This window comes from Hahella sp. HN01 (genome assembly GCF_018986435.1).
Classification (GTDB): domain Bacteria; phylum Pseudomonadota; class Gammaproteobacteria; order Pseudomonadales; family Oleiphilaceae; genus Hahella.
In genome coordinates, this window is the sequence record NZ_JAHMIN010000007.1 from 173,015 (window position 1) to 229,827 (window position 56,813).

Genomic DNA, 56,813 nt, shown 5'->3' on the forward strand with positions numbered 1-56,813 from the left:
CAGACTGGACGCCGACCCAGCGAGATTGGGTGGCTCAGTACTTCGAGCGCGAATTGCTGCCAGTCATCAACCCCATTGGACTGGACCCCAGCCACCCCTTCCCCCGTCTGGTCAATAAAAGTCTGAACTTTATCGTTGAGCTGGACGGCAAAGACGCTTTTGGTCGTGAGACAGGTATGGCGATCGTCCCGGCTCCGCGTTCATTACCAAGATTGGTGCGGTTACCAGACGAAGTCTGCGAAGGCGGCGATAACCTGATTTTCCTTTCCTCCGTCATTCACGCTCATGCCGACGACTTGTTCCCTGGTATGACGGTGAAGGGCATGTACCAGTTCCGCATTACTCGTAACGCGGACTTGGTGCTGGAAGAAGACGATATGGAAGACTTGGCGCAGGCATTGCGCGGGGAGCTGCTCAGCCGTCGTTTTGGCGATGCGGTGCGGTTGGAGGTGGCGGATAACTGCCCTGAAGAACTGGTGCAGTTTTTGTTGCAAGAGTTCGGTCTGACGGAGACGGAGTGTTATCGCGTTGCGGGCCCGGTAAACCTGACGCGTTTGCTTGCCGTAAATGACTTCGTTAACCGGCCTGATCTGCAATACCCCGGATTCACCCCAGGTTTGCCCAAAGAAATGCGGCATAAAGAAAACCTGTTCGAGGTCGTCGCCAAGCAGGATATTCTGCTGCTGCATCCATTTCAGAGTTTTACGCCGGTCATTGACCTGCTGCGTCAAGCTGCGAAAGACCCCAATGTGCTGGCGATTCGCCAGACGCTGTATCGCTCCGGCAGCCAGTCTGAAATAGTCGCGGCGTTGGCGGATGCGGCTCGTCGAGGCAAGGAAGTGACGGCGGTTATCGAGCTGCGCGCCCGTTTCGACGAGGCGGAAAACCTGGAGCTGGCGAGTCGCCTGCAGGAGGCGGGGGTGATTGTGGTATATGGCGTGGTGGGCTTTAAAACTCACGCCAAAATGATTCTGATCGTCCGTCGCGAGGAAGGCCAGTTGCGGCGCTATGTGCATCTCGGTACTGGCAACTACCACGCCAGCAACGCCAGACTTTACACGGACTACAGCCTGCTGACCGCTGAGAACGCCCTGTGTGAGGATGTGCATAGGATATTCCTGCAGCTGACCGGAATGGGCAAAGCGCTCAAAATCAGGAAGCTGTTCCATGCGCCGTTCACGTTGCATGACAAATTGCTTGGACTGATCAGTCGTGAAGCGGAAAACGCCAGAGCGGGTAAAGAGGCGTATATCCTCGCCAAGTTCAATGCGCTGACCGAACCCAAAGTCATCACGGCCCTGTATGAAGCGTCCCAGGCCGGGGTGCGCATTGATCTGCTTATTCGCGGCATTTGCTGCTTGCGTCCGGGGATTCCCGGAGTGTCTGAAAATATCCAGGTGCGTTCGGTTGTCGGACGTTTTCTGGAACATACGCGCGCGTTTTATTTCCACAATCATGGCAAGTACGAAGTGTACGCTTCCAGCGCGGATTGGATGGTGCGCAATCTGTTGAATCGGGTGGAGACCTGTTTCCCCATCGAGCGAAAAGAGTTGGCGGAGCGTATCAAAAGTGAGCTGGACGCCTATTTGCGGGATAACTCCAACGCCTGGCTTCTGCAGCCGGATGGCTCCTATGAGCGCAAGGTGATGGAAGAGGGTGAAGAGCGCTTCAACGCCCAGAACTTTTTGCTTACTCAGTTGGCTTCCGTCTAGGAAGCCCTCTCCGTAATTTCCAGGAGCACTTTTATGTCTCAGCAGGCAGGATTTTCTGCAGGCGCGCGATTTTTAATTACCCTGGCGGCGTTTATCGTTGTCGTCGCCGGTATTAAACAGGCGGAGTCTATTGTCTCTGTTTTTCTCCTTTCCGCTTTTTTCGCCATCTTGTGTACGCCGCCCTTTGTCTTCCTTCAGTCCAAGGGCGTACCGGCCTGGCTTTCTCTGATACTGGTGCTGGTGGGAATCACCTGTGCGCAGTTGCTGGTGGTGAGCGTCATTGCTTCGTCATTGGCGGACTTTAAGGAAAATCTGGATTTTTATCAGGAGCGCCTGCAGGGGGTGAGCGGAGAGTTCATCAACTGGCTGAATTCGATGGGAATACATATCTCCCAAAGCGTCGTAAAGAATTACTTCAACCCTGGCTCGCTGCTCAAGACCGCCGTGAATATGCTGGGAGGACTAGGGGGCGTGTTGTCCAACGCGTTTCTCATTGTTTTGACCGTAATTTTTATGGTGTTTGAGGCTACGGTGCTGCCCAATAAGCTGCATCGCGCCTTTGAGGGACGCATGGCTTTCGAGCGTATGGACTTGTTTCTCGACAACGTAAAACGTTACATGTCGATAAAGACCATCATCAGTCTGGTGACAGGATTAACAGTTTGGATCATGTTGTTGGCGTTGGGAGTGGATTATGCGCTGCTATGGGCGGTGCTGGCGTTGCTGTTCAACTTTATCCCTAATATTGGGTCAATCATCGCAGCGATTCCCGCGGTGTTGCTGGCGTTGATCCAATTGGGGCCGGGTCATGCGGCTATCGCCGGCGCGGGCTATGTCGTGATCAATGTGGTGATGGGGAATATTATCGAGCCCAAGTTCATGGGGCGCGGATTGGGCCTGTCTACGCTGGTGGTGTTTCTGTCATTGGTATTCTGGGGATGGATACTGGGGCCGGTGGGGATGCTACTGTCCGTTCCGTTAACCATGATGTTGAAGATTGCGTTGGACTCCAGTGAAGAAACCCGCTGGATGTCCATTCTGATGGGGTCTGAAAGCGAAGGCGAATGAACCAGGCCTGTTCAGCCGCCGGGCTCAATAAGCACGCCGCCTGTGTTCAGGCGCTGTAGTTCACGCTGGCGCTCCTGACTAAACTGGAGCGCGCGGTCCATTTTCTCATTATAGAGTTCCAGCCACGTGCGAGATCCCGGCACCATGCGCGCCAGATCGTACATCCCTTCTTTGACGCCGCGAATAAACTCCTGGTAGCTTGCTTCCTGCTTCAGCAACAGGCGCTGAAAAGCGGGGGCGCTGCCGTTTGCAATGGAGGTTTTAATAGTGGGAATCTCGGCATTCAGGGCTGCGACCTGCTCGCGGGTCGCCTGGAGTTCCTGTCGCAACTCCTGCACTTTGTTTTGCAGGTCTGCTATCTCCGCCGTTTTTGCGGAATCGCCTCCGCTGTCCATAGCGCTGATAATGGAGACGGTGATAGTGACGGATAAGGTCACGACGATCAGCATGGCGAGTAACAGCAAGAAAAAGCGGTTCAGCGACATGCTTTTCTCAAGCAGCGTCAGCCGTTGTGCTTCGGTCATTTGTTCGTCTTCCGCTTCTTTTTCTCGCTCACGGGTAGCCATGATCTATCTCCAGCAAAAATACAATGATGAGACGGCTTCGCCGTTTGGAAATACATTTCCAGTTTATAAGTTTAGCTCACATTGCTTAAAGATGTCGTGAACTAATAAAGGTAAGTCCTTTATATCAGGTAAAAACAAGTAAAAGAGAGTGAGGATATATTGCCGAACTTATATAGAAAGGAGGGAATAGATAAAGGTGGGGACGGACACTTGTACGTCCGTCCCGGCAAGCATATTAGGCTGGCGTGTTGCCTGTCAGTTTGTAATATTTCGTCATCAGCTCCTCTTCGGTTTCCACCTTGTTAGGGTCCAGAGGAATACAGTCGACAGGGCATACCTGCTGGCACTGTGGTTCGTCATAGTGGCCGACGCACTCAGTGCATTTGTTGGGGTCGATAATATATATTTCTTCGCCCGGCGAAATCGCTTCATTCGGGCATTCCGGCTCGCATACATCACAGTTGATGCAGTCGTCCGTAATCATTAGCGCCATAGGGTACCTCATGCTTGTCGGACAGGGTGGTGGCCGCCACTCTTTTATTGCCCTATCCGACTATACAGTGCTCTAGAAACATGCCGATTGTATCAAAAACACAACCCTGGAATCACTTGCGCAATGCGAATTGTTGTTGCAAGGCCTTAGAGACGATTGGATCTACAAACTCCGTCACATCGCCGCCCAGCACAGCGATTTCTCTGATAAGCGTAGAGGAGATGTAGGAAAGGTGGTTGGCAGGGGTCAGAAAGAGGCTTTCCACGTTTGGGGCCAGCTTACGGTTCATATCGGCAAGCTGGAACTCATACTCAAAATCGGACACGGCGCGCAGCCCGCGGAGAATGATATTGGCCTGGTTTTGTTGTACGAAATCCGCTAACAGGTTGCTGAATCCTTTTACATCTACGTTGGGGAACGGCTTGACGACCTGACGCACCAGGTCCACCCGCTCTTCCAGTGAAAACAGAGGATTCTTTTTCGGGCTGGCTGCAACGGCCACCACCACTTTATCGAAAATGCGCGAAGCGCGGGCGATCAAGTCTTTATGACCATTGGTGATAGGGTCAAAGGTGCCTGGGTAGATAACGGTATTCATAGACGGAATATTCCGGCGTCAGCTAAAGGGGTGTTATGGGGTTAAGTGGGCGCATAGCCTGTACGGCGCGCAATTCGCGTATAGGCTACGCGCCCTGAAGGCGCGGCGCAAGTTGAGTCGCTGGAGGCGTCTACCGGCGAGCGTTCGGTCGTTCTGTAGACGGTATCTAAGGTGGATTCGGCTGCTCCTGCTAACGCAGGAATAGCTTGTATACCAATTGATGCAGCAGCGTGCCGTGAGGGGGAAATATGATTTTTCCACTGTGGAAGCGCTGCTTTGTATGCACGGCTTTGTGGTTGGAGAAGGTGAGAAAGCCTTCCTTGCCGTGATAGTGCCCCATGCCAGACTCGCCGATGCCGCCAAACGGCAGGTCGTCCTGGGCGAAGTGCACGAGGGTATCGTTGATGCAGACGCCGCCTGCATGAGTGCGCTCCAGCAGATGCTTTTGCTCGCTTTTCTTATAGCCGAAATAGTAGAGGGCCAAGGGGCGAGGGCGGTTATTAATGTAGCGAATGGCGTCATCGATGGAGTGGTAGGGAACTATCGGCAACAGAGGTCCGAATATTTCCTCCTGCAACACTTTCATCTCTGGCGTGGCGTTGATAATCAGCGTCAATGGGAGTTTGCGGGTGCCGCGGCTGAAATCTTCATTGGCCGGATTCAACTCAATCAATGTAGCGCCTTTGTTCTCCGCATCTTTTAAGTAGCCGCAAAGACGTTTGTGTTGGCGATCGTTGATAATCGCGGTGTAGTCCGGGTTGTCCTTCAATGTCGCATACAGCTTGCGAAACTTCTCCCTGAAAGCGTCTATAAAAGGCTCGACCTTATCCTCAGGACACAAGACATAATCCGGCGCAATACAGGTTTGGCCGGCGTTAAAGGCTTTACCGAATGCGATACGCTCCGCTGCGTCAGTAATCGGAAGGTTTTTCGAGATGACTGCGGGAGACTTGCCGCCTAGTTCAAGCGTCACGGGCGTCAGGTTTTCCGCCGCGGCGCGCATGACCATGCGTCCGACAGTAGTGGAGCCAGTGAATATCAGGTGGTCAAATGGCTGGCGAGAGAACTCGGCGGCGACATCCGCTTCACCAACGATTACGGAAACCAGATCCTCGCTAAAGGTGTTGGCCATGAGGTCCTGGAATACCTGGGAAGTGCGCGGCGTATACTCGGACATTTTTATCATCGCCCGATTGCCTGCCGCCAATGCGGTAATAAGAGGACCAACCGCCAGGTTGAGAGGATAATTCCAGGGAACGATGACGCCTACCACGCCCAGCGCTTGGTAGTGGACTGAATTTTCGGAACCGAAAAACAGTAGGCCAACCTGCCGGCGGGAGGGTTTCATCCAGGATTTAAGGTGCTTAAGCGTATAGTTGATGCCTTGAATGGCGGGCATAAACTCCGCTAGAAGCGTTTCGTCGCGAGAACGGGAGGAAAAGTCTTCGTTAATAGCGTCAAGCAACGCCTCTTGATTGTTCAGCAACGCTTTTTTCAAGCGAATCAAGGTGTCGCGCCGCACTTCGTAACTGGGATTTGGGTCGTGGTCAAACGCGCGCTTTTGCGCTTGAAACGCCCGGTGCAGGTGTTGAATTTCTTTCTTGCTAGTTGTGATCGTGAGAACGTCCGCCGCCATTATCGCCTCCTGGGCGTCTTGCCCCATGGTGCTGATTTTTGTTTTTCTACGCTTGCATCAGTGGTTATATTTTTAGAGTATATACTCTAGGTGTCAAGGCCTGGATGTGTAGAAGGAACTATTCATAATGAAAGCCGCCGGTTTGGATCAGAGCAGTCGTAATGAACACTAGAGAAAAGATAATTTTAGCCAGTCTGGATTTATTTAATGAGCGCGGAGAACGCAACATCACTACTAATCATATCGCCTCTCATTTAGGCATTTCTCCGGGCAATCTCTATTATCACTTTCGCAATAAAACAGACATTATTTACGAGATTTTTTTACAGTATCAACTGCTGGTCGATCACTATTTGCAAGCCCCGGAAGGACGGCCGCTGACTGTTGAGGACCAGTTTGATTATCTTGAGTCAGTATTCGATGGCTTATGGAGCTACCGTTTTTTCCATCGGGATCTGGAGCACTATCTTGAGTCAGATGAGCGCTTGAAGGCTGACTATCGTAAATTCACGCAGCGCTGTATCGGTAGCGTGGTGAATATCATCAGGGGAATGGAGCTGTCTGGTATTTTAAGGCCGGTTTCCGACCACTTGCGTCGATCTTTGGCTTTAAATGTCTGGCTGGTGGTGACGAACTGGATGTCGTTTCTAAAAACCGCCGCAGGCGAAGAGAGCGCCTTGATCCGTAAAGACACTCTCAAGCATGGGATATATCAGGTTATTTGTCTGGAAGCGCCGTATCTGCAACCCGCGTTTTATGATCAAGTGACCGGATTACAGCAGAATTACTCCCCCAGCGTTCTCAATGACCTGGGTCTATGAGTCGCTGGTCGTGAGATGTTTATGCCTGGGGCTCAGCGGTTTCCTCAATATCTGAAGCCGTGTCGTCAGGCGGGATAAAAAAGCGGTCCATAAATGCGTGGGCTTCTTCAACTCCCGTTTTGCTGACGGAGGAAAAGAGCTGCGCTTCGACAGGAAACTTCCAATTCTTCTTCAGCTCTTTTCTTACCTCTTGAAGCGCACTTTTGGCGGGGCCGAACTTGAGTTTGTCTGCTTTCGTCAGCAACACCAGTGTCGGCAGTCCCCGCGCTTCGCACCAGTCAAGCATGCTGCAGTCAAAGGGGCTGAGAGGATGTCGGATATCCATGACCAGGATCAAAGCGTTTAGCGTCAATCTGTGTTCTAAATAGCGCTGCAAATTGCTCCGCCACTTTTCAAGCATGGCTTTTGGTACTTTGGCGTAGCCATAGCCTGGAAGGTCGACCAGTCGGCAGCCTTCGCTATTCAGGGTAAAGAAGTTAATAAGCTGAGTGCGGCCCGGCGTCTTGGATGTCTTCGCCAGTTTCCCGTTTTGGGTGATCGCGTTCAGAGCGCTGGATTTTCCTGCATTAGAGCGTCCGGCGAAGGCGACCTCTACGCCCATATCAGGCGGACACTGCTGCAACTGTTCTGCGCTCATAAGGAAGCGGGCGCTTTGATATGAGACGGGGCGTTTGGTGGTTTGGGTCATACCTTTAATGCTTGCAAATATCGAAAAATGAGTGGATGCAGCATCGTTCTGAGGCTGCGTTTTTGAATGACGATGTCGCGTTGTTTATTCGTTCATGTTTTGAGTGTTTTATGTATAATACCAGACCGTTTTAAGGGCGTGGAAAGATAATCCAGTTCTTTTCACGTAATTGCAGCATGCGCGAATTGGTAAAATAAGATACTGATTGTGCTTGGGGTATCTTGGATCAAAGCGCCTCAACAATGTAATTGCAAATTAAATAGGTAGCTGATGGGGTCAACAATGAGAATTTTCGTAACTGGTTTGGTGCTGGCGATGGGTATGGTTGGCCTGGCGCACGCTGAGGGAGACCCTAAGGCGGGACAGACCAAATCTGCAGTTTGCGCGGCCTGCCATGGTGCTGACGGTAACAGCGCCGTTCCCAACTTCCCCAAACTGGCGGGGCAGGGGGAAAGATATCTGATTAAACAGATTCACGATATCAAGTCCGGAAATCGCGCAGTGCCGGAAATGGCTGGATTGACAGATAACCTGTCGGACCAGGATATCGAGGATATCGCCGCATACTTCGCCAGTCAGCCTGCAACAGTCGGCTCCGCCAGTGAGGCGACTTTAGAGAAGGGCGAGTCGCTTTATCGCGCAGGTAACGCCGCCAAAGGCATCCCCGCCTGTTCCGGTTGCCATTCGCCCAATGGTTCAGGCAACTTCCCAGCAGGATTTCCCCGTTTAAGCGGCCAGCATTCTGACTATGTCGCCAAGCAATTACAGAGCTTCCGTTCTGGCGATCGCTCCAATGATGGCGAGACCCGCATCATGCGCGACATCGCCGCCAATATGAGCGATGCAGAGATCAAAGCATTAGCTAACTATATTCTGGGCCTGCACTAATCGCAGCCTGGAATATACCAGTTCAAAAAAGGCGGCTTTGGCCGCCTTTTTTGTTATGCGCGGCTTGCAGCCATATTAATTGTTTGTCATAAGCTAGGCTCTGGAGTTGCATAATGAATGCTAAGAGGTAAAACTTTTTTTCTTACAGCATGCCTGCAAATATTTTCTAATCAACGGAGCTCGGAGATCGTAAATGCGGAAGTTCGCCAGGATTCTATTAATAATGACTTTGGGTCTGGTTGCTCTGGCGGCCAGGGCTGAGACTTATGTTGAAGGACAGCACTATAAGACGTTGCCGGCGCAGATTCCGGTGCGCGACGCTTCTAAGATCGAAGTGGTGGAGTTGTTCTGGTACGGCTGTCCTCACTGTTACAAGTTTGATCCTCTGGTTAACGCTTGGAAAAAGAGTTTGCCGGAAGATGTAAGCTTCTTCCGTTCGCCAGCGGCTTTCAATAAGATCTGGAAGGCCCATGCTCAGGCTTTCTACACGGCGGAAGCATTGGACGTTTCAGAAAAAATGCATCAGCCGCTGTTCGATGCGCTGGCGAGAGATCACCAGTCCATCAACTCCGAAGATGACTTGGCTAAATTCTTCGCTGAGTATGGCGTGGAAGAAGCACAGTTTAAAAAGGCCTATAATTCTTTCAGTGTGAAGTCCAAAGTTGAGCAAGCCGCTTCACGTGCGCTTTCTGCCCGGGCGACAGGGGTGCCTGCGTTGGTGGTTAATGGTAAATACCGCATAGACGCTATTCGTGGCGGTACTTACGAGGATATGCTGAAGGTTGCCGACTTCTTGATAGATAAAGAGCGTCAAGCAAAAGGTTCTTGAGAGGGCGCTAACTAAACTAACGTAGTAGGAGTGCTGGGGCGTGTATCAAAAGTTCAGAGATAAGTTCGGCTCCCTACTACCTCGTCGCTCTCCCGTCATGGAGGGCGACATGAATGCAGCTGAAGAGTTTCCCCACCACAGACATATCCGTCTTCTCAGTTTTAATATTCAAGTAGGCATTTCGACTGCGGCATATCGTCATTATGTGACGCGTAGCTGGCAGCATGTTTTGCCTAGTCAGTCCCGTAATAAAAACCTTGATCGTATAGCTGCTTTGCTGAGCCAGTATGATGTAGTCGCGTTGCAGGAGTGCGATGGCGGCAGTATTCGTAGCGGTTTTGTCAATCAGGTGGAATATCTGGCTGAGAAGAGCGGGCATCCATATTGGTTTCAACAGTTGAATCGAAATCTTGGACGCATTGCTCAGCACAGTAATGGATTGTTGAGCCGTTATCGGCCGAACACCGTCACGCAGCATAAGTTGCCAGGCGTTATTCCTGGGCGAGGCGCGATTATCGCAACTTATGGCGATCCCTCTAATCCTCTTGTTGTGGTGATGCTGCACCTGTCATTGGGTGAAAAAGCGCAATGTCAGCAATTGGAGCATGTCTGCGAGTTAATTGACGGATATGAGCATGTTGTTTTGATGGGGGATCTGAACAACCATGCGGAACAGTTGCTAAGCTCTACGGCGCTAGGGCGTACGACGCTGGTGTCTTTACCTGAGCGAGTGAATACCTTTCCGAGTTGGCGGCCTGAGCGGTCCCTTGATCATATTATGGTTAGCCCTGGGTTGCAGATCAGAAATGCAGGTGTGGTTTGTTTTCCCGTGTCTGACCACCTCCCTGTTGCGGTAGATGTGGCGTTGCCGGTAGGGTATGGAAAAGGAAGGACATAAAAAAACCCGACTAGGCCGGGCTTTCATCAGCCAAGCTGAAAGGGCTTGGCCGTTATCTTGAAGAAGTAAGATGCTTACTTGATCTTGGCTTCTTTATAAGCAACGTGCTTGCGAACAACAGGATCAAATTTTTTGATCTCCATTTTCTCAGGCATAGTGCGCTTATTTTTAGTAGTAGTGTAGAAATGGCCGGTTCCAGCTGAAGAAACCAATCTGATCTTCTCGCGCATAATATAGCTCCTTAAACCTTGCCGCCACGTGCGCGAATATCGCTCAGCACTTTATCAATGCCGACTTTATCGATGATTCGCATACCTTTAGTAGAAACACGCAACTTAACGAAGCGCTTTTCATTCTCGACCCAGAAACGATGAGTTTGCAGATTCGGAAGAAAACGGCGCTTGGTTTTGTTGTTTGCGTGAGAAACATTGTTACCAGTTATTGGGCCTTTGCCCGTAACCTGACAAACTCTAGACATTTGACTCGCCTCCAACCAAACGTTGGTACTGAAAAATTCCTGCTTCTGGGTGGAGAATTTCCCGCTTTACCCAGACCCGTAAAAATGAGCACGACTTTATAGCAGAAAGAGGCTTTCAAGGCAAAATATTTTGCATTTTTTGCACAATTTCCAGAGGGCTTGGCGCATCTCTTTATGCTTTTCAGTCGCAAGCGCTTCTTTATATGGGCGGAGAGTTTAAATCCAACCCCGCTCCGCCAGAGAAACGACTTCTCCGTCGCCGACAATCATATGGTCCAGAACTCGCACGTCAACCAATCTCAGCGCTTTGCGGAGAGTTTCTGTGATTTCCTTGTCGCTAAGACTCGGCTCTGCGACGCCGGACGGATGATTGTGAGCGAATATTATAGCCGCCGCGTTGTGTTTTAGCACTCTGCGCACCACTTCTCGTGGGTGCACGCTGGCGGAGTCGATAGTTCCGCGGAATAACTCTTCGTAGGCGATGACGCGATGTTGGTTGTCCAGAAATAGGGCGGCGAAAACCTCATAAGGATAATGTCGCAGGTGGGCGCTTAGATATTCCCGCGTCAGCTCGGGGCTGGTGAGATTATGGCTTCGCTGCATTTTTTCCTGCAGGTAGCGCTTGGCGAGTTCCGTCGCCGCCTGCAATTGACTGTATTTTGCTTCGCCTAAACCAGGAACCTGGGTGAATTCATCCAAGCTGGCGTCCAGTAAGGGGCGAAGCCCGCCGAACTGATTAATGGTGTCGCGAGCAAGATCCACCGCGCTGCGGCCGCGAGAGCCGGTTCGGAAGAATATAGCGAGAAGTTCGGTTTCACTTAATTTGCTGGCGCCATGGGCGATAAGCTTTTCGCGAGGACGGTCGGCCTTTGGCCAGTCGGAGATAGGCATACAAAATCCCTTTACTGATTTGTTCATCCATTAAATACATCTTTGCTTTGATATGCTGCGGCAATCAAAACGGCCGCTATTATATACAAATGCGATGAAAAAAAAACGGACTGGTGCTATCGTAGCCCCAGTCAAAATGGGGACAGAGTGAAGTAACGCGATGCTTACCGGCAGAAAAGTTTTACTAGCGATCACGGGTGGAATCGCCGCCTATAAATGCGCTGAACTAACCCGATTGTTGGTAAAAAGCGGCGCTGAAATACAAGTGTTGATGACGTCAGGCGCGAAAGCGTTTATCACCCCGTTGACCTTCCAGGCGCTATCAGGCAGACCCGTTAGAGACAGTCTTTTGGACCCCGAAGCCGAGATGGGGATGGGGCATATCGAATTGGCCCGTTGGGCGGACTTAATCATTGTTGCGCCTGCATCCGCAGATGCTATCGCCCGAATCGCGGGCGGATTAGCGGATGATTTGCTCACCACTGTGCTGCTCGCCAGTGAAGCTCCGTTGGCGGTGGCTCCTGCGATGAACCAAGCCATGTGGCGCAATCCAATGACTCAGGCGAATGTGCAAAAACTGGTTTCGCTGCGACCTCGTACATTTATATGGGGGCCCGATGCGGGTGAGCAAGCCTGTGGTGACTTAGGTCCCGGGCGGATGTTGGAGCCGGCTGCTATGCTTGCTTTGACGGAAGCGTTTTTCGCCTTGGGAGATCTTCTCAGGAACTGCAGTGTCGTGATTACTGCTGGGCCGACCCGTGAACGTATTGACCCCGTGCGTTACATCAGTAACGACAGTTCGGGGAAAATGGGGTATGCCCTGGCGGAGGCTGCAGCCGGAATGGGGGCTCAGGTCACTTTGATCTCCGGTCCGGTTGCCTTGGCTAAGCCTGGCGGAGTGAAGGTCGTTAATGTGGAAGGCGCATTGCAAATGCATACGGAAGCCTTGGCTGCGGTGCAGGCGGGCGCTGATATCTTCATTTCCGCAGCGGCGGTCGCGGATTATCGGCCTGTAACTACGGCTGACCAAAAAATGAAAAAGTCCGCTGAACAGCTACAGATTACATTGACGCGCAACCCTGACATTCTCGCGGATGTCGCCGCCTTGCAAAACGCTCCATTTACGGTTGGCTTTGCTGCGGAAACCCAGAAAGTGGAAGAGTACGCGCGCGGCAAGTTGGAGCGTAAAAATGTTAATCTGATCGTCGCGAATGATGTTTCTCGCAAAGACATCGGTTTTAACAGCGATGAAAACGAAGTTTCCCTCATCAGTCGGGATGAGGTGATTCCAATAGCGAAACAATCCAAGCAGGCGCTGGCGGGACAATTAATGTCTCATATCGTCCAGCAATATCGAAAAACACTATCTACTGATAATTGAATTTGGTCTGAGTTTCATGAAACAAGCATTACTTGTGAAGGTTCTGGATAAACGTCTGGGCAAGGAAATCCCACTACCCGCATACGCAACTGACGGCTCCGCTGGTCTGGATTTGCGCGCCTGTCTGGCGGAACCTGTCACGCTTCAACCAGGGGAGACTACGCTTATACCCACGGGAATGGCGATTCATCTTTCTGACCCCGGATTGGCGGCTATGCTACTGCCCCGTTCAGGTTTGGGGCATAAACACGGAATCGTCCTGGGGAATCTGGTTGGCCTGATTGACTCGGACTATCAAGGCGAGGTCATGGTCTCATGTTGGAACAGAGGGAAGGATGCATTCACCATTAATATTGGCGAACGTATAGCGCAGATGGTGATTGTGCCTGTGGTGCAGGTTGGTTTTGAGATTGTTGACGATTTTAATGACAGCTCTCGTGGCGCAGGCGGCTTTGGTTCAACGGGAACTAAATAAGCWTTTGCTCGTTTTGATAACCGCCGCAACTAAGCGGCGTAGGCCGAGTTGCAGTAAATGTGTATTCTTTACATGACGTTAGCTTCAGTGTGCGAAGGGCGTGCTGAGGCCATGTGGCGAAATGCGAACAAAAGGTAAATTGGCTTATCAATGAAACCGATGAAAAAGAAGCAGGCGGAGACTAACGGCAAAGCGAACGGTAACGGCGCCAAGAAACCCAAGCCGGCCCCAGCGAGTAAAAGCAAACAGACGGAAACCAAAGGGCTTGCCGGTCCGGGGCTTTTTGCCGGATTGAGCGCCGCCTTGGCGGCGGTCTGCGTTGTCATCACCGCTTTTGTATTAAAAGCCACGGTACTGCAGCCCTTGGTGGATGAAGTCAATGCCGCGACCCAGAAGAGTAATTTAGACGCGGCGGTATCCGTCATTAATAACCGCCTGAAATTTATCGAGGATCAGGTCGCGGTCTTGGCGGGCAGTGTGGACGCCGCCAGATTTGTGGATGATCAGGTGCGCGCTCAAGTTACAGGTATCGCCACTAAAACGTTGCCTGCCGCAGTGCGGGCGGTGGCGTTTCAGAAGGGAAGAGGCGTGCGCGACACGGAAGCTCCGGTGCCGGTGAGCTTCGCCAGCCTGGATATGGTGCGTAATGTAGAGCAAGGCAAGGCGGTGCGCCTGGAAGCCTTCGTATCTAACGAAAAATGGTTTATTCAAGTCGTAAAGCCGGTGCAAACAGATTCCAACGTGATTGTGGGCACGGTTTTAGTGATGTTCAGCACTGAGATTCTGGAGCCGACCTGGCGCCAGACTGGCGGTGGGAAGTATCAGCTGTTGCAGTCTGTTGGCGGACAGCAACGAGTGGTGATAGAACATGGGCAAGGCTCAGGCGACAAGCTGGTGGGCGGTACGGCGCTGCCGCAATGGCAAGTGGCGTATTACCCCAACGAGTCCGCCCGCTTTTCATATAGCGACCAGATGTTGTGGATCGTCGCGCTCGCTATTGCTTTATTAGCAGCGGGATTGGCGGCTGCGCCCGTGTTTTTGCTTACGAAGAAGGTGCGCAAGGATATTTCCGCAGTTACTGCATTTGGCCAAGCCTGCATCATGGGAGAAAAGCCGAGTTCGCCCAAGATCTCTTTGCTTGCGTTCCATTCTATGGTCGTGTTGCTGGATCAGGCGCGTCAGACAGTTGTGAAGCGCTCAATCCCCACTAAATCCAAAGCCACGGCTGCTGACTCAGGGGCTGAGGCTGCTCCGGCTAAGAAAGCGCCTCAGCCTGCCAAAGAGGAGGCTGCGCCGCTGTTTAATGATGATGCGCTGGATATCAGCATGCTGGGAGAGGACGACGATCTGCTGGGGTTACACGATGACGAGCCTGCCTCCGACTTTGGCGAGGGCGCGTCAATGGAGGTCAACGAATCCCAGGTTGTGAATGTCTCCGATACCATATTCCGAGCCTATGATATTCGCGGAGTAGTGGGCGATACCCTGGATGCTAAAGTGGTGTACGAGATCGGGCGAGCGCTGGGCTCTGAAGCGCGCCAGAAAAATGTAACGGACATGTGTCTGGGCTATGACGGCCGTGAATCCAGCCCAGCTTTGGCGAAGGCGCTGGCGCAAGGGATTATGGCGACCGGCGTTAATGTCATTAATGTGGGGCTTGTGCCTACACCAGTACTCTATTTTGCTGCGCATCATACGCAAACGCTCTCTGGCGCGATGGTGACTGGCAGCCATAATCCCGCCGAATATAACGGCGTTAAGATGATGTTGGCGGGAGATACATTGGCGCAGGCGGAGATTCAGAAGCTGCTGCAGCGGATACGTACGCAGAACTATATTAAAGGGCAGGGGGAGCTGAGAAATCAGGATATCCGCCAGAATTATATCGACGCTATCGTCAATGATATTGCTGTTGCTGCGCCGCTTAAAGTGGTGTTGGATGCGGGCAACGGCGTCGCTGGCGATATTGCGCCCAAGCTGATTGAAGAACTGGGCTGCGAAGTAACGCCGCTGTTCTGTGAGGTGGATGGCAACTTCCCAAATCACCACCCAGACCCAGGCAAGCCGGAGAACCTGCAGGCGCTTATCGCGAAGGTGAAGGAAGTGGGCGCGGATATCGGCGTGGCCTTTGATGGCGATGGCGACCGCATAGGCGTGGTTACGGCGAAAGGCAAGATTATCTGGCCGGACCGTCTGTTGATGTTGTTCGCCAAGGATGTCGTTTCCCGTAATCCCGGCGCTGATGTTATTTTCGACGTGAAATGCAGCCGCCGACTGAACTCCCTTATTTCCAGCTATGGCGGCCGTCCGATCATGTGGCGGACCGGACACTCGCTGATCAAGGCCAAGATGAAAGAGACGGGCGCATTGTTGGCGGGAGAGATGAGCGGCCATATTTTCTTCAAGGAGCGCTGGTTCGGTTTTGACGATGGCATATACAGCGCCGCTCGTCTGTTGGAAATTCTTGGTATCGATGAGCGCAACGCAGACGCTGTGTTTGACGAGTTCCCGGAAGATGTATCCACCCCGGAAATCAATGTTGCGGTCAGCGACAGCAGCAAGTTTATGGTCATGGAAAAACTGTCTCAAAACGCATCCTGGGGCGACGGTAACGTGTCCAGTATTGATGGCGTGAGAGTTGAGTACGCTGATGGCTGGGGCCTGTGCAGGGCTTCCAATACCACGCCGGTGCTGGTGCTGCGCTTTGAAGCGGAGAGTCAGGAAGCGCTGGCGCGCATTCAAAAAGTTTTCCGCGACCAGTTGTTGGCCGTGGACCCTTCTTTGTCTATTCCTTTTTAAATCACAGCGGGTCCGGGATTGGGCTCGCTGAAACTGTGCATTGAGATTCGCAGGAGACTAACGGAATTATGCTTGATCGAGATAACGCCCTCCAGGTTGCGGCGGTATTGAGTAAAGCGCTGCCTTACATACAGCGCTTTGCGGGGAAAACCATTGTGATCAAATACGGCGGCAACGCCATGACGGATGAAGAGTTGAAAAACAGCTTCGCCCGAGATGTGGTCATGATGAAACTGGTAGGGATCAATCCCATCGTTGTGCATGGTGGCGGCCCGCAGATCGGAGATTTGCTGCAGCGACTAAATATCAAATCCAGCTTTATAAACGGACTGCGTGTCACGGACAGTGAAACCATGGACGTGGTGGAAATGGTGCTGGGCGGTTCGGTTAACAAAGACATCGTCGCCCTGATCAACCGCAATGGCGGTAAAGCTATCGGTTTGACTGGCAAAGACGCCAACTTCATTACTGCGCGAAAACTGGAAGTCACCCGCGCCACGCCTGATATGCAAAAGCCGGAGATCATCGACATTGGGCATGTCGGGGAAGTAACGGGCGTACGCAAAGATATCATCACCATGCTCACTGACAGCGATTGCATCCCTGTTATTGCGCCTATTGGCGTCGGTCAGGATGGCGCGTCCTACAATATCAACGCTGACCTGGTCGCAGGTAAAGTTGCTGAAGTACTGCAGGCGGAAAAGCTGATGCTGCTTACCAATATCGCCGGCCTGATGAATAAGGAAGGCAAAGTGTTGACTGGCCTGAGCACAAAGCAAGTCGACGAACTGATCGCTGACGGCACTATTCATGGCGGAATGCTGCCCAAGATCGAATGCGCCCTGTCAGCGGTGAAAAATGGCGTGCATAGCGCCCATATCATCGACGGCCGGGTTCCCCACGCCACGCTACTGGAAATCTTTACCGATGAAGGCGTAGGCACCTTGATAACCCGCAAAGGCTGCGACGACGCCTGATCTAGCGCCAAACCGCAGAAAAGCCTTCAGGCTGAGGCCCGGTTCACACCGGGCCTGTTTGTTTTTGCGGACTAGGCTGCTTTAATTAAGTCGCGCATTGATTAGTAAGCAAATATTCGGATGCTGACCTCATGAAGAAATTTATAGTCACTACTTTTTTAGTTGTATTAGGGGCCTATGGGGCGTTCAAAGGATTGGTCTGGTATCAGACGGACCAAGCAATCGCTAAATTTAAAGAAGCGACGGCGCTTCATATGGCGGTGGATTACGGCTGGATCAGCTCCAACCTGGAAGGAGAGATAATTATTAAGGATATTAAAGTTACCCCTTATCAGTTAAGGGAGACTATTCCTATTCAGGAAATTAGTCTGAAGTTTCCATCAGTATTCGCCATGCTGGATTATTACTCACTGTTAAATCGGCGTTCTCCGCACAGCCCAAATGCTAGTGCGCCAGATGCTTTTGAAATTACGGTGACTAATGCAAACTTCCCAACGATTGATACTTGGGAAAACTATAAGTCTGCGGAAGATGGCTCGCATAATTTCAACGATCTTTTGGCGATCAATTGTGGCGATGTAGAAGAGATTGAATTTAAAGAGTTAAGAGAGCTGGGATATGACCGTTTAAGAGTCGACGCATCCTGGGGATATCGCAATGAACCAGTATCTGCGAATAGTAGTATTTTCTTTAATATTGATATCCAGGGAATGAATAACATTCAAGGACAGATTGACTTCGATGGGGCTTTATCTATGCCTTCTAGTGAGGGCGGTAAATTTCCACGGGTGAAATATCTTTCTTATGTGCATCAGGATGCGTCTTTCAATAAACGCCTAAGTTCATTTTGTACCCGAAAGACGGGAGACTCTCCAGCGCAATTTATACAAGGTAGCGTTGATAAGACGGTTCAGCGGATGGCGGAAGCTGGCATTACTTTAAACCAAGATTTAATTGGAGCATATGCTGATTACTTGAAAGACGGCAGGGTGTTTGAGGTTATAGTGAACCCCGTTGATGAGCTGGACTACAGCTTGCTGGCCTTTATGGACATGAGCTCCATCGTGGATGCGCTGGGGCTGCAACTCCGCATGAACCAAGTCATGATTCCAGATTTGAGCGCCACTATCGATCAGGCCAAGTTGAAGGCGTTTCTGTCTCCGCCGCCTGTGGTTGTGGAAGCTCCCAAACCGCCGCCGCCCAAGGTTGAAAAGGCTTATCGTCAAGTCGAAGTGGAAGAGCTTGATGCATATGTGGGGTATCCCGTGAGGCTGAAGGAAAATTCCGGCAAGTTGATCGAAGGCAGCATCGAAAAAGTGCTGGAATACCAGATAGACGTAGCTGTGCCATTGCAGACGGGGTCGGTGAGCTTCCATATCAAGAAGCGCGATATTGCAGAGATTAAGGTATATAAATAGCCATAACGCGGCTGCCTGAAGGGGTCCGTTATTAACATTCAAGCCTGAGGAGTGCGCATGCCCGAACTGCCGAAGCTGGAAACCATGATTCGCGAGCTAGTCGCCATTCCTTCCGTGAGCAGCACATTGCCGCGATGGGATCAAAGTAACCGCCCTGTGGTGGAGCGATTGGCGCAATGGTGCGAAACCCTGGGGATGGATGTTGCGTTATTGCCAGTGAACGAAGCAGGCGATAAATGGAATTTAGTCGCCAAGGCCGGGCAGGGCGAAGGTGGTTTAGTGCTGGCGGGGCACACGGATACAGTGCCCTATGACGATGGCGCCTGGAATAGCGATCCGTTCAAGCTGAGTGAAAGGGATGGCAAGTGGTACGGCTTGGGTGTTTGCGATATGAAAGGTTTTTTCGCTCTGGCGCTGGCCGCCTTGGCGCCAGCCCTGCCGTATCTGCGCAAGCCGGTGACATTGATCGCTACTGCGGATGAAGAAAGCTCAATGGATGGCGCGCGACGGCTCATGCAGGCGGCCAAAAATTACGGCGACTATGTCGTCATCGGTGAGCCGACCGGTATGCGACCCATTCGGCAGCACAAAGGCATTTTGATGGACGCCATCAAAGTAGAGGGCCGTTCTGGCCATTCGTCGCAACCCGCGTTGGGACGCAATGCGCTGGAGGCGATGACGGATGTGATGATCAGTTTGAGAGAGTTGCGCTCGTCATGGGTGGAGCAATACAGCAATCCTGGTTTTGAGATCCCTTATCCAACCTTAAATCTGGGGTGCATCCATGGCGGCGACAACCCCAACAGAATCTGTAAAAGTTGCGAACTGCAGTACGACGTGCGCTTAATGCCGGGAATGCCCATGGAGACGGTGCGTGAAAGTATACGCAGCCAATTGCGTAGCATTGCGGAAAAGCATGAAGTAGATATTCAGTTACGTCCTCTGTTTGACGGCGTAGACAGTTTCCAGGAACGTGAAGACAGTCGCTTGGTTCGCATATGCGAAGAGCTGACGGGCAAAGCCTCCGGAACCGTAGCGTTTGCGACGGAAGCCCCGTTTTTCAAGCAGTTGGGAGCGGAAACGGTTGTCCTGGGTCCTGGAGACATTGATCAGGCTCACCAGCCTGATGAATACGTGTCTCTGGATCGAATTCCCCCTATGATGAAACTGCTGGAAGAGCTTATACGACGTCTGTGTCTATAGTTATAGTGCTCTGAATAAGTTATTTCCCTGGACTTTTCAAATCTGCAAATTGCCTTATGCTAAGCGGCAGTCGCTTCTGCTGGAGAGTGAGTAGAGCTTCAGTATGAGCGTATGGCTGGATTAACCGCCTGGGATACGCCCAGGAAAGAATTGAGACTGGCGACTATGAATGAATTAAATCAGGAAAAACCTCCCTCCCTCGGTGCGCAATCCGGCGGCGCCGTGCAACGCGATCCAGCGCAGCAGGTTTACTGGTTCCGACATTCTTCGCCTTATATTAACGCCTATCGTGGCCGGACCGTCGTTATTCTTCTTACTGGCGAAGCGCTGGCGCATGCTGGAATAAATACAATTGTGCAGGATATCTCTCTGCTCAACAGTCTGGGCCTGCGTCTGGTTGTGGCTTTCGGCGCCAGGCCGCAGATTGAGGCCAGGCTGCAGGAGTCCGACCTGCAATCCCACCATCATCATGGCGTGCGTATTACTGATGGGGAGGCGTTGCCTTGCGTGTGTGAGGCGGTTGGACGTTTGCGCACGGAGTTAGAAGCCAAGCTGTCCATGGGGCTGGTGAACTCACCCATGCACGGCGCTGCGTTGCAGGTGATCAGCGGCAACTTTGTCATCGCCAAACCTGTGGGGGTAGTGGATGGAGTTGACCACTGCCATACGGGCTTTGTGCGTAAAGTCCAGGCGGAGCCCATTCACAAGTTATTGGCGATGGGGCAGATCGTCCTGTTGCCTACCTTAGGATATTCGCCGACTGGAGAAGTCTTCAATCTCTCTTGTGAAGATGTAGCGGCTTCCGCTGCAGTGGCGTTGAAGGCGGATAAGCTGATCGTTTTTGGCCCTAAACGTGGACTGACTGGGCCGGATGGCGGCGTTCTGCGTGATTTGTCAGTGAATGATGCATTGCAGCATTTGCAAAATTTATCCTCCGACACAGAAGAATATCGGCAACTTTCTTCAGTTTGTCGCGCTTTACAAAATGGCGTGCGGCGAGCGCATCTGATCAGCTATAAGGAAGACGGCGCCTTACTGCAAGAAATGTTTACGCGTGATGGCGTAGGCAGCTTAATCACCGATGATTCCTATGATGAGATTCGCCCTGCAACTATTGACGATGTCGGCGGCATATTGGCGCTGATCCGGCCACTGGAAGAGCAGGGCATACTGGTAAGGCGGTCTCGCGAGCTGTTGGAGCAGGAAATTGGCAACTTCATCGTTGATGATCGCGATGGCGCTATCATTGGCTGCGCCGCCCTGTATCAGTTCGAAGATGAGCGCTGTGTGGAGCTGGCCTGTGTCGCAGTCAGAAACAGTTATCGCAAGCAGGGCCGTGGCGACCAGCTGTTAGCCTATGCGGAGCGGCGCGCCAAATCCGCCAATATGAGCAAACTCTTTGTTCTGACCACGCAAACAGCCCACTGGTTTATCGAGCGGGGCTTTCAGTTGGGGCAGGTAGTGGATTTGCCGGTGAAAAAGCAAAGCATGTATAACCTGCAACGCAACTCGAAGGTGTTTGTGAAAAATCTGGACTAGGCGCTCGCCGTCCTCTATTTATCTGTCTTGCTCTCATGTGAACTGGCCACGCTTGGCAGCGCCAGTTCATTCAGCTTTCTCAATACCTCCATGCGTTCCTCTTTAGTCAGGTCAGTCAAAGATTCCGACCACTGATAAAATGCATTGAGGTCGCCCAGCTCGCGGATTTTGTAGCGCAATCCAGGCGTCCATTGGTGGTAATTAGCGACGGTCAGTAACTTGGCGTTGTTGATTGGCGCGTTGAACCAACGCTCATAGCCTGAAGATATCTTGCGCTGTTGCGCCAGCTCTGCGTATCGGGCGCGTAATGTCTCAATAATTTCCGTCTTGCGGGTGCGCTTGTCTTCCGCAGATATGTCTTCTTTATAAAGCGCTTCCAGTTCACCAATCGTTTGTTTCACCAAGGCGACGAACTGTTCCCGGCTCTGGGCGCGTTCGGCGTAGCGCTCGTTAATGGCGTTTGCAGAGTAGGCGCTGAGAAGTAGTGGAGTATTCTGAGAGGAGGTGCTGGAAGTGTATTGAATATATCTCTGCACTCCTTCCTGCTCGACGGCGGTCGCCCAACTCTCATTGAAAGCGGTGTCTCCCTTTATATACAGCCTGCGATGCGCCAATTCATGGAAAAGCAGCCCAGCTAAGTCCACGGGGTCATACCATATAAAGGTGTTCAGGACCGGGTCATCGAACCAGCCCAAGGTTGAGTAGGCTGGGACGCCGCCTACATGGGTGTCGAATGCTTCGCTCGCCAATGCTTCAGCAGCCTCATGGGCGGGCTGCTCGGCGAAGTAACCCTGGTAGGCGACGCAGCCTGCAATGGGGTAGCACCAGGTTTTACTGCGCATAGAAAATTCAGGTGCGGCAAAAACGTTCCAAACCACATAGGGACGCTCAAGATCAGCATATTCGCTATAGGCTTCCTCCACGGGAAGGTGTAAGGAGGCGGCGGCGAATTCTCTGACTTGGATGACATACTCAAGCCGTTCCCGGAGGTTGGCGGGCGTTGCGTCTTCCTGCACGACTTCTTCAATGGGGCGCTTTTTCTGCAGAATCTCCCACTGCCCCTGAATCGCCTGCAGCATAAACCCCGTAGATTGACAGCCTCCCAGAACCAGCAACCCCATCAGTAACAGAGGTAAAAGTTTTATAACTGGAGATAAAGGAAAGGTTTTTTTTAGTAAAGCCATCGGCGAACTCTTTCTCCAAAAATTTATTGGCTGTCTATACTGGTAATAGCGCTCTGATGCGGGCGGAGCGATAACGGCGACCGGCGCCTTCTTAGTTAATAAACTTAACCTACAGAAACCCATGTCCGAAATCAGTGGCAGAGAACAGGAGCGGCGTGCGAGTCAACGGCGCCCCATACAGTTGAGCGCATCTCTCGACTTTAAGGGATTGAGCGGCCTGTCATGCACAATTGCGGATTTCTGCCCGGAAGGCGTTTATGTCACTTATCCCACAGAGACGGCTCAACGCCTCAAGCATAGCGGCTTTACCGCCGGTCAGCGCGTACAAGTGAGTTTTATCGATCCTTTCGTGAATCGCAACCATGAGCTGAAGGTGAATGTGGTAAGGGCCATCGACGGCGCCATGGGTGGGAGCTTCGCGGAAGGCAATATGGCGGCGGTGACTGCCCTGCTGCGTATATGCGGAGCCGAGAACATTGGGCCCGGCGCTCCCAAGAGCTCCACGGACTCCGCCTCGCTGTTGATGAGACAGTGCGAGCGGGTCATTCACCAGCATTTGACGCCCCTGTTTGATACCTATCTGCGCGCCTTGCCGAAAAGCTTCGACGAGGCCATTAATACTGCGCCTACGGATAACCAACGCTCGCAACTTGCCGACGCCGCTATTGCCCTGGCGAAGCAGAATGAAATTTTTTCCAGCCAGTTTTTCAAACATGTTGGTCAAGCGCTGACGCCCCGAGCGGAGAGTTCCGCCAAAAAGGAAGAAGAGCGGACGGATTTATCATTAATAGATAAGTCCGAGTTTGAAGATTGGCTCACGCTGAAAGTCATGGTCACAAAAGCGGAGACAACCTATCGGGCTGTTCTGGTGCAGTTGAAGATGCGCCTGGACGCCGCCGGAGTGGTTTGCAACAAGGGATATAACAATGCAGTGGGGCCGCCGCTTTTATGTTACGCCTTGCGTGACACCTTGATTCAACTGCATTTACCTCTGCCGGCGGAACGCTTGTGCCTGAGAGTGTTTGAGCGCACTGTGTTGGCCGAACTCGGGCCCGTGTACGCGGAACTCAATGACCTGCTGGTTCGGCGGGGAGTGCTGCCCAATCTTGATTTGTCGAAATACTTGAGCACTCCAGAGGGGGAAAAGAAGGCGGCGGAAGAGGAAAGCGCAAAGAAACCGCCAGCTGAGAGCAAACAGGACTCGTTCAGCGCGGAGGATAAAGAGCGCGCTGAGCAATTGCGTCAAAAGTTGATGGGCTCAAACCAAGAGGAGTCCAAACAGCCTGCCAAGCCCGTCACTGCCCCAGACTCAAACTCAAACCCTCCGCCCTCAGGAGCGCAGGGCGAAAGGGATATGCACGGCTACCTGGCGGATGCGGAAACCAGCTTCGCGGCGGTGAACAAGCTGTTTGAAATTCTGGAAAGCAATCGCGCTTTGTTGAAGCAAAAAGAGCAGCAGGCTCCTCCATTTCCAAAAGCATCCGAAGCGCCTCAGTTTCGCAATGAAGAAATATTATTTAACTTGCAGTCGGTACAGCAGGCTCCGCCTGGGGATGGCGTCAGTCTAGAAGAATCTGGGCTGCGTGAGCGCCTGTTCAGTGTGCTGCAGAATAATGAAGCAGGTTTGAAATCCTTTGGAGCGGAGCAGGACAAAGCACTGGATGTGGTGGATCGCTTTTTCGCCAGCCTTTTGAAAAACCAGAAGTTGAGCGGAATCGCCAAGATGCAGATCAAGGGGCTGGAGCTGCCGGTACTTCGCTTGCTGATGCGCAACCCTGACTTCCTGGAGCAGAATGAAAATACGGCGCATAAGGTCATTAACCGTATTGCGCAGATCGGCGTCAAAGGGGGGCGGAGCAGTCAAACGGCCCTGGAGCGTATCAACACGCTCATTCATCGTATTCAGGTGGATCACGAACGAGATCCGGGCGTATTTGATGAAGCGCTGGCGGAACTGGATGAATTGCTGGAGCGGCAGAATTTACTCTATCGGCGGAATGTGGAAAGAGTCACCGCGGCGGCGGAAGGGCAGCAGAAAGTCGAGGAAGCCAAGCAGGCGGTGATTGACGAGATAGAGCAACGCATCGCTGGCAAGAAGGTGCCTAGAGCCGTGGCGACGCTGCTGAATGGCGGCTGGCGGGATTTGCTGTCGCTGACCTATATTCGGCAAGGCGCCTCCAGTCAGGCCTGGTATGACTACTTGAGTGTTCTGGATACGCTGATTCATGTCGGCGATGACCCCAGTTTTGAATTCAACTTGCCGGAACTGCTGCGCATTATTCAGGACGGCCTGTCCGCTATCTCCTCCAATCATATGCCGTCCGGCCATATCCGCGACGAGCTCAAACGCCTTCTCGTACGTAGCGTCGAGACGGCGCCTGAAATGGTGACCATGCCGGATAATCGTGACGAAAGCAGTGATCCGGGTGTGCAGTTGCTGGGCGAAGCCAGGCAAAGAGGGCTGCAACGCTGGCTGATGCGGGCGCAAAAACTGAAGGTGGGAGATTGGCTGCGATTAGAGCGAGACGAGAAGGAGGCTGAGTTTATCCGGCTGGTCTGGGTCGGTCGCAGCTTTTCACGTTATGTGTTCGTGAACCATCAGGGCATGAAGGTGATTGACCTGGACGCGCTGACACTGGCTGCCTACCTGCAGAAAGGCATCGCCGCGCCGGATGAGTCGGTGGATACCCCTGTGGTCGATCAAGGTCTGGACGCCATGGTGCAGGATCTTTATGAGCAGCTTAGCCACGCGTCCTCACATGATGAATTGACGGGGCTGATCCAGCGTAAGGAGTTCGAGCGTCAGGCGTTGGTGAAACTTTCTCAATCCAGTGATGGCGATAAGTTTGTCGGGCTGCTGGTCAGTCTTGGGCAGTTCCGCCTGATCAACGAGTCAGCCGGTATTGAGGCGGGCGATCAGGCGTTGAAGGATATCGCAGGCTTATTGAAGGCGCTTTTTACGCCGAAGACGCTGGTATGCCGGTTTGGCGGCGATGAATTCATGTTGCTAGTGGAAGGCGAGGCGACGGCGGCGGTGGAGAAAATCACCACAGCGCTACGCCAATATCAGCTGCAATGGGAAAGCAACGTCTTCTCTGTCTCCGCGAGTATTGGTTACGTCGAGGTCAGTGGTGGCGTGCTGGATGTGCCTCATATGATGCAGGCTGTTGAAGAGGCTGCTCGTCGAGCCAAGAGCAAAGGAGGCAATCGAGTTGAGGAGTTTGATGTCGATCAGGCCCTGATTGCCAGACGAGACGCAATCGCTTCAAAAGTCGCGAGTTTGGGTAAAGAGCTGGAGAACGAGCGGGTACTGTTGCGTTGTCAGAAAATCATACCGCTGCACCCCGCCGCAAAGATGGGCGCCCAGTACGAGATACTGCTCAGTATATATGATGACAATGGCAACCTGATTCCAGCCGGAGACTTTGTTCGCGCAGCGGAAACGTATAAGCGGATGCAGGCGGTGGATCGCTGGGTGGTTGGACATATGCTGGACTGGATGTCGAAGAATCGACAGCAGATTGAAACCATGGGCGGGGTCAGCATTAACCTCTCCGGTCACTCTCTGAATGATGAGGGGTTGTTGGAGTTTATCTTTGAACGGTTGACCAAATACGACTGCCCTATGGACAAAATGTGCTTCGAAATCACAGAAGCGGCGGCGATCTCGAATCTCTGCGATGTCTCCGAATTTATCGTGGAGCTACAAGAATATGGCTGCCGTTTTTGCCTGGGTGATTTCGGCACCGCCATGGCCTCCTATCAATATCTCAAGCAGTTGCCCGTAGACCTGATTAAGGTGGACGGCTCTTTTGTTAAAGACGTGGCGACCGATCAAAATGATCAGACGATGATTCGCTCCATGACGGAAATGGCGCACTACTTAGGACGTGAAATTATCGCTCCGCAGGTAGAAACCAAAGAGTCATTGGAGATGCTGCAAAAGCTGGGCGTCGATTACGTGCAAGGCTTTTATATAGAGAGGCCGAAATCCCTGGCGAATTTCTAGGAGAACGTGGGAGCAGGGGCGTGAACGCCCCCTTATGTTTCGTGTGTAGTGAGACCCGGGGGTGACTTAGTCGTCGTCTTCGCTCTCGTCGTGACCCGCCATGCCTAATTCTTTGATTTTTCTGGTTAGCGTATTGCGTCCCCAGCCAAGTAGCAGCGCTGCATCGCGTTTTCTTCCCGCCGTCTGCTTCAAGGCGCTTTCTATCATGATGCGCTCAAAAGTGGGCACCGCTGTATCCAGTAGTCCGCTTTTGCCTTTCTTCAGTTCCTGTTCGGCCCAGGTACGCAGTGACTCCTGCCAATCCTGAGTTGGGCTGCGGTGGTTGGATTGCTCCTGCAGTTCCGGGGGAAGGTCGGAAACGTGGATTTCCCGGCCAGAGGCCATCACCGTGAGCCAGCGACAGGTATTTTCCAGCTGTCTTACGTTACCAGGCCACGCGAGCGAACACATGTACTCTTCCGCCTCGGTTTTCAACACCTTAGGCTCGACATTCAGCTCTTCCGCCGCTTTTTTCAGGAAATGCCCGGCGAGTTTGGGGATATCTTCCCGGCGCTCGCTCAGCTTGGGCAGATGCACTCGAATGACATTCAAACGGTGAAAAAGGTCTTCCCGGAAGCGCCCCTCCTGCACCAGTTTTTCCAGGTTTTGATGTGTGGCGGCGATAATACGCACATCCACTTTGATGGGAGTGGCTCCGCCGACCCGGTAGAACTCGCTGTCCGCTAGCACACGTAGCAGGCGCGTCTGGGTATCTGGCGGCATGTCTCCGATCTCATCCAGAAAGAGCGCACCGCCGTTGGCCTGCTCGAAACGTCCCTGACGCTGTCCGCCGGCTCCGGTAAAAGAGCCTTTTTCATGGCCGAATAACTCAGATTCGATCAGGTCTTTCGGTATCGCCGCCATATTGAGAGCGATAAACGGTTTGCCGGCCCTGGGACTGTGCTGATGCAAAGCGCGCGCGACCAGCTCCTTACCAGTGCCGGATTCGCCGTTGATTAATACCGTTATATTGCTGTGAGAAAGCCTGCCAATGGCTCTGAATACCTCCTGCATGGCGGGGGCTTCGCCGATGATCTCCGTGTCCTGACTCAAGGAGCTTCCCTCGGGAGCGCGGCTGGTGGCCATCTGTTCCTGCGCATGAGCCACGGCGCGTTTTACCAAAGAGACGGCGTCATCCACATCAAAAGGCTTGGGGAGGTATTCGAAAGCGCCGCTTTGATAGGAAGACACTGCGCTATCCAGGTCCGAATGCGCGGTCATGATAATGACTGGCAGGTGCGGGTAGCTGGTGTGAATCTGTCCCAGCAGACTTAGTCCGTCAATGCCGGGCATGCGAATGTCGCTGATAATCGCATCCGGTTGCTCCCGTTCCAGACGATGCAGAACGCCGTCTCCGGATTCAAATGACCGGGTATTCAGATGCGCCTGCTCCAGGGCTTTTTCTAAGACCCATCGAATTGAACGATCATCATCAATGATCCATACGTTGGGTGATGCGCTCATGATAGTGGCTCCAGTGGAATAAATATGATGAAGTTCGTACTGCCGGGCTGGCTTTCACATTCAACCAGCCCTTTATGTTGTCCGATGATGCTTTGTGTTATGGATAGCCCCAGACCTGTCCCCTGAGCGCGACCACTCACCATTGGGTAGAAAATGTTATTCAGGAATTCGGACGGGATGCCGGGGCCATTGTCGATGACGTCTACTCTTACCACCAAGCGATGTCGCGTATGACCGATCGTGAACTGCCTGAGCGGGCGTGTGCGTAGTAATATTTGTGGGCGGTCAGACCCGGGGGGCGTGTAGTCCTCAAAGGCTTGCATGGCGTTGCGGCAAATATTAAGGAAGGCTTGAATGAGCTGTTCTTTGTCACCGGCGAATTCGGGGATGCTGGGGTCGTAATCACGAATAAGCTTTATCTTGCCGGCGCTTTCTACTTCGATGAGGCTGTAAACCCGCTCCAGCACTTCATGGATATTGGTCGGCTCTTGTTTAAAGCTGCGATTGGGGCCAAGCATGCGGTCAACCAGATTACGCAGCCTATCCGCCTCATCAATGATGATGCGGGTATAGTCATGCAGACCTTCTTCCTTTAGTTCTTTGTCCAAAAGCTGCGCTGCGCCGCGGATGCCGCCCAAGGGGTTTTTGATTTCATGAGCGAGCCCGCGAATCAAAATGCGGGAGGTTTCCTGCTTGGAGAGTAGCTCCTCCTCTCGACTGATGCGCAAAAGGCGATCACGGGGTTGAATCTCCATGATGACGTAGACGTCGTTGACGATATTCACGGGAGAAACGGTGTAATCAACCAGAAGACGGCTCCCGGAAGGCAACAGAAACTCTGCCTCTCTTTGGGTGTAGGTCTGGCCTGTGCGCAGGCACTCTTCCAGGCCGGTCAGCGAGGAGCTGCCTTCTATCAATAAATCCTTGATGGTGGCCCCATGGGCTCTTTGCTCGCTGGTTTCCAGCAACACTTCGGCGGATGAATTACTGAATGCAATCCGCTGCTGGGGGTCAATGACCAGCACGGAAGTGGTCAGATTTTCGAGTAAGCGAGTCTGAAAAACGATGGGTAGCATAATGTTGACCTATTTTTGCATTGAGAATGCAATATCCAAACCAGAACTGCGGTAAAGCGGTGCGAATTACCGGGTTCTCTGCACAGGCGTGGGGCGGATAGCCCAAATGTGAGCTATGCCCTTAGGAAGCGCTCCAGAAGCGGGCTTTGGCGGAACCTAAGTCTGCGGCGATGTGCGTGATCATGGCGCGTCATGCACAAAGTGGATGCGCCAGGCATTAATTGTGCGCCATTTTGGTGCGATGTGTCGGGCTAGTTTTTTACGCTGGGACGATGAATGGTGAACTGTACTGGGGTTGCGCTCTGAACGACCCCTGAATTATCAACGACGTCAAGAGAAACGGAATGGGTTCCCCGATTGACGCCTTTCAGCTCAAGGAAATTATCCTTGGTTGTTCCAACAGGCGCTCCGTCCAGGGAAACGCGGTAGCTGTGGTTGGGATACAGGGTGGGATCTGATGTGAATAAGACCGTCAGGTCGCCATTGCCGGAATGAAAAGCGCTGTCATTGCTGGGAAAGGTGATGTTCAGCGTTGCGTAATAGCTTGACGGTGCAGGTTCTGGCTCATCGCCGCTACTAGGCGGGATCTTCGACATTTTAGGCATAGTTATCGTTGCGGTTGGGCCGACCTCGACCTTCTCCGCACCTTCTCTCTCCTGGTCTGAATATTCCACATTGCCTTGTGCGTCAACCCAGCGGTAGATTTCAGCACAGACCAAACCTGAGTAAGAAGAAAAAAGCGCAGAAGAAAGAAGGATATAAGCGAACCGAGATTTCATAACTTCAACCCAATTGACCAGTTACTTGAACTGTAGCAGAAGCGGAACCAAAAAAAACCCCGCAGAGCGCGGGGTTTTCGAGTCTGTCGTAGTTAACTACGCAGCGGATTATACAGAGTAGTACATCTCGAATTCGACCGGGTGAGTGGTCATGTCCAGACGCTCTACTTCTTTACGCTTCAACTCAATGTAAGCTTCGATCATGTCTTTAGTGAAGACGTCGCCTTTAGTCAGGAACTCGAAGTCTTTTTCTGCGTAATCCAGCGCCTGTGATAGAGAGCTACAAACAGTTGGGATGTTCATTGCTTCTTCTTTTGGCAGATCGTACAGATCCTTGTCCATAGCGTCGCCAGGGTGGATCTTGTTCTGGATGCCGTCCAGGCCCGCCATCAACATGGCCGCGAACGCCAGGTAAGGGTTAGCGGATGGGTCTGGGAAGCGAACTTCGATCCGGCGCGCTTTCGGGTTAGTCACGAAAGGAATACGGATGGACGCAGAACGGTTACGTGCGGAGTAAGCCAGCATAACCGGCGCTTCAAAACCAGGAACCAGACGCTTGTATGCGTTGGTTGAAGGGTTAGTGAAAGCGTTCAGTACGCGAGCGTGCTTGATGATGCCGCCGATATAGTACAAAGCCACGTCGCTCAGGCCTGCATAGCCGTCGCCAGAGAAGATGTTCTTGCCGTCTTTGGACAGGGACTGGTGACAGTGCATGCCAGAACCGTTATCGCCAACCAAAGGCTTGGGCATAAAGGTTGCGGTCTTGCCGTAAGCATGCGCTACGTTGTGTACGCAGTACTTCAGAATTTGCACTTCGTCCGCTTTGCGGGTCAGAGTATTGGCGCCGACGCCGATTTCACACTGACCTGCAGTGCCCACTTCGTGGTGATGCACTTCGATAGTCAAGCCCATGGATTCCATCGCTGCGCACATCGCGCCGCGCAGGTCATGCAGAGAGTCGACAGGGGGTACAGGGAAGTAGCCGCCTTTTACGCCAGGACGGTGACCAACGTTGTTTTTCTCGAAGTCGTCGCCTGATACCCAGGCGGCTTCTTCAGAGTAGATTTCATACATGGCGCCGTTGATGTCGGACTTCCATTTTACGCTGTCGAAAATGAAGAACTCGGGCTCTGGTCCGAAAAGTACAGTATCCGCAATGCCTGTGGACTTCAGGTACTCTTCCGCGCGCTGGGCGATAGAGCGTGGGTCGCGATTGTAACCCTGCATGGTGGTAGGTTCGATGATGTTACAGGTCAGGTTCAGAGTGGTTTCTTCTGTGAACGGGTCGATAACCGCTGTTTCATCGTCCGCCAGCAGGATCATGTCTGATTCGTTGATGCCTTTCCAGCCAGCGATGGAGGAGCCGTCAAACATTTTGCCTTCTTGAAAGAATTCCGGAGAGATTTCGCTAGCAGGGATCGTCACGTGCTGCTCTTTACCCTTGGTGTCGGTAAAGCGCATGTCAACCCATTTTACTTCGTGCTCTTTAATAAGATTCAGAGTTTTCTCTGACATTCCAGTTACTCCGTAAGATTTTATTTATGTTGAGGTGAAACCGAAACACTGCAGTAGTGTATCCTCGCCACCATGAAACAGACCCGTGGAGGGGAGAGCGTTCCGGGAAGTCTAACGAGCGCAAAAATACTATCACGCCTCATGGTCAGTTGCTTCTGGTTTTCCTGATTAGCAATTTATTTGCCAAGAGATTTTTGACTTATAACAAATTGTTTTTAAAAGGGTTTGTGAAACACCGTTCGGAATAGCCCGATCAAGTCATTCATGGTGTTGCACCGAATTGGTGCGTAAAAGTAAGCTGCCGGGCGCTTTTGGTGCGTCGTGCACCATTTTGGTATCAGGCTAAGGATAGATAAATTTTCGGGAGGGTGTATAAAGATGTATAAAAAAGATTCAGGCGTCAGCTATAATGTCGCGCCCTCAGCCCATGACTGTTTATTTTGCAGGTGTTTTTTGTGATCGAGAAATTAAGAAATATTGCTATCATTGCCCACGTTGACCACGGTAAAACCACATTGGTCGACAAACTCCTTCAGCAGTCGGGCACCTTAGGCCGCAAGGACATGGACGCTGAACGCGTTATGGACTCCAATGATCAGGAACGTGAACGCGGCATTACTATATTGGCGAAAAATACCGCCATCAAGTGGAATGATTACCGAATTAATATCGTAGACACACCTGGACACGCTGACTTCGGCGGCGAAGTTGAACGTGTTCTGTCTATGGTGGACTCTGTTCTCCTGCTCGTTGATGCAGTTGACGGCCCGATGCCGCAAACTCGTTTCGTTACTCAAAAAGCCTTTGCTCGTGGGCTGAAGCCTATTGTTGTTGTCAATAAAGTGGATCGCCCTGGCGCTCGCCCTGATTGGGTCGTCGGTGAAGTGATGGATCTTTTTGACCGCCTGGGCGCGACAGAAGAACAGCTGGATTTCCCTGTTATTTACGCTTCTGCGTTGAATGGCATCGCAGGGCTTGAGCCAGATGCGTTGCAACAAGACATGACGCCTCTGTTTGAAATGGTAGTTGATAAGGTGCCCGCGCCGTCTGTCGATGTTAATGGCCCCTTCCAAATGCAGATCAGCGCCCTCGATTACAATAGCTACGTTGGCGTAATCGGAATCGGACGCGTTTCGCGCGGTAAAGTAAAAACCAATACGCCCGTTGTCGTGGTTGATCGCGATGGCGGCAAACGTAATGGTCGCGTATTGACAGTAATGGGCTATCACGGCCTGCAGCGTGTGGATGTGCCTGAAGCGGAAGCTGGGGACATTATCTGTATTACAGGTCTGGATGAGCTGAATATCTCCGATACGTTATGTAGCCCTGAGCGCCCAGAAGCGCTGCCAGCGTTGATCGTGGACGAGCCGACAGTCAGCATGACATTTCAGGTTAACGACTCACCATTCGCTGGTAAAGAAGGCAAGTACGTCACCAGTAGAAATATCAAAGAGCGTCTGGAGAAAGAATTGCTGTACAACGTAGCGTTGCGTGTAGAGCAAGGCGATACTCCTGACAAATTCATCGTATCTGGCCGCGGTGAGTTGCACTTGTCCGTATTGATCGAAACCATGCGTCGCGAAGGCTTTGAATTAGGCGTTTCCCGTCCAGAAGTTATCGTGAGAGAAATTGACGGACAGAAAGTTGAGCCTTACGAGCAGGTTATCATCGACGTGGAAGATGAACACCAGGGATCAATCATGGAGGTAATGGGCCTGCGCCGTGGTGAGCTGGTTAACATGATTCCAGATGGGAAAGGACGCACGCGTCTAGAGTTTGTTGTGCCTTCTCGTGGCCTGATCGGCTTCCGTTCTCAGTTCCTGACCATGACCTCAGGCACTGGCATCCTGACTCACATCTTCGATCATTATGGTCCTGTGAAAGAAGGTGTGAACGTAGAGCGTAACAATGGCGTTCTTATCTCCAACGTAGCGGGTAAAGTATTGGCGTACGCGCTGTTTAACCTGCAGGATCGTGGTCGTCTGTTCGTAGACCCCAACATTGAAGTCTACGAAGGCATGATTATCGGTTTACATAGCCGAGATAACGATTTGGTTGTTAATCCAACCAAAGCCAAGCAGCTGACCAATATTCGTGCAGCAGGTACGGACGAAAATATTCTTCTGACTCCGCCGATTCGTTTCTCATTGGAGCAGGCGTTAGAGTTTGTCGAAGACGATGAGCTGGTTGAAGTGACGCCTAGCAACATCAGGATTCGCAAGAAGTTGCTGAAAGAGCATGAGCGTAAGCGCGCTGACCGTGCTAAGGACTAAAATCCAAAAGTAGTTGGATAAAGTGATCTAGAAAGTTTTCGGCTTTTCCGCAGAGTGCTATAGTTCTTTCGAGTTAAAGGACAATGCTGGAAAAGCCGAATGCTCACCTTATACCCAGAACTAAAGCCTCATAAAGAACACTTCCTTCCTGTAGATAATCTTCACACAATTTATATTGAGGAGTCCGGCAATAAAGACGGGCTGCCAGTATTGTTTGTACATGACGGGCCAGGATACGGCTCAGACCCATTCTGCCGGCGCCTGCTGGACTCTGAACGCTTTCGCATCATCATGATCGACCAGAGAGGTTGCGGCAAGTCCACGCCATTGGCTGAGACCGCTTATAATCGCCCAGATATTCTCATCCAGGATATTGAGCGGGTGAGGCAGCACCTGAGCATTGATAAATGGATGTTGATTGGCATGGGATGGGGCGGCTTTCTGTCGCAACAATATGCCTGCACCCACCCTGAGGTTGTATTGGGGGTGGTGATTTCGGGGTTCTTTGTTGCTGATCAGGCGGGCATATCGTGGATGTTGGCGGAAGGCGCACCCAAAATGTTTCCTGATATTTGGCATGAGGTAATGAAGGATTGCCCGAGGGAGAACGTTGCGGGAGTGCTTAGTTATTTTTCTAAGTATCTGAATGGATCGAATGAGTTGCTTCAGATACAGGCCGCAAAACAGTGGGCCGCATGGGTGGCGAAGATCTCTACCCTTCATCCCTGCCAGGATTTAGTGGATAGACTGACTCATCCTCATCAGGCTATTGCCTTGGCGAAATTAGGCTGCAAGTTCTACCAGGAACTAACAGATAGGCCGGCAAGCTCAGACTCTCAAATCAAAGACATCCCGGGTATCATTGTTCATGGTCGCTATGACGCCATCTCTCCATTGGCTAGAGCGTTTGATTTGCACCAAAACTGGGCGGGAAGCGACTTGTACATCATCCGGGACGCTGGCCATTCAGTGAGAGATCCCGCAATGGTTGATGCGCTGATCAAATCTATCGGCTCTATGGCGGATAGGATTGGTGGCGTATCAAAACTTAATGGCTAGTCCTATTGACAGTTAAGTAATAGGCAGTTTTAATGCCGCAAATGTTTAAAAAGGCTGTAACAGTTCCTTAAGAATTAAGCGCGAGCGTAATAAATGATCGGATTGATTCAACGCGTTGCGCATGCCTCAGTGAAAGCTGGTGGAGAGATAACTGGCTCAATCGGCGAAGGTATTCTCGTTTTGTTGGCGGTTGAACCAAATGACACCGAGCGTTCAGCGGAAAGACTGTTAGATAGAATCGTAGGCTACCGCATTTTTGCTGATGCGAATGGCAAAATGAATCTAAGCCTTAAAGATGTAGGCGGGGAATTATTGGTTGTATCGCAGTTCACGTTGGCGGCGGATACAAAAAAAGGAATGAGGCCAAGTTTTTCTTCCGCAGCTTCGCCTGAATTAGGCGAGAGGCTTTATGACTATTTTGTTGATAAGGCGTCAAAAGTAGTAAGCAATGTTCAGACGGGGCGGTTTGGCGCAGACATGGAGGTGACGCTTGCTAATGTCGGACCAACAACCTTTTCGTTGCGTGTTGAGTAAAAGGATATTGAAATTTACGGAGCTTATGCTCGAAGCTTGTACTACATAACCCAGAGATTGGGGTGTTGTTGAGTTTCGGAAATCCACTATGGGAAGCATGGCCCAATAATATATTTCCTTTGTTATAGTACTGGTGCGCTTTTATGTACGTTTGTTTAAGCAGAGAAAGCTGCATCAATATCAGGCGATTAAAGAGAGTGTAATTCTGCCCGTTTAACTGCTTGATTATAAAAAGTTTTGATTTTTTTAGGGGAAACTCCCTTGGCCTTTACAAGGCTTAAAACTAGAGTTTTTGTTACAAAAAAAAATGCCATGTAGGCACTTTTTGGTTGCAAAAACGACAATGTTGTATTACATATGGTTATTAATTTTCTTGTTTAGGAAAGTTATATAACCCGTTGTTTGTAAGGATTTTTTGCCTCTCTGCAAAATAAAGCTGTCAAGGCTTTGATGGTAAGTTGTTGATAGAGTGGGAATTTAAGCCTTTTTGGCTGACCTTCAGTGAAGAAATGTAGACCTCTGTGAAGAGGCCTGGTTTGCGAAAATCTATCAACATTTAAGAACTGATGGGGTTCGGCGAAAAAGGAGGCTTTGATATAGACAAAACATCGGATTGAAAAATGTCATTAAGTTGACATAATCACGAACTATAAATTGGCGAAATTTTTTTGCCTAAATAAAGAAAAATGTGGCTTTTAACCATCAATCTTCGAAAGAAGTTGATTTAACACACAAAAGGAAGACGAAATGAAAAAGACTTTGATCGCTTCAGCTGTTGCCGCTGCAACGATTTCTTCTACAGCTTTCGCTGCTGATTCCATGGCGAACATGCCTACCTTTTACGGTAACATTCAGCTGGCGTATGTCCATACTTCTGAAGAAACTGGTAGTACTGAAACTACTACTAACGAGTTTATCGATAACGGCTCTACTCTGGGTGTTAAGCATGAGCATGAAATTGCTCCTGGTTTGACTGGCTTTTTGAAAGCTGAGTGGGATTTTGATGCCGACGATAAGAGTGGCGGTGGGAAAAATGGTTTCGATCTAGATGAAGCCTACATCGGCGTAAAAGGCGACTTCGGTTCTGCTCAATTAGGTTCTGATGATACTGTATATGAGTGGTGGGATGTCATTGATATTTCAGAAGCAGTAGGTATTTCCGGTGAAATGGCCACTTACAATCATACTACTGGTGCTTTTGGTGGTGTGGCTGAAGGTGATAATTTCCAATACGTATCACCAGTAATCGCTGGCGGTTTGACTGTTGGTGTTACAATTCCTGTTGTAAATAGCGATAAGTCTCACGCTGCAGCACTTGGTGCCAAGTTTAAAACTGACATGTTTGAAGCTATTTTCGGCTATGCAATGGGCCGTGAAGAAGATGGCGTTGATACTGGTGACAGCATTGGTTTAGGTGGTCGTGTGTTCTTGGGTGACCTGACCTTGGGTCTGCAGTACGAAACTCGCTCAGCAGATTCTGTGGGTGGCGCGGATGTGAAAGCCAGTGAAGCTGATGGCTACGGTTTGATTGCAATTTATGCAATGGGCGCTTCCCAATTTGCTGCAGGCTATCAAGCGTATGAGAACGATGCTGATGCTGAAGCAGACAAATTCTATCTGCAGGCACTGCATAACATCTCTGACAACATGTATGCATACGTTGAGTATACTAACGGTTCTGTAGAGACTAAAGGCTCTCCAGATACTGATACAGAAGAGTTCGCAATCGGCGCAACTTACACTTTCTAATTCTAGCTTTTAGCTGATTAGAAAATTTAAAAACCGGCTTCGGCCGGTTTTTTTGTGTCTTATTTTTATGCAGATATTAAAAATATTTTGTTTTTACTGAGCTTCAGGTTATGAAAGAAATTGAGTTAAAACTTATGTTCCCCTCAAGCAAGCATCATGCTGTGCTATCTACCCTGAAGAATAGATTTGGCTCGCCAGAATATAAGGCTGTTTTGCGTAATATTTACTTTGATACGCCAGATTTGCGGCTTAAAGCATTGAGAGCTGGGCTTCGAATACGTAATGCGGGTTCTGGGTGGGAGCAAACGCTGAAGGCAAAAGGAGGAAGTGTTGCGGGCCTTCATTCAAGAAATGAGTGGAACTGGTCTATAAATTCAGAAAGATTAGACTTAGAAAAGTTACAAGATATTGATGCCTTAAGCGGGGTCAATCTTGCTTCGCTAATCCCAATATTTACAACAACATTTGAACGCTTGACATGGAATATCGCTCGCGAAGGGGCTGAAGTGGAGTTGGTGCTTGATGTTGGTAAAGTGACGTCAGGTGTTGAGTGTACCCCAATTGCAGAGATTGAGATTGAATATAAAAAGGGAGAGTTTGGGCTTCTGTTTGACGTTGCTGAGGAGATTGTAGAACTGGCTCCATGTTGGGTAAGCGATGAGACAAAGGCTTCCAAGGGGTACAAGCTCCTAAGTCTCCCTATTAATGATCCCGGTGTTCAACTGGAGCATGGCGATGTACTTATGGCAGAGCTAATTAAAAAGCTTGCTAAATTAAAGGGAAGCGCAGGCTCAAAGTTAACCGGCTGGGAAGAATATGTCGGAACAATCACGGCTATACCTGTCGCAGCTTCAAATATACTTGAAAACTGTGATTGTCACAGGTTGGATGAGTTGGTTAATGGTGAAACGTTGGCTGTTATAGACTGGTATAAGCGCTCTAACGATATGGATTTCAATGAGATGTTAGAAAACTCCACTGCTGCAGGTAAAATTGGGGTGCTAGTAACCAAGGCGCTAGCAATTAAATCTATCGGGTAGTTGTCCCCAAATTTGATGTGCTTACATGTTCTATTTTCCTGTCTCTTAAATCGTCTAAATAGTTGTTGGCGCGTGCTATCCTTTCACAATGCGTGATAGTTAAAAGGAGCACAGACTAATGGCCGCGCCAAGCGAGCTTGATTTATATCCGTCAGCAATTCATCCAACGATTCGGAAGTATTGGGGAGAGTTTGCTACTCTGCCTACCGAGATATTCGGCGCGCTTTCTCCTTTCTATCCCGATATTCTTCGTGCTTTTGCAGTTAGTGACTTCCTCGCATTAATCATTCTCAGGGAGCCTGAGCTGGCTCTCAGTTTCTTGCAGTCTTCGCAATACCAAAAAGATTATCAGTTTGTCGATTTCAGAGCGTTATTGGCCCAAGAGTTGTCTGAGGCTCACAAAGAGGATGACTTGCTTCGAATATTGAGGCAGTTTCGTCGACGAATGATGTTTCGAGTTATATGGCGAGATTTGGTGTGCTTAGTGGATTATCAAGTCACGGCCCGTGAAGTTTCATGGCTTGCGGAAACTTGTATCGATGAGGCTTTGAGTTGGATTTATCGTGACTTAAGTCAGCAGTTTGGTGAGCCTCATTCTGAAGCTGGCGATAAGCAGCAGCTGGTCGTTCTTGCTATGGGGAAATTGGGGGCGAGCGAGCTCAATGTGTCATCCGATATTGATCTGATCTTTACTTTTCCAGAGAGAGGGGAGACTCAAGGTGCTCCGCGCTCTTTAGATAATCAGGCGTTTTTCACTCGATTAGGGCAGAGGTTAATACAGGCGTTAGATAAAACGACAGCCGATGGCTTTGTGTTTAGGGTTGATATGAGGTTGAGGCCCTATGGGCAGAGCGGCGCTCTGGCTCTCAGTTTTGCGGCTATGGAGGCCTATTATCAGGAGCAAGGTCGGGATTGGGAGCGCTATGCGATGATCAAAGCTCGGGCCGTTGCCGGTGATATTGAAGCCGGAGAAGAGCTGCTAACCTCCCTTAAGCCGTTCGTTTATCGCAAATATATCGACTTTGGTGCCATACAGGCGCTGAGGGCGATGAAGGAGATGATCGAAAGGGAAGTTCAGCGTAAGGGACAGGATGGCAATATCAAGGTGGGTAGAGGGGGCATCAGAGAGATTGAGTTTATCGTTCAGGTGTTCCAGCTAATGCGCGGCGGCAGAGATGTCAGGCTACAGCAGCGGAATCTTTTGTCGACGCTTGAGTGTCTTGAAGATGAAGGACTTTTACCTGTCGCCGCGGCTGCGGAATTACGGGAAGCCTATATTTTTCTGCGTAATATTGAGCACGCTATTCAGGGGCTTGATGATAAGCAGACCCAAGAGATACCGACTGATGAAGTAGAGAGAGAGCGGGTGGCGGTGGGAATGGGCTTCCCGGGTTGGGGGGAATGCCGGGGTCAGCTGGACAAGCTCAGAGACTGCGTAACAGAGCATTTCGCCGACATTATTGCTGAGCGCAGGGAAGCTCCTTTAGAGCGTCCAGATACGGTCGAGTGGCGGGCTCTTTGGGCTGGCCGATTAACTCTGGATGAGGCGCAAGACCTATTGTCTCGGTCTGGATGTGAACAGGCGATAGAAATCTATGAGTCAGTAAAACAGCTCCTCCAGAGCTCCAGAGTGCAGCACATGCAATTGCAGGGAAGGGAGCGTTTAGATGAGTTTATGCCTAATCTGCTTCAGTCTTTGGCGGAAAGCAGGGCTTCGCACGAAACGTGCAGACGACTCCTGGCTTTAGTTGAAGCAGTTTTGCGGAGAAGCGCTTATTTGGCGCTATTGAATGAGAATCCAGGTGCGCTGAGCGAACTTATTCGATTGTTTGCAGAAAGCGCCTGGATCTCGACACAAATTGTAACTACTCCCTTGCTGCTGGATGAGTTATTACATACCGGCAGTCTTTACACTCCGCCTGATACCTCTTCGCTGCGTGATGAACTCCGTCAGCAAATGCTGCGCATTCCCAATGATGGTCTGGAAGAGCAAATGGAGGCGTTGAGGTACTTCAAAAAGGCTCACGTGTTACGGGTGGCTGCCTCCGATCTGCGTGAGACTCTTCCCCTTATGAAGGTGAGTGATTACCTGACTTTCATCGCTGAAACCATTGTTGAGCAGGTGGTGGATGAGGCCTGGGAAACTATGGTGAAGAAATACGGCGAGCCAGGCTACGAAGACGCTGCGTCAAATGATATGCGATTTGCAGTCATCGGTTATGGAAAGCTTGGTGGAATTGAAATGAGTTACGGTTCGGACTTGGACCTAGTGTTCCTGCACGGCGCTTCAGGAGATTTAGATACGAATGGTGAAACCAGTATCGCCAATCAAGTCTTTTTTACCCGCCTTGGGCAGAGAATTATCCATCTACTAACGACGAAAACCGCTTCTGGAGATATATATGAAGTGGATATGCGTCTGAGACCTTCTGGAAACTCGGGATTGCTGGTCAGCTCTGTCAGCGCATTTCAGCAATACCAGGAGAAAAGTGCGTGGACATGGGAGCACCAGGCTTTAGTCCGATCGAGAGCGGTAGCTGGGTGTCCCAGTATTCGCGCAGAATTTGAAAAAGTAAGGAAAGAAATTCTTACGCAATCTCGTGACCCAGTAAAATTACGCGCAGAAGTGATAGAGATGAGAGAGAAAATGAGCGCCTCTCTCGGAACCAAATCGGATTCATCAGGAAGCCTGCCTTATTTCGATCTCAAGCATGATAGGGGCGGTATCGTTGATATTGAATTTATGGTTCAATATGCAGCTTTGCGCTGGGCGAATGAGTTCCCTCAGATTGTTGCCTGGAGCGATAACATCAGGATACTGGAAGCCTTGGGTGAGGCCGGTATTTTCACTCCTGAAGACGCGGAAAAGCTTTGCGATATATATCGTCTGCTCCGCGCCCGCGGGCACCGGCTAGCGCTGCAGAATCTTCCCGCGCGGATACAAGCTGACGAACTGCTGGAAGAGTGTCGTTGGGTTGTGGCGTTTTGGGAAAAAGTATTTGCGGAGTGACTTGGTTCCTCTTCTATTAATCATTACTCTTCCGACGTTAAAGTCGGGTTACAGTTTAAGAATGTGTGGCTTTGGGCCCCGAAGGAGTTGACTGCTATGTCCATGGCTGATCGTGACGGTTTGATCTGGTTCGACGGCAAAATGACGCCTTGGCGTGACGCCAATGTGCATGTGTTAACACATACGCTGCATTACGGCATGGGCGTGTTTGAAGGCGTTCGCGCATACCAGACTCCTGAAGGCGCGGCGATTTTTCGTTTGCAGGAGCATACCGACAGGTTGTTTGACTCCGCTCATATCATGAACATGAAGCTGCCTTTCACTAAGGATGAGCTTAATGAGGCGCAGCGTCAGGCAGTGCGCGACAACAATCTGAACTCCGCTTATATGCGGCCCATGGCGTTCTACGGTTCTGAAGGCATGGGACTGCGCGCCAATAATCTGAGCGTGCATGTGATCGTCGCTGCCTGGGAATGGGGCGCGTATTTGGGAGAAGAGTCGCTGCAAAAAGGCATAAAGGTACGGACCAGCTCTTATACCCGTCACCATGTAAACATTTCTATGACCCGCGCTAAAGCGAACGGCCACTACATCAACTCTATGCTTGCCTTGAACGAAGCGCTGGCGTGCGGATGTGACGAGGCGCTACTGCTTGACCCAGAAGGTTATGTGGCGGAAGGTTCCGGTGAAAATATCTTTGTCATCCGTGATGGCGTTATTTACACGCCAGAGTTGACCTCTTGCCTCAACGGCATCACTCGTAACACGATTTTTCATCTGGCGGAGCATTTGGGCTATAAGCTGGTGGAGAAGCGTATCACTCGCGACGAAGTCTATATTGCCGATGAAGCGTTTTTCACTGGCACTGCGGCGGAGGTTACGCCGATTAGAGAGCTGGATGGGCGTCCAATTGGCGCTGGTCAGCGTGGACCGATTACTGAAAGACTGCAGTCTTTGTACTTCGACGTAGTCAAAGGACGTAACGAAGAGTTCAAACACTGGCTGACGCCCGTCGCCTAAGTTTTAGTTCATTTCCATGTAAGAGGCGCCAGCCCTTGAATATTCTTATTATCGGGCCCTCTTGGGTTGGCGATATGGTGATGGCGCAAAGCCTGTTTAAAGTGCTTGTGCGCCTCTACCCAAATGCCCAGATAGATGTCCTTGCTCCAGGTTGGAGTCGCCCAATTCTTGAGGCTATGCCAGAAGTGAGGGAGGCCATCGATATGCCGGTGGGCCACGGCAAGTTGATGCTTAAGGCGCGACGTGAACTGGCTGCGTTATTAAAGGCGAAAGATTACGCGTGGTCCATCGTTCTTCCTAACTCATTGAAATCCGCATTAATTCCCTGGTTTGCAAGCATACCAAGGCGCACTGGTTGGCGGGGAGAAATGCGTTATGGTCTGCTAAATGACATTCGCAAACTTGATAAAGAGCAGCTTCCGCTTATGGTCGAGCGCTTTGTGGCGCTTGCCTATGATAACGGGGAAGCTGACTTAAGCCGTATACCCAACCCAGAATTGAAGCCCAATGCGCAGCTTACCGCGGATGTATGCGCTAAATACGCAGTAGATGCGGATGGAGCGCCTGTTTTGGGGCTATGTCCCGGCGCTGAGTTCGGCGCCGCCAAGCAGTGGCCTGCTGAGCATTATGCCGCCGTTGCGCGTCACTACCTGCAAAAAGGGTGGCGCGTCTGGCTGTTTGGCTCCACCAATGACAAGCCCGTTTGCGAAGAAATAGCGACGGCCTCTGGCTCTGTTGGCGTTATGAACTTTGCTGGCTTGACGACTCTGCAGGAAGCCGTAGCGCTATTGTCTCTAACCTCTCGCGTCGTTAGTAACGATTCAGGTCTGATGCATGTCGCCGCGGCGTTAGGGAGTCCATTGGTCGCTGTTTACGGTTCCACCTCTCCAGACTTTACGCCACCGCTTACTGAGCACAAGCAAATCGTGCGCTTGGGGCTGGACTGCAGTCCCTGTTTTGAGCGCATTTGCCCTTTGGGACATTACAACTGCCTGAAACAGTTGCCTGCGCAACAGGTCATTTCTGCGCTGGATAAGCTGCCTTGTGGTTCCGACAGCCAGGGAGTTGCGCCCATTGCCTAAAGTTCTATTGGTGAAAATGTCTTCCTTGGGAGACGTCGTGCATACGCTGCCTGCCGTTACAGAGGCTGCGATGAACGTGCCCGGCTTACAATTGGACTGGGTGGTTGAGGAAGCGTTCGCTGAAATCCCTACATGGCATCCCGCTGTGAACAAGGTCATCCCTGTCGCGTTGAGGCGTTGGCGTAAAAATCCCTATGAAGCATTGAGATCTGGCGAGTGGGCGAGCTTTGGCGAAAAGCTTAAATCAGAGTACGACCTTGTTATTGATGCTCAAGGTTTGTTGAAAAGCGCCTTTATCGCTAAAAAGGTTGGCGCAGAAATTGTTGGATACGATCGCACATCTGTAAGAGAGCCTCTTGCCAGCGTTTTCTATCATCGGCGCTATTCTGTCGCCAGACAAATGCATGCGGTGGAAAGAACTCGTGAGTTATTCGCACAGGGGCTGGGATACGCAAAAGATGGGGCGCCGGATTATGGGCTCAAGATAGAAGCTGCCGAATCTGAAGGAGTGGCGCCAACGGTTATGTTTCTTCATGGCACGACATGGCGTACTAAGCACTGGCCTGAATCTTTCTGGGGTGACCTTGCTCTGCGGTGCCGGCAAGCTGGTTTTGATGTGTGTGCCGCTTGGGGGAACGAAGAAGAAAGACTGCGGGCGGAACGCCTGGAAGTTTCCGCTGGCGTGCGGGTATTGCCGCGAATGCCGTTAAAGGGGGTCGCGGAGCACATCGCTAGGGCCCAAGCTATTGTTACCGTGGATACCGGGCTGGGCCATTTGGCGGCGGCGCTGGCTAAACCGACAATTGCCTTATATGGGCCAACTAACCCCTCCCTCACTGGAATATACGGTGCGCAACAAACTTCACTTAGTTCAAGTTACCATTGCGCGCCTTGTATGCGAAAGCACTGTCGGTATGAAGTCTTGGGTGAAAAATTTGACTATCCTCCATGTTGGAATGAACTTTCTCCTGAACTGATTTGGGAACGTTTGCGTCAAATAATGCCCTCGTCAGGTGGCGGTATAGTAAGATGATGCTAGTAATATATGGTTTCTGAAAGAAATTCTCTTCTGAACATTTTGAAAAAAATCGACCCATTTATTTGGATCTTTCTCCTCGGCTTCATGCTGAGATTAAATGCTTTTTTTCGTGCGGATATATTTAACTCAGATGGAGTTTTATATATCGAGGAAGCTCAAAATGTTTTTTATAATGGGCTCGAATATCTAGGGGTTTGTTTTCACGCCACTAATATTTTTCCCCTCTTGATTGCTGCGATGTATAAGGTCGTAGGCGACTGGGAGTTAGCAGGACGCTTGATTTCTCTCTTTTTTGGCACACTGGCAATGCTACCCCTTTATGGTGTGTTAAAGCATGCATTACCTAAGAATGTTGCCTTGCTAACACTGCTTCTTTTTGCTTGTAATCCTGCTTTTGTTGTTCTTAGTGTGGATATTCTGCGTGGACCAGGGTACTGGTTCTTTTTATCCTTGGCCATCTACTTCATCTTGAGAGCAGAAAAGTCAGCTAATTATTGGATATATCCCCTGGCGTGCATGCTTTTTATGGTCGCTGCTTCGTTTCGAATAGAAGCAGCGGCATTTATTGCCGGAACGATGATTTTTCTGGGAGCCAGAAGGGAGGTAAGGGAAGGCGTTGCTCGCTGTGTTATGTTTCTCCTCCCAATAATAGTGGCTATGTTTGCGCTCCTGTTAAGTGAGTGGCTTTTAAATAGGCAGCTTGTTTCTTTTCCCAAACAATATGAGCGTGTCGTTGAGCTTATCTCAGGGTATAAGCAACTTAGGCAAGACCTTAAAGGGCTCTGGACTCACCCGCCTGAGGGCTTTCATTTTCAATATTACTGGCGAGATATGTCGACAATTGTAGGCTGGACTGCGCTAGGGGTAGAGCTTAATTGGCTGGCGAAAGCGATGTTTGAGCCTGTCGCGGTATTTTTCATCGCGGGCTTAGGTCCGGTTTTTCGGAAAGCGAGAGTGAACCTCTCTATTCGTTATTTATTGGTATTAAGCATTGTCGCCTTTGTGGTTCTTTTCCTTCAAACCATAACTGCCTGGTGGCTAGACTCTCGCATGATGGCTCTACTGTTAATACCTGGTTATGTGATTATCGCTATGGGGCTCATGAGAGTTAGCAATGCATTTAAGGAATGGTTTGCTCTGAAAGGCAAGATCGTTTTTTTTATATTATTAGGCTGTGTAGTCCTTGGGGCTGTAGTAAAGCTATTGAAGCACAGAGAGTCTGATAAGTATCTGCTAAAAGAAATAGGCGCCTATATTTTGCATGACTATCATGGTGCAGGTGGCTTTATACGAGTTGGTGGATCATCAGAGTATATGATGTTTATCAGTTATTACGCTAATTCTGAAATAAAAACAGGGCAGTGCTCTCATGTGGAGAGAACATGGGAGGTTAAGGGGGAGGCATCTCATGTGCTCAAGATCATAGATGAGAAAGAGTATGATTATTTTGTTTGGAACTCCCGCTATGATCCAGTTGAATTAAGAGAAAGCCTGCAACGTAAGTATCTCCCTATACAGGATTGGAAGACTAGCCTTGATGGTAATGTCGTTGTTTTTAGGCTGAAATAAAACTTGTCTATATTAACGAACTTAATGGAATGACTAGGGTGAAAGAGCGTAATAAAATTCTAGTTGTCGGGTATAACATGAAGGGGCAGGGAGGGAAAGAGACTGTATGCAGGAAGCTTTTTGACCTGCTTTCTACGGATTGTTCTGGTACAGATGTGGAGTTCTTGTTTATCGATGACTATAAACAAGGTGTTGGCGATGTGTGTGACAATTGGTTAGGTAATGCGCCTTTTGCGCGCATTAATTCTTCTGTTGCCAATACAAAAGTAAGGCGCTTCTCTTTTGCAGTTAAACTGGCTGGAATAATTAGGCGGAAAAAGCCTAGTTTGATTATAGCTATTGATCCGCTAAGCTGTTATATATCCTATTTTGCAAGGGTTATATCTATGAGGGAATTTAATATATTCTCATGGATTCATACATCTCTTGGCGCTCTTTATAAGGCGGTTTACGTTACTAAAGCTGATTTTCATTTGGCTATTAGCTCCGGTATTACGCAGCAGCTATCTAAAATGGGGGTCAGTGAGAGTAATATTTTTCTGGTTCATAATTCAGTCGCTAGGGCAAGGATGCTATTGCCCAGACCGAAGGGTGCGGCTAGCTTTGTTTACATCGGGCGGCTAAGCGATAAAGATAAAAATGTTAGTGAGCTGCTAAAGTCTCTGGCTAATGTTTTGGGTGAGTGGACACTGCACATAATTGGTTCAGGTCCAGATGAGCCAAATTATAGAGACTTGGCGAGAGAGCTGAATATTGATCGCAGAATTGTTTGGCATGGATGGCGTGAAAAACCATGGGACTATGTTTTCTCTGAGATAAAAGAGGTGAGCGCCTTGCTACTGACGTCACGCATTGAAGGTTTTGGGATGTCGCTGGCTGAAGCTATGTCTTACGGTGTGTATTGTGTAAGTTCAGACTGCCAGTCTGGCCCCTCTGACATTATCAGAGAGTCTGTGAACGGAGAGCTTTACCCTCCTGGACGTGAAGATATATTGACGGCGCGTTTGCAGTCAATTGTTGGCGGTGCGTCTTTGCCTGATGGAGAAAAGATAAGAGAATCAATTGAGCACTTATATGATGATGCTTATTTAACTAGAATTAAATGTGCGCTCAAAATTTGATCCTGTAGATAGAGTACTTGTGATGCATAGTAATTCACCTTATAAGCTGTCAATAATTATAACCGCGCATAATCTTGAAAATGAGATTATTAAATGCCTTGAAAGCATCAAGCAGCTCTTGCAAGGTGTTTCTGATGCGTGTGAAGTTATGATGATTGATGACGCCTCCTCAGACCGTACCTCGCACATTATGAAGGAGTTCTCTAATGATAACGCCAGCTTTGAGTATTTGAGAACGGAATATAGAAATATTGGAAAGGTTCGGCGTTATGCGTTAAGTAAGGCCTGTGGCGAATATATAACTTTTGTTGACGGGGATGACTTCGTTCCCCTCTTTTCTCTCAAAGAAATGATTAACTTTTTTGACAAGAAAAAGCCAGATATTTTTCTTTCAAAATTACACGAGGTGTGGAAGGAAAGTGATCAAGTGACTTCCTCTCCTCTGACGACGCCCATGAATCTGAGCAGGAATGAGGCGATTAAGCGCTTCCTGATTCACAAACAATTTAAGGCCCATTTATGGGGGAAGTACTTTAATCGCAGGCTTTTTAAATCGTTCGAGTTTCCTGAAATGGCATGTTACGAAGACTCAATGGCTTTTCCCTATTTATTGGCCAATAGCGAGAACCTTTATTACACGGATGCCGTACTGTACAACTATGTTAGAAGGGAAGGCAGTCTTTCTAACGAGCTTGATTCGGTAAAGTTAGATGCTATGGCTGACGTGATATTGACAATGAGTCGGGTCTTTGGTGACGGCTTCAGAAACCTTACTGCTTGTCATGCTATTGATTTACTACATAAATACAAGAACAGGCTTGCTGAGGAAAAACGGCGTCGGCTTTCTCAAATGGTGGAGGGCCTGTCCACTCTGTCTTTCCTGCTGGACTTCAGCGTTAGAACAAGCTTTAAGCGTAAGTTCATTGCTTACAAGAAGGGTGAGAGCGCATAGTTTACTCTGAGTATCCTCTTCACTTTAGGAAAACTACGCGCAGACTTTCTTATAGATATCTAACATACCGTCCATCATTTTCTCAAAAGTCATTTCTTCCATGGCATGCTGATACGCGTTCTTCCTTAAAGTTGCCGCTAACTTGCTATCTGTTAGTAGTTTAATTGCCGCTTCTGCTAAGGCTTCTGGATTTTGTGGGGGGCAAAGTAAGCCTGTATTGTTGTGGGAAATCATTTCCGGTAGACCTCCAACGGTTGTAGCTATCATGCTGTTTTCCATTAAGAAGGCTTGAGATACTAAGCGGGTTTGCGCTTCCGTTCCAATTGAGCAGATCATGACAATGTCACTCAATGCCTGGTAGTTTTCAATATCAGATTTATAGCCTATAAACTTGATTCGATCTTTAAATTTTGATTTCTCCCAGTGCTCCTTGACCAGGCTTTCGTATGCTTTAGTATCCGCTGTGGCGCTACCTAGTTGTATAAACGTCACACTAGGAAGCTGCTCAGCTATAATCTCGCATGCTTTTACGAAGAATAGTTGCCCTTTGTCCTCTCGAATCATCCCAATGTTTGATACCACTTTGTGGTCCGAAGGTATCCCCAGGCTTGCCTTGAGCGCTGAGCCATCAATATTGGCGTGGTAACGGTTATGGTCTACACCAGCTTTTGCCGTATAAACTTTGCTGGCAGGAGCGAGTTCAAGCTGGATGATCTGTTCGTTTATCTTATTGGCGGTAGTGATAATCTGATGATTACCGTATTTCCAAATCAGCCGATGGAGGAAGTCGTGTTTTATTGGAGTAGTGACATGGCGCGAGCGAACTACTTTCACCTTGGTCAGCCATTTAGCGAACATTGCATAGGATGCGTCTCGATTGCTATGTGCATCGATTAACTCAATTTTGTTTTGATTGATAAAGCGGATTAGCTTTCTTATGACTTTAGGATTTGCGGAGCCGCGAAAGTCTATTTCGGTATTAGGAATGCCTCTTTTTTCCGCCTCCATCAGGATCGCAGATTGAGGGCGCGCGACAATCCAGCCGTTATGTCCATTGGCATTTAACCATTGAGTTTGCTCTATTACTCGTAGCTCCTGTCCGCCCCAATTTAAGCTACTTTCCAAGTGTGCAATGTTCAAAATTTGATCCCGCTGAATTAATAAGGCTAGTTAACGAGCGTTAACCGAAGGGCGGTCAGTATATCGTGAAATAGTGAGAACCTCGAAATGGGAAATCGCCCAATGATAACTAAGGTAATCGTGTACTATTGCTCTCTTAACTTGTACAGGTAATTGGATCATGCACAAACTGACAGCCACTATTATCACTCTGAATGAAGCTTCTCGCATTGCGCGTTGCATCGAAAGCGTCCAATTTGCTGATGAAGTGGTGGTTGTCGATTCGGGTAGCACTGATGACACTTGTCGGATCGCTCAGGACATGGGGTGTCGCGTTATTACTCAAGAGTGGCTGGGGTACGGTGGGCAGAAGCAGTTTGCTGTTGATCTGGCGAGCAGTGATTGGGTGTTGTGTATCGACGCCGACGAGGTGGTCACTAGCGAACTTGCTGCTTCTATTAAGCAAGTCATGCAAAGGCCTGATGCGGATGCATATAGTTTTCCTCGCAGGAACTATTTTTTGGGTGAGCCTCTTCGTTATGGCGAGGGGTATCCAGACCGTAGCCTGCGGCTTTTCAATCGAAAGAAGGCAGGATGGACCCAAGACTTGGTGCACGAAGCTGTGAGGTGTGAAGGGCGGATTCAAAAGTTAGAAGGAGACTTGAACCATTTTTCCGAGGAGACAATCTCGCAATATTTAGCCAAGCAAAATAAGTATACGCAGATTCAGGCGGAAGATATGTTTCGACGAGGGAAGAAGGTCGGGCTTGGTAAAATTCTCGTTAGCCCTATAATTCGATTTTTTAAGTTCTATGTTATACGCCGGGGCTTTCTAGATGGTATGCCGGGGTTTGTGCATATTGTTATTGGTTGTATGAATAGCTTCGTGAAGTATGTGAAGCTGTATGAGCTGAGGTCTAAGAACCGGGATTAAATGTTTTGTTCTGAGACTGCATGTAACACGCTCTTGAATCTGTCGAAATAAGTCTCAGGAGAGAATAGTGAGTGAGACCTGATGCGTGCTGCATGGCTCATTCTTGAATAGTCGGCTGTATTCAATATAAGTTCGCAAATGGCATTTGCCATGCTATCGGGGCTGACTGCTTTGGGTGGTCCTAGTTTATTGGCGGACGCATCAAAAATAATGGGTGGTAATCCTTGTATATTGCCGCCCATTTGTTGGTATTCTTCTAAGCCAAGGCTCACGGGAATTGTATAGCCTGTAATGTTGTTCTCTACTACGTCGGCAAGTCCATCTACGTCGGATGCAATGACTGGGCAGCCGAACGCCATAGCCTCTAGAGCCACGAGGCCAAAGGGCTCTCTAAGTGAAGGGCAGAGAAGGCAGTCAATATCTAGGTAGAACTGCTCTATTTGACTTTGTAATCCCAAGAAGTTAACTGCACCCTCAATGCACAGTTCTTTAGTGAGAGCTTTTAATTGCTGCTCGTCTGGGCCTACGCCAGCGATTGAAAGAATAACCGGAAAATTCTTGTCTAATAGTATCTTGAGTGCATGAAGAGCAGTGGTGACGCCTTTGACGCTGACTAGCCGGCCTGCGAGTCCCAGCCTAAATGGAGAGTGTGGTAGTTTGTCGCAACTTGCATGAGTAGATGAGAGTTTAAACTTGTTGAGTAGAGGGTTGTGGATGACTACTGCGTTATCTTTCGAGTAGCTCCAGTTATACCGAATAACTTCCAAGGCGGCTTTTGAATTACAGATGACTCCATCAACCTTGGATAAAAAAGCGGTAGCGGCTTTTTTGTCATCGCAGCGCCAGCCAGCCCCATGCTCATAATAGATAACTTTAGTGCTCGAAGGGCAAAGGCTCAGGTCGATTCCCTCAATTTTGTTCCAGACAACGAGTATTTCAGGGGCTATTTGGCTTAGCAGGCGTTTCAGGTTCCGGTGGCGTAAGAAACTTGGTTTTTTGGGGAGGCGTAAAGAGTGATAGTACTTGACGGAGTATACCTGCTCAGAATACGCGTTTACCTCCTCTGCGAGCTCCGAATGGATATGGGAGCGATCACTAATCGTAACATTCTGGAAGTCGCTATAGCTCATCCTTAGATAGTCGCAGTAGAGCCTCTCTACGCCCCCTATTGTGTCAAGTGCGACCAAGTGAGCAACTTTTATCCGCTTCGATGGCATGTCTATACGCTCCTGGCGGGACTCTGCATGTTCCCTTACTTATAGTAGTAAGGTCATTTCCAAGATAATCCATGAGCCTCTAATTTAAGTAAAGAGAACATGGCCACACTTATAAGGTTAGCTGGTGTGTCCTGTAAGCTTGGAGAATCTGCGTGAAGATGTATACGAACCCGATGATGCAAAGAGGGAGCGAGCACGTGATTCAGGCGGGCAAGAAGAAGATAGCGCAGGTTTTTGTGAAATAACGAAAATAGTGCTTGCGCGAAATTAAGGGGTGCGTATAATGCGCCCCACTTCGACGGGGAAGCCGGTCGGAGGGGAGGGAGTGAAGAGTTTGATCATGGCTCAGATTGAACGCTGGCGGCAGGCTTAACACATGCAAGTCGAGCGGTAACAGTCCTTCGGGAGCTGACGAGCGGCGGACGGGTGAGTAATGCATAGGAATCTGCCTGTTAGAGGGGGATAGCCCGGGGAAACTCGGATTAATACCGCATACGCCCTACGGGGGAAAGCAGGGGATCTTCGGACCTTGCGCTAACAGATGAGCCTATGTCGGATTAGCTAGTTGGTAGGGTAAGAGCCTACCAAGGCGACGATCCGTAACTGGTCTGAGAGGATGATCAGTCACACTGGAACTGAGACACGGTCCAGACTCCTACGGGAGGCAGCAGTGGGGAATATTGGACAATGGGGGAAACCCTGATCCAGCCATGCCGCGTGTGTGAAGAAGGCCTTCGGGTTGTAAAGCACTTTCAGTGGGGAGGAAAGGGCAGTTGCTAATATCAGCTGCAGTTGACGTTACCCACAGAAGAAGCACCGGCAAACTCCGTGCCAGCAGCCGCGGTAATACGGAGGGTGCGAGCGTTAATCGGAATTACTGGGCGTAAAGCGCGCGTAGGCGGTTGCTTAAGCTAGATGTGAAATCCCCGGGCTCAACCTGGGAACTGCATTTAGAACTGGGCGACTAGAGTTTTGGAGAGGAGGGTAGAATTCCAGGTGTAGCGGTGAAATGCGTAGAGATCTGGAGGAATACCAGTGGCGAAGGCGGCCCTCTGGCCAAAAACTGACGCTGAGGTGCGAAAGCGTGGGGAGCAAACAGGATTAGATACCCTGGTAGTCCACGCCGTAAACGATGAGAACTAGCCGTTGGGGTCCTTAGAGACTTTAGTGGCGCAGCTAACGCGATAAGTTCTCCGCCTGGGGAGTACGGCCGCAAGGTTAAAACTCAAATGAATTGACGGGGGCCCGCACAAGCGGTGGAGCATGTGGTTTAATTCGAAGCAACGCGAAGAACCTTACCTGGCCTTGACATCCAGAGAACTTTCCAGAGATGGATTGGTGCCTTCGGGAACTCTGAGACAGGTGCTGCATGGCTGTCGTCAGCTCGTGTTGTGAAATGTTGGGTTAAGTCCCGTAACGAGCGCAACCCTTGTCCCTATTTGCCAGCACTTCGGGTGGGAACTTTAGGGAGACTGCCGGTGACAAACCGGAGGAAGGTGGGGACGACGTCAAGTCATCATGGCCCTTACGGCCAGGGCTACACACGTGCTACAATGGGGCGTACAGAGGGTTGCGAAGCCGCGAGGTGGAGCTAATCTCTTAAAGCGTCTCGTAGTCCGGATTGGAGTCTGCAACTCGACTCCATGAAGTCGGAATCGCTAGTAATCGCGAATCAGAATGTCGCGGTGAATACGTTCCCGGGCCTTGTACACACCGCCCGTCACACCATGGGAGTGGGTTGCACCAGAAGTAGCTAGTCTAACCTTCGGGGGGACGGTTACCACGGTGTGATTCATGACTGGGGTGAAGTCGTAACAAGGTAGCCGTAGGGGAACCTGCGGCTGGATCACCTCCTTAAACGATATCCAACTGTCTCAGTTTGGCGTCCACAACAAATTGCTTGATTGGCGAGTAGAGAGCTTACTTAAGGGTCATCAGACCCGTGACGCAATCGAGAGATTGCAAGTTCTGGGTCTGTAGCTCAGGTGGTTAGAGCGCACCCCTGATAAGGGTGAGGTCGGTGGTTCAAGTCCACCCAGACCCACCAGAATTTCCTTGTTCTTGGTGAATAACTAGGTTTGATTAGGAAAATTATGGGGCTGTAGCTCAGCTGGGAGAGCGCCTGCCTTGCACGCAGGAGGTCAGCGGTTCGATCCCGCTCAGCTCCACCATTCATAGAATGGTAGTAGTACGGTTGACAATTAAGTAAGTGAAATCTGACGATTTCAGATGATAGAAACGAATACAGCATGAAAGTTTCAAAAAGATGACTGTATTGGTTTCTGGCATTTGGTCAGAGAAGCTCTTTAACAATTTGGATAAGCAAAGTAAAAACCAACGTGGTGACAGATAAAGTTTATTTGTCACTTAACGGATAGGTTTTACTGAGTAGTTATACTCAAGCGCAATATCGGCAAATTATTGTTACGGTGAAACCAGCGCTGTATAGCTTGAAGTGATGGCAGTAATGAAATTACTTCGGGTTATATGGTCAAGTGAATAAGCGCATACGGTGGATGCCTTGGCAACTGGAGGCGATGAAAGACGTGAAAGCCTGCGATAAGCGTCGGCGAGGTGGCAAATAACCTTTGACCCGGCGATCTCTGAATGGGGAAACCCACCTGATTTATCAGGTATCCTGCACTGAATCCATAGGTGTAGGAGGCGAACCGGGGGAACTGAAACATCTAAGTACCCCGAGGAAAAGAAATCAACCGAGATTCCCTCAGTAGCGGCGAGCGAACGGGGATCAGCCCTTAAGCTTTGTGACAGATAGGAGAACGCTCTGGAAAGTGCGGCCATAGTGGGTGACAGCCCCGTATCTGAAATCTTATCAAAGTGAAATCGAGTAGGTCGGGACACGTGTTATCTTGACTGAATATGGGGGGACCATCCTCCAAGGCTAAATACTCCCAGTTGACCGATAGTGAACCAGTACCGTGAGGGAAAGGCGAAAAGAACCCCTGTGAGGGGAGTGAAATAGAACCTGAAACCGTATGCGTACAAGCAGTGGGAGCAGACTTGTTCTGTGACTGCGTACCTTTTGTATAATGGGTCAGCGACTTACGTTTAGTGGCGAGCTTAACCGAATAGGGGAGGCGTAGGGAAACCGAGTCTGAATAGGGCGAATTAGTCGCTAGGCGTAGACCCGAAACCGAGTGATCTAGCCATGGGCAGGTTGAAGGTTGAGTAACATCAACTGGAGGACCGAACCGAAATCTGTTGAAAAAGATTCGGATGACTTGTGGCTGGGGGTGAAAGGCCAATCAAACTCGGAGATAGCTGGTTCTCCCCGAAAGCTATTTAGGTAGCGCCTCGGACGAACACCTACGGGGGTAGAGCACTGTTTGGGCTAGGGGGTCATCTCGACTTACCAACCCCATGCAAACTCCGAATACCGTAGAGTGATATCCGGGAGACACACGGCGGGTGCTAACGTCCGTCGTGAAGAGGGAAACAACCCAGACCGCCAGCTAAGGCCCCCAAGTCCATGTTAAGTGGGAAACGATGTGGGAAGGCAGAGACAGCTAGGAGGTTGGCTTAGAAGCAGCCACCCTTTAAAGAAAGCGTAATAGCTCACTAGTCGAGTCGGCCTGCGCGGAAGATGTAACGGGGCTCAAACATGGCGCCGAAGCTGCGGATTCATCCAATGGATGAGTGGTAGGGGAGCGTTCTGTAAGCTGATGAAGGTGTGTCGAGAGGCATGCTGGAGGTATCAGAAGTGCGAATGCTGACATGAGTAACGATAATGCGGGTGAAAAACCCGCACGCCGGAAGACCAAGGGTTCCTGCGCAACGCTAATCGGCGCAGGGTGAGTCGGCCCCTAAGGCGAGACCGAAAGGTGTAGTCGATGGGAAATCGGTTAAAATTCCGATACTTTGTATTGCTGCGATGGGGGGACGGAGAAGGCTAGGTCAGCCTGGGATTGGTAGTCCAGGTTTAAGCCTGTAGGCAGTGTGTTTAGGCAAATCCGGACACACAATGCTGAGGGGTGATGACGAGCTCTCTTTAAGAGAGTGAAGTGATTGATGCCCAGCTTCCAGGAAAAGCCTCTAAGCTTCAGGCAATACAAAACCGTACCCCAAACCGACACAGGTGGTCAGGTAGAGAATACCAAGGCGCTTGAGAGAACTCGGGTGAAGGAACTAGGCAAAATGGTGCCGTAACTTCGGGAGAAGGCACGCCGTCATTACGTGAAGGCCCTGCGGCTGGAGCGGAAGGCGGTCGAAGATACCAGGCCCCTGCGACTGTTTATTAAAAACACAGCACTCTGCAAACACGAAAGTGGACGTATAGGGTGTGACGCCTGCCCGGTGCCGGAAGGTTAATTGATGGGGTTAGCGTAAGCGAAGCTCTTGATCGAAGCCCCGGTAAACGGCGGCCGTAACTATAACGGTCCTAAGGTAGCGAAATTCCTTGTCGGGTAAGTTCCGACCTGCACGAATGGCGTAACGATGGGGGCGCTGTCTCCACCCGAGACTCAGTGAAATTGAAATCGCTGTGAAGATGCAGTGTATCCGCGGCTAGACGGAAAGACCCCGTGAACCTTTACTATAGCTTCACAGTGGACTTTGAACCTGCTTGTGTAGGATAGGTGGGAGGCTTTGAAGCGAGGACGCCAGTTCTCGTGGAGCCATCCTTGAAATACCACCCTGGCATGTTTGAGGTTCTAACTCTGACTGGTAATCCCGGTCGAGGACACTGTGTGGTGGGTAGTTTGACTGGGGCGGTCTCCTCCAAAAGAGTAACGGAGGAGCACGAAGGTGCGCTAAGTACGGTCGGACATCGTACGGTTAGTGTAAAGGCAAAAGCGCGCTTAACTGCGAGACAAACACGTCGAGCAGGTACGAAAGTAGGTCTTAGTGATCCGGTGGTTCTGTATGGAAGGGCCATCGCTCAACGGATAAAAGGTACTCCGGGGATAACAGGCTGATACCGCCCAAGAGTTCACATCGACGGCGGTGTTTGGCACCTCGATGTCGGCTCATCACATCCTGGGGCTGAAGCCGGTCCCAAGGGTATGGCTGTTCGCCATTTAAAGTGGTACGCGAGCTGGGTTTAGAACGTCGTGAGACAGTTCGGTCCCTATCTGCCGTGGACGTTGGAGATTTGAGGAGAGTTGCTCCTAGTACGAGAGGACCGGAGTGAACGAACCGCTGGTGTTCGGGTTGTGATGCCAATCGCATTGCCCGGTAGCTACGTTCGGACGGGATAACCGCTGAAAGCATCTAAGCGGGAAGCCCCCTTCAAGATAAGATCTCCCTGAGGACTTGATCCTCCTAAAGGGCCCTTGTAGACCACGAGGTTGATAGGCTGGGTGTGTAAGCGCTGCGAGGCGTTGAGCTAACCAGTACTAATTGCCCGAGAGGCTTGACCATATAACACCGAAGTAATTTACCGGTATTGATTGAGTATAACTGCTTATCCAAGTTAAAGGTCTTCTGACCAAGCGCCAACTAGACAAGCTAGACTAAGACAAAGCTTAACGGTTTTGCCTGATGATCATAGCGGACTGGAACCACCTGATCCCATTCCGAACTCAGAAGTGAAACAGTCCAGCGCCGATGGTAGTGTGGATTACCCATGCAAGAGTAGGTCGTCGTCAGGCTCTTAATACGAAGAACCCGTCCTCGTGACGGGTTTTTTTTGCCTGAAATTTAACGTCGGGCC

42 protein-coding genes, 2 tRNA genes and 3 rRNA genes (1 of these 47 cut by a window edge) are annotated in these 56,813 nt (G+C 50.3%); 32 read left to right on the top strand and 15 right to left on the bottom strand.

The window, feature by feature from the left end:
- Positions 1–1,712: the 3' portion of a polyphosphate kinase 1 gene (ppk1, locus tag KP814_RS09265; protein ID WP_216736510.1), read on the top strand. Its footprint begins 427 nt before the window's first position; 1,712 of the gene's 2,139 nt are visible here — the last part of the coding sequence; its start codon lies beyond the left edge, outside the window; it ends in the stop codon at positions 1,710–1,712.
- Positions 1,713–1,745: 33 nt separating this feature from the next.
- Positions 1,746–2,780, top strand: coding sequence for an AI-2E family transporter (locus KP814_RS09270; RefSeq protein WP_127968575.1), 1,035 nt, complete (start codon positions 1,746–1,748; stop codon positions 2,778–2,780).
- Positions 2,781–2,791: 11 nt separating this feature from the next.
- Here KP814_RS09270 and KP814_RS09275 read toward each other — a convergent pair whose 3' ends face one another.
- The 4 genes from KP814_RS09275 to KP814_RS09290 form a co-directional block, all read right to left on the bottom strand.
- Positions 2,792–3,346, bottom strand: coding sequence for a hypothetical protein (locus KP814_RS09275; protein WP_216736511.1), 555 nt, complete (start codon positions 3,344–3,346; stop codon positions 2,792–2,794).
- Positions 3,347–3,581: 235 nt separating this feature from the next.
- Positions 3,582–3,839 carry a YfhL family 4Fe-4S dicluster ferredoxin gene (locus KP814_RS09280; protein WP_127968577.1) on the bottom strand — a complete coding sequence of 86 codons (258 nt, stop codon included), beginning with the start codon at positions 3,837–3,839 and terminating at the stop codon, positions 3,582–3,584.
- A gap of 112 nt (positions 3,840–3,951) precedes the next feature.
- Complete coding sequence (gene coaD, locus KP814_RS09285; RefSeq protein WP_216736512.1) at positions 3,952–4,437, bottom strand: pantetheine-phosphate adenylyltransferase; 486 nt, start codon at positions 4,435–4,437, stop codon at positions 3,952–3,954.
- Positions 4,438–4,627: 190 nt separating this feature from the next.
- Positions 4,628–6,073 carry a coniferyl aldehyde dehydrogenase gene (locus KP814_RS09290; RefSeq protein WP_216736513.1) on the bottom strand — a complete coding sequence of 482 codons (1,446 nt, stop codon included), beginning with the start codon at positions 6,071–6,073 and terminating at the stop codon, positions 4,628–4,630.
- 161 nt (positions 6,074–6,234) lie between these two features.
- Between KP814_RS09290 and KP814_RS09295 the strand changes: the two genes are divergently transcribed.
- On the top strand, positions 6,235–6,894 hold the full coding sequence (locus KP814_RS09295) for a TetR/AcrR family transcriptional regulator (protein ID WP_216736514.1): 660 nt from the start codon (positions 6,235–6,237) through the stop codon (positions 6,892–6,894).
- Positions 6,895–6,913: 19 nt separating this feature from the next.
- Here KP814_RS09295 and yihA read toward each other — a convergent pair whose 3' ends face one another.
- Positions 6,914–7,582: a ribosome biogenesis GTP-binding protein YihA/YsxC gene (gene yihA, locus KP814_RS09300; protein ID WP_216736515.1), complete on the bottom strand. Its 669-nt coding sequence runs from the start codon at positions 7,580–7,582 to the stop codon at positions 6,914–6,916.
- Positions 7,583–7,864: 282 nt separating this feature from the next.
- On the opposite strand from yihA, the gene KP814_RS09305 reads away from it, so the two are divergent.
- The 3 genes from KP814_RS09305 (at position 7,865) to KP814_RS09315 (ending at position 10,197) form a co-directional block, all read left to right on the top strand.
- Positions 7,865–8,470, top strand: a complete 606-nt coding sequence (locus KP814_RS09305) for a cytochrome c (RefSeq protein ID WP_216736516.1) — start codon at positions 7,865–7,867, stop codon at positions 8,468–8,470.
- Between the two features lie 193 nt (positions 8,471–8,663).
- Entirely contained in the window at positions 8,664–9,299 is a 636-nt protein-coding gene (locus KP814_RS09310; protein ID WP_216736517.1) for a thiol:disulfide interchange protein DsbA/DsbL, read from the top strand.
- Positions 9,300–9,408: 109 nt separating this feature from the next.
- A complete protein-coding gene (locus tag KP814_RS09315) occupies positions 9,409–10,197 on the top strand; it encodes an endonuclease/exonuclease/phosphatase family protein (RefSeq protein ID WP_216736518.1) in 789 nt (262 codons plus the stop codon).
- Between the two features lie 74 nt (positions 10,198–10,271).
- Here the strand turns inward: KP814_RS09315 and rpmG are convergent, their stop codons facing one another.
- The 3 genes from rpmG to radC form a co-directional block, all read right to left on the bottom strand.
- The gene (rpmG, locus tag KP814_RS09320) at positions 10,272–10,427 is read right to left on the bottom strand and encodes a 50S ribosomal protein L33 (RefSeq protein ID WP_011394978.1); all 156 of its coding nucleotides are present in this window, start codon (positions 10,425–10,427) and stop codon (positions 10,272–10,274) included.
- An 11-nt stretch (positions 10,428–10,438) separates the two neighbouring features.
- On the bottom strand, positions 10,439–10,675 hold the full coding sequence (gene rpmB / locus KP814_RS09325) for a 50S ribosomal protein L28 (protein WP_127968585.1): 237 nt from the start codon (positions 10,673–10,675) through the stop codon (positions 10,439–10,441).
- 216 nt (positions 10,676–10,891) lie between these two features.
- Positions 10,892–11,566 (bottom strand): DNA repair protein RadC, encoded by a 675-nt coding sequence (gene radC, locus KP814_RS09330; RefSeq protein ID WP_127968586.1) that lies wholly within the window; start codon positions 11,564–11,566, stop codon positions 10,892–10,894.
- 160 nt (positions 11,567–11,726) lie between these two features.
- Between radC and coaBC the strand changes: the two genes are divergently transcribed.
- The 7 genes from coaBC to argA all read left to right on the top strand — a co-directional run bounded on the left by coaBC (position 11,727) and on the right by argA (position 21,358).
- Positions 11,727–12,947 carry a bifunctional phosphopantothenoylcysteine decarboxylase/phosphopantothenate--cysteine ligase CoaBC gene (gene coaBC, locus KP814_RS09335; RefSeq protein ID WP_216736519.1) on the top strand — a complete coding sequence of 407 codons (1,221 nt, stop codon included), beginning with the start codon at positions 11,727–11,729 and terminating at the stop codon, positions 12,945–12,947.
- A 16-nt stretch (positions 12,948–12,963) separates the two neighbouring features.
- Positions 12,964–13,422, top strand: a complete 459-nt coding sequence (gene dut, locus KP814_RS09340) for a dUTP diphosphatase (protein ID WP_216736520.1) — start codon at positions 12,964–12,966, stop codon at positions 13,420–13,422.
- Positions 13,423–13,572: 150 nt separating this feature from the next.
- The gene (locus tag KP814_RS33360; protein WP_371824045.1) at positions 13,573–16,221 is read left to right on the top strand and encodes a phosphomannomutase/phosphoglucomutase; all 2,649 of its coding nucleotides are present in this window, start codon (positions 13,573–13,575) and stop codon (positions 16,219–16,221) included.
- 68 nt (positions 16,222–16,289) lie between these two features.
- Positions 16,290–17,198: an acetylglutamate kinase gene (gene argB / locus KP814_RS09350; protein WP_011394984.1), complete on the top strand. Its 909-nt coding sequence runs from the start codon at positions 16,290–16,292 to the stop codon at positions 17,196–17,198.
- Between the two features lie 131 nt (positions 17,199–17,329).
- Entirely contained in the window at positions 17,330–18,616 is a 1,287-nt protein-coding gene (locus KP814_RS09355) for a hypothetical protein (protein ID WP_216736521.1), read from the top strand.
- Between the two features lie 57 nt (positions 18,617–18,673).
- The gene (argE, locus tag KP814_RS09360) at positions 18,674–19,819 is read left to right on the top strand and encodes an acetylornithine deacetylase (RefSeq protein WP_216736522.1); all 1,146 of its coding nucleotides are present in this window, start codon (positions 18,674–18,676) and stop codon (positions 19,817–19,819) included.
- Between the two features lie 165 nt (positions 19,820–19,984).
- Positions 19,985–21,358: an amino-acid N-acetyltransferase gene (gene argA / locus KP814_RS09365; RefSeq protein WP_216736550.1), complete on the top strand. Its 1,374-nt coding sequence runs from the start codon at positions 19,985–19,987 to the stop codon at positions 21,356–21,358.
- A 14-nt stretch (positions 21,359–21,372) separates the two neighbouring features.
- Here argA and KP814_RS09370 read toward each other — a convergent pair whose 3' ends face one another.
- On the bottom strand, positions 21,373–22,542 hold the full coding sequence (locus KP814_RS09370) for an aminopeptidase (protein WP_216736523.1): 1,170 nt from the start codon (positions 22,540–22,542) through the stop codon (positions 21,373–21,375).
- A gap of 121 nt (positions 22,543–22,663) precedes the next feature.
- On the opposite strand from KP814_RS09370, the gene KP814_RS09375 reads away from it, so the two are divergent.
- Positions 22,664–26,551 carry a DUF1631 family protein gene (locus tag KP814_RS09375; protein ID WP_216736524.1) on the top strand — a complete coding sequence of 1,296 codons (3,888 nt, stop codon included), beginning with the start codon at positions 22,664–22,666 and terminating at the stop codon, positions 26,549–26,551.
- Between the two features lie 66 nt (positions 26,552–26,617).
- On the opposite strand, the gene ntrC is transcribed toward KP814_RS09375, so the two are convergent.
- The 4 genes from ntrC to glnA all read right to left on the bottom strand — a co-directional run bounded on the left by ntrC (position 26,618) and on the right by glnA (position 31,424).
- Positions 26,618–28,054, bottom strand: a complete 1,437-nt coding sequence (ntrC, locus tag KP814_RS09380) for a nitrogen regulation protein NR(I) (protein WP_216736525.1) — start codon at positions 28,052–28,054, stop codon at positions 26,618–26,620.
- Positions 28,051–29,130 (bottom strand): nitrogen regulation protein NR(II), encoded by a 1,080-nt coding sequence (gene glnL / locus KP814_RS09385; protein WP_216736526.1) that lies wholly within the window; start codon positions 29,128–29,130, stop codon positions 28,051–28,053. Before glnL ends, ntrC begins: the two co-directional genes overlap by 4 nt.
- Before the next feature lie 251 nt (positions 29,131–29,381).
- Positions 29,382–29,909 carry a DUF4124 domain-containing protein gene (locus KP814_RS09390; protein WP_216736527.1) on the bottom strand — a complete coding sequence of 176 codons (528 nt, stop codon included), beginning with the start codon at positions 29,907–29,909 and terminating at the stop codon, positions 29,382–29,384.
- A gap of 108 nt (positions 29,910–30,017) precedes the next feature.
- A complete protein-coding gene (gene glnA / locus KP814_RS09395) occupies positions 30,018–31,424 on the bottom strand; it encodes a glutamate--ammonia ligase (RefSeq protein WP_216736528.1) in 1,407 nt (468 codons plus the stop codon).
- 455 nt (positions 31,425–31,879) lie between these two features.
- Here glnA and typA point away from each other — a divergent pair, with 455 nt between their 5' ends.
- From typA to KP814_RS09455, 12 genes are all read left to right on the top strand, one after another.
- Complete coding sequence (gene typA, locus KP814_RS09400; RefSeq protein WP_127968598.1) at positions 31,880–33,697, top strand: translational GTPase TypA; 1,818 nt, start codon at positions 31,880–31,882, stop codon at positions 33,695–33,697.
- A 99-nt stretch (positions 33,698–33,796) separates the two neighbouring features.
- Positions 33,797–34,756: a prolyl aminopeptidase gene (gene pip / locus KP814_RS09405; protein ID WP_216736529.1), complete on the top strand. Its 960-nt coding sequence runs from the start codon at positions 33,797–33,799 to the stop codon at positions 34,754–34,756.
- Between the two features lie 93 nt (positions 34,757–34,849).
- Positions 34,850–35,290, top strand: a complete 441-nt coding sequence (gene dtd / locus KP814_RS09410; RefSeq protein WP_216736530.1) for a D-aminoacyl-tRNA deacylase — start codon at positions 34,850–34,852, stop codon at positions 35,288–35,290.
- 747 nt (positions 35,291–36,037) lie between these two features.
- Complete coding sequence (locus tag KP814_RS09415; protein ID WP_216736531.1) at positions 36,038–37,039, top strand: porin; 1,002 nt, start codon at positions 36,038–36,040, stop codon at positions 37,037–37,039.
- A gap of 110 nt (positions 37,040–37,149) precedes the next feature.
- Complete coding sequence (locus tag KP814_RS09420; RefSeq protein WP_216736532.1) at positions 37,150–38,079, top strand: CYTH domain-containing protein; 930 nt, start codon at positions 37,150–37,152, stop codon at positions 38,077–38,079.
- Positions 38,080–38,197: 118 nt separating this feature from the next.
- On the top strand, positions 38,198–41,089 hold the full coding sequence (gene glnE, locus KP814_RS09425; protein WP_216736533.1) for a bifunctional [glutamate--ammonia ligase]-adenylyl-L-tyrosine phosphorylase/[glutamate--ammonia-ligase] adenylyltransferase: 2,892 nt from the start codon (positions 38,198–38,200) through the stop codon (positions 41,087–41,089).
- 96 nt (positions 41,090–41,185) lie between these two features.
- Positions 41,186–42,109 (top strand): branched-chain amino acid transaminase, encoded by a 924-nt coding sequence (locus tag KP814_RS09430; RefSeq protein ID WP_216736534.1) that lies wholly within the window; start codon positions 41,186–41,188, stop codon positions 42,107–42,109.
- A 35-nt stretch (positions 42,110–42,144) separates the two neighbouring features.
- Positions 42,145–43,191 carry a lipopolysaccharide heptosyltransferase II gene (waaF, locus tag KP814_RS09435; protein ID WP_216736535.1) on the top strand — a complete coding sequence of 349 codons (1,047 nt, stop codon included), beginning with the start codon at positions 42,145–42,147 and terminating at the stop codon, positions 43,189–43,191.
- Positions 43,192–43,201: 10 nt separating this feature from the next.
- Positions 43,202–44,224, top strand: coding sequence for a lipopolysaccharide heptosyltransferase I (gene waaC / locus KP814_RS09440; protein WP_371824046.1), 1,023 nt, complete (start codon positions 43,202–43,204; stop codon positions 44,222–44,224).
- Positions 44,225–44,236: 12 nt separating this feature from the next.
- Entirely contained in the window at positions 44,237–45,799 is a 1,563-nt protein-coding gene (locus tag KP814_RS09445; protein WP_216736537.1) for a glycosyltransferase family 39 protein, read from the top strand.
- A 38-nt stretch (positions 45,800–45,837) separates the two neighbouring features.
- Positions 45,838–46,920, top strand: coding sequence for a glycosyltransferase (locus KP814_RS33365; RefSeq protein WP_216736538.1), 1,083 nt, complete (start codon positions 45,838–45,840; stop codon positions 46,918–46,920).
- 22 nt (positions 46,921–46,942) lie between these two features.
- On the top strand, positions 46,943–47,872 hold the full coding sequence (locus KP814_RS09455; protein ID WP_216736539.1) for a glycosyltransferase family 2 protein: 930 nt from the start codon (positions 46,943–46,945) through the stop codon (positions 47,870–47,872).
- A gap of 33 nt (positions 47,873–47,905) precedes the next feature.
- Here the strand turns inward: KP814_RS09455 and KP814_RS09460 are convergent, their stop codons facing one another.
- Complete coding sequence (locus KP814_RS09460; RefSeq protein ID WP_216736540.1) at positions 47,906–49,012, bottom strand: glycosyltransferase family 4 protein; 1,107 nt, start codon at positions 49,010–49,012, stop codon at positions 47,906–47,908.
- 160 nt (positions 49,013–49,172) lie between these two features.
- Between KP814_RS09460 and KP814_RS09465 the strand changes: the two genes are divergently transcribed.
- Positions 49,173–49,925, top strand: coding sequence for a glycosyltransferase family 2 protein (locus tag KP814_RS09465; protein ID WP_216736541.1), 753 nt, complete (start codon positions 49,173–49,175; stop codon positions 49,923–49,925).
- Here KP814_RS09465 and KP814_RS09470 read toward each other — a convergent pair.
- Positions 49,922–51,142, bottom strand: coding sequence for a glycosyltransferase family 4 protein (locus tag KP814_RS09470; protein WP_216736542.1), 1,221 nt, complete (start codon positions 51,140–51,142; stop codon positions 49,922–49,924). The genes KP814_RS09465 and KP814_RS09470 overlap by 4 nt on opposite strands.
- 322 nt (positions 51,143–51,464) lie before the next feature.
- On the opposite strand from KP814_RS09470, the gene KP814_RS09475 reads away from it, so the two are divergent.
- The 5 genes from KP814_RS09475 (at position 51,465) to rrf (ending at position 56,751) form a co-directional block, all read left to right on the top strand.
- Positions 51,465–52,999, top strand: a 16S ribosomal RNA gene (locus tag KP814_RS09475).
- A 113-nt stretch (positions 53,000–53,112) separates the two neighbouring features.
- Positions 53,113–53,189 (top strand) — tRNA-Ile (locus KP814_RS09480).
- Positions 53,190–53,237: 48 nt separating this feature from the next.
- Positions 53,238–53,313, top strand: a tRNA-Ala gene (locus KP814_RS09485).
- Between the two features lie 318 nt (positions 53,314–53,631).
- Positions 53,632–56,521 (top strand): 23S ribosomal RNA (locus KP814_RS09490).
- A 116-nt stretch (positions 56,522–56,637) separates the two neighbouring features.
- A 5S ribosomal RNA gene (gene rrf / locus KP814_RS09495) occupies positions 56,638–56,751 on the top strand.
- The 16S, 23S and 5S rRNA genes sit together here with 2 tRNA genes alongside, the layout of an rRNA operon.
- Positions 56,752–56,813 lie beyond the last annotated feature (62 nt).

Coding starts and splice junctions, on each gene's coding strand:
- KP814_RS09370 (WP_216736523.1), bottom strand. CDS start 22,542: ATGGCTTTACTAAAAAAAACCTTTCCTTTATCTCCAGTTATAAAACTT.
- KP814_RS09455 (WP_216736539.1), top strand. CDS start 46,943: ATGCATAGTAATTCACCTTATAAGCTGTCAATAATTATAACCGCGCAT.
- coaD (WP_216736512.1), bottom strand. CDS start 4,437: ATGAATACCGTTATCTACCCAGGCACCTTTGACCCTATCACCAATGGT.
- rpmB (WP_127968585.1), bottom strand. CDS start 10,675: ATGTCTAGAGTTTGTCAGGTTACGGGCAAAGGCCCAATAACTGGTAAC.
- argE (WP_216736522.1), top strand. CDS start 18,674: ATGCCCGAACTGCCGAAGCTGGAAACCATGATTCGCGAGCTAGTCGCC.
- rpmG (WP_011394978.1), bottom strand. CDS start 10,427: ATGCGCGAGAAGATCAGATTGGTTTCTTCAGCTGGAACCGGCCATTTC.
- KP814_RS09390 (WP_216736527.1), bottom strand. CDS start 29,909: ATGAAATCTCGGTTCGCTTATATCCTTCTTTCTTCTGCGCTTTTTTCT.
- radC (WP_127968586.1), bottom strand. CDS start 11,566: ATGCCTATCTCCGACTGGCCAAAGGCCGACCGTCCTCGCGAAAAGCTT.
- glnA (WP_216736528.1), bottom strand. CDS start 31,424: ATGTCAGAGAAAACTCTGAATCTTATTAAAGAGCACGAAGTAAAATGG.
- KP814_RS09305 (WP_216736516.1), top strand. CDS start 7,865: ATGAGAATTTTCGTAACTGGTTTGGTGCTGGCGATGGGTATGGTTGGC.
- dtd (WP_216736530.1), top strand. CDS start 34,850: ATGATCGGATTGATTCAACGCGTTGCGCATGCCTCAGTGAAAGCTGGT.
- KP814_RS09420 (WP_216736532.1), top strand. CDS start 37,150: ATGAAAGAAATTGAGTTAAAACTTATGTTCCCCTCAAGCAAGCATCAT.
- KP814_RS09275 (WP_216736511.1), bottom strand. CDS start 3,346: ATGGCTACCCGTGAGCGAGAAAAAGAAGCGGAAGACGAACAAATGACC.
- KP814_RS09465 (WP_216736541.1), top strand. CDS start 49,173: ATGCACAAACTGACAGCCACTATTATCACTCTGAATGAAGCTTCTCGC.
- KP814_RS09315 (WP_216736518.1), top strand. CDS start 9,409: ATGAATGCAGCTGAAGAGTTTCCCCACCACAGACATATCCGTCTTCTC.
- KP814_RS09430 (WP_216736534.1), top strand. CDS start 41,186: ATGTCCATGGCTGATCGTGACGGTTTGATCTGGTTCGACGGCAAAATG.
- KP814_RS09470 (WP_216736542.1), bottom strand. CDS start 51,142: ATGCCATCGAAGCGGATAAAAGTTGCTCACTTGGTCGCACTTGACACA.
- glnE (WP_216736533.1), top strand. CDS start 38,198: ATGGCCGCGCCAAGCGAGCTTGATTTATATCCGTCAGCAATTCATCCA.
- KP814_RS09375 (WP_216736524.1), top strand. CDS start 22,664: ATGTCCGAAATCAGTGGCAGAGAACAGGAGCGGCGTGCGAGTCAACGG.
- coaBC (WP_216736519.1), top strand. CDS start 11,727: ATGCTTACCGGCAGAAAAGTTTTACTAGCGATCACGGGTGGAATCGCC.
- KP814_RS09270 (WP_127968575.1), top strand. CDS start 1,746: ATGTCTCAGCAGGCAGGATTTTCTGCAGGCGCGCGATTTTTAATTACC.
- KP814_RS09310 (WP_216736517.1), top strand. CDS start 8,664: ATGCGGAAGTTCGCCAGGATTCTATTAATAATGACTTTGGGTCTGGTT.
- KP814_RS09280 (WP_127968577.1), bottom strand. CDS start 3,839: ATGGCGCTAATGATTACGGACGACTGCATCAACTGTGATGTATGCGAG.
- glnL (WP_216736526.1), bottom strand. CDS start 29,130: ATGCTACCCATCGTTTTTCAGACTCGCTTACTCGAAAATCTGACCACT.
- KP814_RS33360 (WP_371824045.1), top strand. CDS start 13,573: ATGAAACCGATGAAAAAGAAGCAGGCGGAGACTAACGGCAAAGCGAAC.
- dut (WP_216736520.1), top strand. CDS start 12,964: ATGAAACAAGCATTACTTGTGAAGGTTCTGGATAAACGTCTGGGCAAG.
- KP814_RS09355 (WP_216736521.1), top strand. CDS start 17,330: ATGAAGAAATTTATAGTCACTACTTTTTTAGTTGTATTAGGGGCCTAT.
- ntrC (WP_216736525.1), bottom strand. CDS start 28,054: ATGAGCGCATCACCCAACGTATGGATCATTGATGATGATCGTTCAATT.
- pip (WP_216736529.1), top strand. CDS start 33,797: ATGCTCACCTTATACCCAGAACTAAAGCCTCATAAAGAACACTTCCTT.
- KP814_RS09290 (WP_216736513.1), bottom strand. CDS start 6,073: ATGGCGGCGGACGTTCTCACGATCACAACTAGCAAGAAAGAAATTCAA.
- KP814_RS09415 (WP_216736531.1), top strand. CDS start 36,038: ATGAAAAAGACTTTGATCGCTTCAGCTGTTGCCGCTGCAACGATTTCT.
- argB (WP_011394984.1), top strand. CDS start 16,290: ATGCTTGATCGAGATAACGCCCTCCAGGTTGCGGCGGTATTGAGTAAA.
- yihA (WP_216736515.1), bottom strand. CDS start 7,582: ATGACCCAAACCACCAAACGCCCCGTCTCATATCAAAGCGCCCGCTTC.
- argA (WP_216736550.1), top strand. CDS start 19,985: ATGAATGAATTAAATCAGGAAAAACCTCCCTCCCTCGGTGCGCAATCC.
- KP814_RS09295 (WP_216736514.1), top strand. CDS start 6,235: ATGAACACTAGAGAAAAGATAATTTTAGCCAGTCTGGATTTATTTAAT.
- KP814_RS09445 (WP_216736537.1), top strand. CDS start 44,237: ATGGTTTCTGAAAGAAATTCTCTTCTGAACATTTTGAAAAAAATCGAC.